This window comes from Paenibacillus sp. NPDC057934 (assembly GCF_042887565.1).
Taxonomy (GTDB): Bacteria; Bacillota; Bacilli; order Paenibacillales; family Paenibacillaceae; genus Paenibacillus_AQ.
Window position 1 is genome coordinate 114,502 of record NZ_JBHVPB010000006.1, and the last position, 57,671, is coordinate 172,172.

Sequence of the window (57,671 nt, forward strand, 5' to 3'; positions counted from 1 at the left end):
TAAGAATGCCTAAGACGGGTTGCGACACAGTAGTTCACCTTCTTGTAGTGAGATGGTAGTACTTCTCGTGTGTTCTGGCGAACGCAGCTCAAGCGTAGGGTTGCCGGTTGGCCCGGTGGTGAGAGCCACTGCTGCTAATCCGGCACGAAAGCACATCTTCAGGCTGGCGGTATTGTCACTGGCGACACTGCATTCCAGTCTGCCAAGGCGTTGCAGCTGTTCCGTCAGAAGCGAAGAGCCAGTATGCTTTCCCCGGTAGAGTGGATGGACAGCGACAAGGCATGCTTCCTTGCCGAAGCCAGACACGAAGCTCAGGCCTGCTAGCTGGCGGCCATATTGGCCGCGCACAGTAGCGATCAGCAGCGAGATGCCGGGAAGGGCAAGCTGTTCGGGTGTCAATGCGGCCAGCGCTCGATAACCTTGCAGTGTGATCCTCCGATCACCATGCTGCCGGATAAAATGCAGCAGGCCGTCGAGCCGAGCGTTCCACCCTGCAGGGGTCGTGTCGTAGATGGAAGAAATTTGCATGTCATTGTCACTTCCTTCAGGCAAGTTTATTCGGGGAGCTGAGCTAAATGCTGGCTGTACTGGAATATTCGTTCCAGGGATAGCTTGCGAATCGCGGGTTCATCGAATTTCATCGGTCGTGAATTGGCCTCGAAGAACCAGAGGCATCCGCTACGGTCGACGCCGAAATCCATGGACATTTCCCCGAGTTTATATTCCGAGGCTCGCTCAATCTGGCGGGCTATTAACAGGGCTGTCGTCGGCACGCTCTTGAGAATGGCCGCAGCCCGTTCGGTACTGAAGGTTCCCTCCAGCATGCTGGAGGGTTCCTCGATGGTGCCGCCGCGCGGAACGTGGGTAGTGATGCTGCGGGCACCAGCCAGCCGGGCGCCGATACCTGTTACGCCCCAGTTGCCCCGGCTGTTCTTTTGCAGCAGCACCCGCAGATCGAAGGGACGCCCGCGGTGAGTGGCCAGATCAATGGCCTGCTGAACGATATAGCGCGACGTTCCCTTCTCCTTGCTGATACGACCCCAAAGGCGTTCCATGGAAGCAGTTTTGTAGGTAACATTTTTTTTGCCAGTCTGAATTTGCAGCCGGTAGGGCAGTGTCGTATCTTCAAGATATTTCAGTCGCATGATGCCTTTACCAGCCTTGCCGCTCTCGGGCTTCAGGTATAGACTGTCGTGATTCTTCAGCATGGCAGTCAAGGTGTTAGAGGTGCGGAGTTGGCGGGTCTTGGGCACATGCTTGGAGGTGAAGCGGGAACTATGCAGCCATTCGAACAGATTCCATTTGTTGAAAAAATACGGATTGTACAAATGGATGTCGGGATGCTCCAGACACTGGGCAATTTTGCGGGCCACTGGCCTCAGCTCTTCCTTCTCTCTGTTCGCCACCCGATTATAGATGACCTGTGGCAGTGGTACAGGGACACTGTACCACTGCTTGCCGCTAGGTGAAGGAATATAGCCGTTGATGAACCGTTCCTCCAACTTGAGATCACGGACCGTAACAACGTAGACGAGGTAGCCCAGTTCTTTGCCGGTACGGATAATATCACGGAAATTACTGCGGTTGCCGCAGAATTTCAGTCGCTTGTCACTGGTGGTCAGGATGGCGATAACGGGCTTGCTCTCATCGGGAATGCGTGTGTTCAAGGCTCATCCCTCCTGCGGAATTTGCTGAGATACAGGCAATGCTCCAAAATATGCTCGATGGAAGCTCTGCCCTCAGCGCGCAGGGAAGGGTGGCGGAAGATGGAGCGTCCGGGCTTGGCATTCGCCTCGAACATCCAGATTTCTTCATCCTGGTCGATTCCGAGATCGAAGCCGATCTCGCCGAGCAGATGCCGATGCTGGATTTCCAACGACTCTGCCAGCCTGATGGCAGTACTTTTGGCACGCTGAAGCACCTCATCAGCCTTGCTTCCGAATACACGGCCAAGCGCCTGCTGTGGCGTGAGCAGTGCACCACCATTCTTAAGGTGGGTAGTGACGCTGCCGCGTCCAGCCTTCTTGGCACCGATACCGACGACAACCCACTGGTTATTGCCGTTCTTGTGCATATGAAAACGGAAGTCGATAGGGCAACCGTCAATTTCAATAAGCCGGATACCCTGCTGCACGACATAGTTCTGAAGCTGTTGGCCGTGGCGGCCCCGCAGCATACGCATCAGGCTCTCGAAGCTTGAAAAGCGCAGCAACACGTTCTTGCCGTTCCTGCGGTAACGGGCAAAGTAGCCCTTTTTCGGTAAATAAGTAAGCCGGTAGATGCCATGGCCCAGGCTGCCCGCTGACGGTTTGTAATAGACGAAATGATGACGGTCCAGCATATCGCGCATTTTCTCTGCGCTGGGATTGGTATGGGTCTCCGGCACGTAGCGGTTTGCCGCAGAATCGTTCTCCAGCAGCTTATAAATATCGGATTTATTGAAGAAGCTCCAGTTGAAGTAAGGGATCTTCTTACGTATGAACCGTTCGCGCAGTTGGTTGATGTAGGGTGAGGTTTCTGCCCTTCTGCTAGGAAGGCGGTTATAGACGACATCAGGCAGGGGCACCATTTTGCGCTCGAATTTGCCGCTTGAGGTCAGGAAATAACCGTAAACCTGTTCCTGTTGCCAATTGATATCACGTGGGGTAAAGGCAAAAATATAGCATTTATTACTTCCTTCACGCAACAGTTGCTTGATGAATCCAGTGCGGGAACCGAAGGGCTGGGAAGAGGAAGTTGGTCCGTCGGATAATACTCCGACCAGTGGTCCGAGTTGCACCTCATCATTCTGCAAATTACGCAGATAAATACCGCCTGTCTTCGGAACCTTGATGGCGCTCTTCACGCCAGAAGCGAGGAACATATGCTTGCCGGCTCGCTTGATGGGTTTGATGATCGCCGGAATCGTATCCTTGCCCAGTCGCAGGCGGATGTTCTTTTTGCCGGATAGCTTCAGGCTTTTCATCAGCGAGCCCGATACATATACGACCCTTTGGGGCTGTTTGGTGAAATGGACGTTGCAAAAAGTGAGACCCATTTATGAATCCTCCTTAGGAATCATTGATTTATTCCCGTGTGCACGAAGCCGCAGTGGTGCCCATGTCGGCTGCCCTCGCTTTGCAAGCAGCAGATGGCGGGCATACCGCAGCGGATTTTCGGTAGACAGCTTGATGGCTCGGCGGTCGCCTGTCAGGCGGAACACGGACCGTCCGGGCTTGGAATTGGCTTCGAGCAGCCAGATCCGACCGTCTTCGTCAATTCCGAAGTCGAGGCCGAGCTCGCCGAGCCTGCCGCAGGCATTTTCCAGCACAGGCGGCAGGAAGGTAGCATAACCGGTCAACTCTTCTACAATATCTTTGCCTGCTGAACCGTATTCTGTGGTCAGGAAGGGCAAGGGAGCAACGGCAGTTCCGCCGCCGTGCAGGTTCGAGGTGAGTGTCCCTTTGCTGCCGAGGCGGACGGCCATGCCAGTGAGTCCCCATACGCCGCTACCGTCTTTTTGCATAAGAACACGAACGTCGAACGGCTGACCTGTGCTGCCAGTGAGATGCAGGTAAGGCTGTATAATATAGCGGCGAGAATTGATGAAGTCGTGTATCCAGTCGAGACCTTCCTGCTCGCTGGCGAAAACAAGGTGAATTGGTGTATTCGCACTGTCCCGGCCACTCACGCGAAGCCCCCCTGCGCCTCCGCGAATCAACCTGGCATGTAATGTGCGCTTGCCATGCGAACCAGCCCTGGGCTTCAGGAATACGCCGTATTCTCTCTCTGCGAGCATGTTGCCGAGTCTGTCACGGCCATTATAGAGCCGGGTCTCTGGCAGCAGCAGGGCTACGCTGCGGATAGACTTCAGAATCTTGTATACGCTCCATTTGTCAGGCAGTCCCCGGGACCAGGGCAATGAGCGGGGAAGGGCGGCCAGCGCTGCCGAAGCTTCCTGCCGTTCCTCCCGGCTGCTGTAAAAGCAGCGATTATAGACGATATCTGGCGGTGCGGTCGTAACGCTCTGCCAGCTGCCGTTTTGCCAGGCATACCCGGTGACACTTGATCCGTCTGCTGCTACTCCTTCAGGCTGGAAGACGAGGACATCCAGATTGAACAATGGGGCGGCCTGGCACAACTGACTACAAAAGGCGGGCTCTGCGATGGGAGGGCTGCCGCTATGGCGGCCTGTCATGATGCCAAGAAACCCTAGTGCCGATGTCTCCATGAGGTCCTCCTTATAAACCGGCCAGGTAACGGCAGTACAGAACCATTTGCTTGACGGACGGTCTTATTTTTTGATCGTTAAGCGGTGTGTTATCGTTCTTGGATGGCTTGGAGTTCACTTCGAGCAGCCAGATCCGGCCGGATTGGTCAAGAGCCAGGTCGATTCCAAGTTCACCGAAGTGGGCCGGGATGTAGCTCTCTATCCCACGGGCTATGGCAAGGGCGGCTCGGGGGAGTCCGAGCTGCACGCTATCCTTCACACCGGAAGGAAGGCTGCTTTTGTTCACCGCTTCCCGGACGGTGCTGAGGGTACCGCCCCGCGCCAGATTCGACACGAAGTGATTGTTGCCAGCCGTACGGGCGACGATGGAAGTAACCCCCCATTTGCCAGTGCCATTCTTCTGCACCAGTGCCCGGAAATCGACGGGCCTGCGACCTAGTTCCAGCAAGGGCAGACCTTGTTGGATCTGGTAGCGGGTGCTTTTCATTTTGGGAGAAATGGCCTGAAAGAGCTTCGCGAGTGTGGGATATGACTGTCTACGGGAACCCATGGGTGTGGTAGACTGCAGCAGGTACCCGCCCCCGTCCTCTCTGGAAATGCGGAGGATACCCTTGCCTAAACTCCCGCGTACAGGCTTCAGGAAGACGCTCTGGTAATGGCTGCACATCCGCTTCAGAACGGCAGAGCCGCTCAACATATGGGATTCAGGCAAGTACCGCTGCAAGGAGGTATCCTGTTTCAACGCTTCGAATACCTCTGTTTTGTCAAGGAATTTTTCGTTGAAGAAATGCGTGCCGTAGCGTGATTTTACATCGGCCAGGAAATGCTGTACGCTAGGTTTGTTCTCTACTTTGCGTGTGGTGAGTCGGTTGTTGATGACATCGGCAATGGGCAGACTTCGCTTGCGCCAGCCCTCTTCGTATACCCAGCCCTGAATGGAAGAACTGGTGGTCTCCAGCGCTTCAGGGGTAATGAAATATACATAGGCTCCCTGTGCATGGCAGGCATTGGTCAATTCCCGGCAGAACATCGTGATGGCTCCGAACAGCCGCTCGGGCTGATCGGGATAGTGGCGGCTGACAAGAACGCCGATCAATGGTCCAAGCCGGAGGGTGCGGCTGCCCATACTGTAGGAGACGTTAAGGGTATGCCGGAATTTAAATCCGGCCCGCCGCGCCAGCCCCTCACTTATGCGCAAACTGTCGGACTTGGGGACCGGAATGACGGTTACGTCTTGCCGGAATGAGCCGAAGGCGAGCTGAAGCGTACCGTGTGCCGGAATTTTCAGTCTTTTCATGGATCGGTCTCCAAGCATGACGGCATTTTCCTGCAGGATGCTCGATTGGACCGTTTGGACAGGGATCTTGAGCTTAGACATCTTGGATCTCCTTCCGGTAGCATGATGCCGGCGAATTGATAGCTAAGGGTTGCATATCATTCATCATATGGAGACATCTGACCCTTGGTGATTGACCTATTTTTTAAATAACAATCTGGGAGGAATGAAGTAATGAACGTTTATGACAAAGCACATGAATTGGCACGAGCCATCAAAGATAGCAGCGAGGTGACAGATATTTCTGCAGCGATGAAGCTGGTTGATGCCGACCCTGAAGGTAAAGCAATGCTGGAGAGCTTCCGCCAGAACCAGGCAGAAATGCAGCAGCGTATGATGAGCGGGGAGATGCCGGCACAAGAAGAAATGGAGAAGATGGAGAAGTTGTTTGAGGTGTTGAACCTGAACCTTGGCATCCGTCGCCTGTTTGATGCAGAGCGTCGCCTGAGCGTAGTAATCGAGGACGTGAACAAGATTATTACCGAGAGCTTGCAGGAGCTTTACGGAGAACTGGGTTAACATTTAGGCATCCAACGTGCCATATGTAAAAAAGGGTATCCCTTGGCGAAAGCCAAGGGATACCCTTTTTTAGTGAGCACATAGATAACATGACAATAAGCAGCAAGGAAAGTTGCGAGTTTATTCCTGCTTGTTCTCAATGGCACAGAGTAGAATGCCCGCAGCTATGCCGAGCCTTCGGTCGATCATGGTTTTTCTATCTTCCGCGAAATCTGCAGTCACTTTGGACACGAACGGATTTAAGTTCCGGCGGAACACTGGGATGGATATCCCGTCTATCACGACATTGTAATTTTGGGGAATGATAGGAAAGATTCGAGACAGCAGCGCCATAGCGAAGCTTTCTTCCCTGATTTTTCCGATCTCTAAGTCATGGCTGTCCAGGAGTGTCCATTCGTCCTTTACAATCGATTTGAATCCATTGCGCCGTAATGAACCGAGATGTTCCCCGGTTTCCGTGTCATACACATCATAGGTGGCCCCAAAGTCGATGATGCTGCGGGCTTTGATTCGCAGAAGTTCTTTGTACATACTTTCATCCGTATAGATGGAGATGTCTTCCTTCAGTTTGAACGCTTTAAGATGGGAGTACAGGACCAGCTCTCCGGCACTGTCATAGATATGGAGTTTGGCCCCCAGGACGGAAAATACTTTTTTGCGAATAACGTACTCGGTATGGGTAAACGCTCTGTTCATGGCAATCCACGCCTCTCTAATTGGATGAAGTGCTGCTGTCTATCGTTATGTACTTATAGAGCTACACCTGCTTTTGTTACAGATTATACCAGTCCTGAAAGTCAAAGATAAGTTTTTTGTAGACTTGTCTCATATTTCCGGCTCCGTGTTCATAGAGTAGAGATATAGATTTCACACGGCCACTGTGAATAAACTTTTGAACAAGGAGTTGTCTTTCATGAAAAAGAGAAATAAGTTCAAGCACAGTCTTTACCTGATCCTGGCGCTTGCTATGCTGCTGTATGCTATTCCGAAGCTGTCGCTGGCGGGTGGGCCAAGCTGGGTGTTCGGATTTGGGGTTGTTTGGTCGGTCTTTGCTTTTCTGGTCATTGCTGCCCATCTGCACTTTATTATTGGGGTGGATGAGGAGAAGCAGAAGCGGCTGGAGGCTGTGCGCAAGGAGAAGATTGCAGCCTGGGGCCGGTGGTATGAGGAGAAGAGAGTCGTGCAAAAATGATAGATTGCCGCAGGACAACCCCCTGAATTCACCATAATGGTGAGCGCAGGGGGTTCTTGAGGTTACATAGAGTATCCCGGATTTCTCTCTGACTGAGCCCTGAAACCCTGTTGAACTGGGGCTTTCTCCCCGTGTATAATAGAACAGTATAGTACAGATCGGGTGATGGGGGTGTAACAGTTGGAAGGTCAAGGCGATGCAATTACCAAACATGAACAGCTGCTGCAGCACATTGAAAGTCTAAAGGTCGGCACCAAAATATCGGTCCGCAAATTGGCGAGAGAATTGGCTGTTAGCGAGGGGACGGCATACCGGGCAGTCAAGGAAGCCGAGAACCTCGGCATTGTAATTACCAAGGAGCGGATCGGCACCGTTCGGGTAGAGAAGAAGCCGCGTAATATTTCCGAACAGCTGACCTTCGGGGATGTAGTGGATATTGTCGAGGGCCATGTGCTTGGCGGCGCGGGCGGCTTGAACAAGCATTTGCACAAGTATGTAATCGGGGCGATGAAGGTTGACGCGATGATTCGTTATATTGATGCTGACAGTTTGTTGATTGTCGGGAACCGTGATGACGTCCACTCCATGGCGCTGGAACAGGGTGCCGGGGTGCTGGTCACAGGGGGCTTTGGAACAAGCCGGGAGGTTAAAGCGCTGGCTGACCAGTTGGATCTACCGGTGATTTCGTCCAGACATGATACCTTTACTGTTGCTTCGATGATTAACCGGGCAATCTTCGACAGGCTGATTAAGAAGAAAATTATGCTTGTGGAGGATATTCTGGATAGCAGGCCCAGGCTGCATACGCTGAAAATATCCAGTACAGCCGGTGAATTGCTTCAGCTGTCCCAGGACAGCGGGGAGCAGCGGTTCCCGGTAACTGATGAATGGAACCGCGTTATTGGTATCATCGGCCGCCGCGATGTGGAGACTCTGACAGCAGGGCAAAATATTGAGAAGGCGATGATTCGCAACCCCGTCACTGCTGGGCTGCAGACCTCCCTGGCCTCGGCGGCACAGATCATGATGTGGGAAGGGATCGACTTCCTGCCGATTGTGGATCGTAACCGCAAGCTAGTCGGCTCACTGACCCGCAGGGAAGTATTGCAGAGCCTACGGGATGTTCGTAACCAGCCCCAGCTTGGCGAGACCTTTGACCATCTCATCTGGAACGGCTTTGCGGAAGAGCGGGACGAGGAAGGGCATTTGTTCTTTCACGGCTTTATCACCCCGCAGATGGCGACGGATCTTGGGACCATATCGGAGGGGGTATTGTCTACGCTGATGACCCTCTCGGCGTTCAAAGCGGCCAAGGACATTACCGGCAATGACTATGTGCTGGACAATATGTCCACCTACTTCATCCGGCCCGTACAAATTGAGCATTCTGTAATTGTTATGCCGAAGCTGCTGGAGAGCAGCCGCCGGACCTGCAAGATCGAGATTGAGATTAGCCACCAGGACACGCTGGTAGCCAAGGCTGTGCTGATGCTGCAATCCATCGACCACGGATAAGGCGACTGGCTCATACATCCCGTATGCCAAGGGGAGCTTTATCCTATTTATTCAAAAAGTGGATGCGGTAGAGCAGGCTCCAGCTCAAACGCATGCCTGAAACTCAGGAATTGTAAATAAAGCTCTGTTATTATAAATAAAAGAGGACCTTGCACCGCCGTGCGCATGTCGCGCGGCATGGTAGACGAGTCAGAGCCCGGTACACGTCCTCACGCTTACCCTATAAAGCTCGGCTCTGATTTAGCAGGAAAATATACCGTTAATTCTCCTCTTTCAAGGGTTTTGTCTGAATTAACGGGAAATTCTCCAGTTATTTTGCCACTTTGATAAGAGAATCGAGGGTTATCGTAGAGAATAGCGGTAGTTTTTCCCGTTATTTTTGCAATCACTTCATTTTCGAAAAATTTAACGGGAGTATTTCCAGTTGTTTAAGCGCTGCTTATCATGCATTTTTACTTTACCAGATCTGCACGCCTAAAGACTGGAGTGGTTTTTGTTTTGGCTCTTGCATTGATTTTCTCTTGGTTTGCGCTTGGGCTTTCACCCGCTTACCCTAAGCTTAAGAAGGAGAACGTCGATCAAAAAAATAGAACATGGAGGGTTCAGGAACTTCCTGAGCACCGCCATGTTCTATTTTTTGCATCATTTTTTAAGCTGATGGGCTTCTCATTTAAGGTATATACCTGGTTTTGAAACAGCCTCATTCGACATATGCATTTGGCTCTGTAATCAGCGCTTGGAGCCAGCAGAGGTGACGCTGGTCTCGTCTTCAGCAGCCATCTTCAGACGGCTGAAATGCCCGAAGCTGCGTAGCCCCGAGAACAGATTGAAGATGCCGATTAGCAGGAAGGCAGCCTCTACAATGATGCCAACGGTGGAGCCGCGATAGAGGAACATGGACATCATGGCCAGGGTTAAGAGCATCGCACCTAGCAGCATATTCATGAAGGATTTTTTGAGTCCGCGATCCACGGGGTCCGCGCTGCGGCGGGAAGCGAAGCTGTAGTAGGCCGCGCCGATGACGAAGGCGACCAGCAGAATGAATAGCGTGTACTTGACGAACATAATCATGGTCAGGCAGCTCCTTTTCAGGTCTACGAGAGTCGGTTTGCAGGGTTCAAGGACGAACGCCTGCCGCTGCCTCTTATTGTATCATGATTGTCCTTAGGTGCGCTTGTAAGGATTGATTTCCACCCAAATTTGCAGCACGCCTTCCATGACGAGCATGGTGCGGATACGCACGGCATATTCCTTTTCCCGCACAATGTAGAGCTTGCCGTCCAGCAGAAGGCGGGCCAGCTTGCCGTCAGTATCAATATCGAACATACTACGGCCGCGCATCGGTGCGAGATCCTTGCTCATTTTGCTAATAATCTCCTTCACGGTGGCCGGGTCCATTACAGGTTGGCCTTCTTTGATCTTGCCTTCCTCAGCGCGCAGCTTGATCTCTCGGATGACCGTAGAGCTGTTGTTGTATTTCTTAAGAGTCTGAATATCTTTACGGTATTGATCAATCTGGAGTAGCAGATCCTGATTCTGCAGCCACAACACATTATAGGTCATATGAAAAATCGCGTTGTACACAACACTCCCTACGACCATCCCAACCACAAATACGGCGGTAATTTGGGAGAAGCGGCGGTAGCGGTGAAAGGGCGGAATCCTCACCTCACTGCCCCCTGCCGCAGACCCATTTGACTAGCTCACTTCCCATATGAGCGCCGAGGAAAGCGAATCCCAGATACAGGACCTGCTTGATGGCGGGGGATAGATTACCGCCCAGCATGTTGCTCTCGATGACCCGCATGGGATCGATCGTTCCGCCCACTGCGGCGGCAAGCGCCCAGATTTTGATCCGGTCAGCAACCTCCAGCATCGTCTGTGTTGGCGGCTGGAGGGAGACGACGGCACCGATGCCGCCGAGCATCGCCCCGCCCAGGACAATGCCGCAGGCAATAAAGAAATCAAGGACGGCCTTGCTCAAAAAAATGCTCATATTAGCCCCTTTCTGGAACGCAGCCATCCTCTGCCTCGGCCTGTCCCTGTGCTCTCTCTCCATTCTATGGGCGTGTCCCCCTCTAATATGATAAAATAGTTTCATAATATGTTTGATTTTTGGAGTGGAAGGAAGTGGGATCATGAGCTCTTTCGTGCATTTGCATGTGCACAGCGAATACAGTTTACTGGACGGAGCGGCGCGGATCACTGATCTTGTGCGCCGGGCCAGCGAATACGGCATGACATCGCTGGCGCTTACGGATCATGGAGTGATGTACGGGGCCATTCCCTTTTATAAAGCTTGCCTAGCGAAAGGCATCAAACCAATCATCGGCTGTGAGGCCTATTTGACGGCTGGTTCACGCCGGGAACGAGGTAGCCGCAAGGACCAACCCATTTATCATTTGATCCTGCTCGTCAAGAACGAGATCGGGTACCGAAACCTGATGAAGCTGGTCTCTATCGGTCATCTGGAGGGCCATCATTATAAACCGCGGATTGATATGGATGCCCTTGCCGCACATGCGGAGGGCATTATTTGTCTCAGCGCTTGTCTGGGCGGTGAAGTACCGCAGCATCTGCTGCATGGCAGGGATGAGGAAGCGCGCCGGGCTGCGCTGCGATATAAGGAGATTTTTGGTGAAGACTTCTATCTGGAGCTGCAGGATCATGGCATTTCGGAGCAGAAGCGTGTGAATCCGAAGCTGATTGCGCTTGCTGCAGAATGCGAGATTCCCCTTGTTGTGACCAATGATGCTCATTATCTGACCAAAGAGGATGCCGAGGTACAGGATGTACTGATCTGCATCGGTACGGGCAAGACTGTGGATGACGAGGAGCGATTGAAGATCGGCTCCAACCAGTTGTATCTGAAGAGCGGAGAAGAGATGGCAACGTTGTTCCCGCATGTGCCGCAGGCTATTGCCAACACGGCGGTGATTGCAGAGAAGTGCAATCTGGAACTCGTATTTGGAAATCACATTTTGCCGGCGTACTCGCCGCTGCCAGAAGGGAAGGATGCTGCCGCCTATTTGCAGCAGCTCTGCCGGAAGGGACTTGAGGAACGGTACGGAGATACGCCGCTATGGGAATCGCCGGAACAAAGGAAGCAGGCCGAGGAGAGACTGGCCTATGAGCTGGGTGTTATCGGGAATATGGGCTTTAGCGATTATTTTCTAATTGTGTGGGATTTTATCGCTTATTGTCATCAAAAGGGCATTGCTACCGGACCGGGCCGGGGTTCCTCCGCAGGCAGTCTGACGGCCTATGTGCTGCGAATCACCGATGTGGACCCGCTTAAATATAATTTGCTCTTTGAGCGTTTTCTGAATCCTGAACGAATCACCATGCCGGATATTGATATTGACTTTAGCGACGAACGGCGTGACGAGGTTATCAGCTATGTCGTGGATAAATACGGCAGTGAGCATGTGGCGCAGATCATTACATTCGGTACGATGGCCGCACGGGCGGCGGTGCGCGACGTAGGCCGGGTGCTCAACCTGCCTTACGGCGAGGTGGACAAGGCCGCGAAGCTTATTCCGGGTCAACTCGGCATCAGCATTGCCCGGGCGCTGGAGACATCCCCTGATCTGAAGGCGATGTATGAGACGAATTCGAGAACACGGGAGCTGTTAGATATGGCGATGAAGGTGGAAGGCATGCCTCGTCACGCTTCCACCCATGCCGCGGGGGTTGTCATCTCCAAAGGGCCACTGACGGATGCAGTACCGCTGCAAGAGGGCAATGAGAGTACGGCCTTGACGCAGTATTCTATGGAGCATCTGGAGAGCGTTGGTTTGTTAAAAATGGACTTTCTGGGCTTGCGAACTTTGTCGATTATTGAGCGGACGATGAACTGGATCAGGGAAATGACCGGCAGTCCCCCGGATTTTCGCTTGATTCCGGATAATGATCCCGGGACCTATGAAATGTTGGGGGCTGGTGAGACCACAGGGGTCTTCCAACTGGAGTCGGCTGGTGTCAGACGGGTATTGAAGGACCTGAGACCAAGCGGTTTCGAGGATGTGATTTCGGTTCTTGCGCTTTACCGTCCGGGTCCAATGGAGTTTATTCCGAAGTTCATCGCCGGTAAGCATGGCCATATAGAGGTGGAATTCCCGCATCCAGATTTGGCGCCGATTTTGTCGGATACGTATGGCATCATTGTCTATCAGGAACAGATTATGCAGATTGCTTCGCTGATGGCAGGTTTCTCGCTGGGAGAGGCCGATCTGCTGCGCCGTGCGGTTTCGAAGAAGAAGAGGGAGACGCTGGACAAGGAACGCAGTCACTTTGTACAGGGTAGCCTGAAGCAGGGTTACACCGAAGAGGATGCCAACGCCGTATATGACATGATTGTACGTTTTGCCGATTACGGCTTCCCGCGTGCTCATGCCGCCGCCTATGGTGTACTGGCCTTCCAGACCGCTTATCTTAAGCACCATTATCCGGTGCAGTTCATGGCATCCATGCTGACTGCAGTGATGGGAACCCATCGCAAGGTGGCGGAATACGTGCTGGAATGCCGCAGAATGGGCATTGGTGTTACGCCGCCGGATGTCAATGAGAGCGGCGTGTTGTTCACTCCGGTGCCTGGCGAGGACGCCGGACATATCCGCTTCGGTCTTGCCGCTGTGAAGAATGTCGGCACGCTGGCCGTAGAGAATATTATGGAGACCCGCAAGGAGCGTCCATTCGACAGTTTACTCGATTTTTGTCGACGCGTGGACCTGCGGGTCTGCAACAAACGGGTGGTGGAATCGCTGGTGCAAGCCGGTGCTTTCGACCGTCTTCCTGGGCATCGGGCTCAGCTTCTGGCCATGCTGGATGAGACTGTTGATGCGGCAGTGAAATGGCGCAAAGAGCGGGACGAACTTCAGATCCAGCTGTTCGATGATCTGGTCGAGACCCCCAATTGGGAAATCCGCTACCCCGATATCCCTCGGTTCACAGTAGGGCAGCAACTGGAGCTGGAGCGTGAGCTGCTGGGCTTGTACCTGTCCGGCCACCCGCTGGACGACAGTGCAGGCTTGCTGGAAGAGCAGGGCATTCAGCGGCTCATGGACCTGAGTGAAGCTCCGGACGAGAGCCAGACGGTCACGGCCGGAATGGTCGTGTCTGTCAAGGAGATTACGACGAAGGCTGGCAAGGCAATGGCCTTTATCGAGTGGGAGGATCAGATCGAGCGCTGCGAGGTCGTACTGTTCCCCGAGGTGTGGAAGCGAAGCCGCAGCCTCATCGACAAAGGTGCGCTCCTTGCCTTGCGGGCCAAGGTGCAGCAAGAAGACGAAGGCTTCAAGCTGCTCGCCGAGGAGGTCGCGCCGCTCTCGGGTGATGCGCTGCGAGGTCTACTGCAGCGCCGAAATGCCGCCGCGGCCCGCCCGCAGAGCGGGGGCCGCTCCGCATCTGCGGGGCGGACGGCGGGCTCCGCGCCGTCCCGCGGCCCTGCGGCCGCAAGTGCCGTCGGCGCCGCCGGCGGACCGGCCGGGGCACCTCCAGCCCCGGCGCAGGCCCTTGCACCTGCGCCACAAGGGCCTGTGGCCTCCGGACAGAACCGTCCGCCGGCCACAGAGAACGGTCAGCGCGTGTTCATCAAGATCACGCCGCATACCGAAGAAGCAGGCTTGTTGCCGCGCCTGAACGGGCTGCTTCAGGCCCATCCGGGGCCTGTCGCGACCGTGCTGTTCTATGAGCGCTCACAGAAACTGCTCGCGCTCAGCGACAGCTACCGGATCGATCCCTCTCCGGCGCTGCTCACAGCCATTGAAAGCATGCTGGGTGCAGGTACAGTGAGAATAAAATAAGAACATTTCACTCCTTTTTCGCATACATTTAGGAAACCACATGGCATATCCTGTGCGGAAAGGGGAACATCATCATGTCATATCAGGAGCTTGCAATAGATTTGCTGGAGAGTCGGGGCGTATCCTTGTCGTCCATCGCGAAAATTGTATATATTTTGCAATCCGTATATTATCCCGCCTTAACGGAGGAGGAGTGCCTTTCAAGTGTAAGGGCAGTCCTTGGCAAGCGGGAGGTGCAGTACACGCTGATGACTGGAATTGCACTGGATGAGCTGGCGGAGCAGAAGCTGCTGCCGCAGCCGCTGCAAGCTGTGCTGGAAGCCGATGAGTCGCTGTACGGGGTGGACGAGACGCTAGCGCTTGGCATTACCAGCGTGTACGGAATGATCGGTCTCACCGGATTCGGGTACCTGGATAAAATAAAGCTTGGCATTATTGGTGGGCTAAACGATGATAAAGACAGGATCCATGTGTTCCTGGATGACCTAGTATCGGGCATTGCCGCGGCGGCCTCCGCGCGGATTGCGCACCGTCACGAAGGGGCAAAAGTCTATCCTGGCCCTACTGGCAGCAACCCATAAACTACGGATGATTCAGAGCTTCCTGGCCTGCCCTAGTCCTCCATTCTTGGCGCTTGTCCTGTTGCGGGGAAAAAGAGAACTGTGTTATCATGATTCCATTATACGGGATACGGGTGAGAATTAAGATTGGGGAGGCCTTGCAGGGCATGTGGACGGTAATCTATATCGCGCCAACCGCCAGAGTGGCGGATATGATTGAAAGCAAGCTTACGGAAGAAGGATTTCTGGTAAAATGCCGTCCGATTAATATGTCCAAGCAGCAGTTTGAGATTCTGGTGCCTTCAGGAGAACTTGAAGAAGTGCAAGAAGTCCTTAATCTGATTTTGCATCCCTGAATGATTATTTATAAAGCAGATATGACAGCGACAAGCTGCATAACTCAAATAAACGGCTGAAGAGGTGCGACCCTTGTTCAAAGATTTATTTCAGAAAAAACGGAAGTACGCGACGATTCCTTCAGAACGTCTGGAGCGAACCGGCGGCCCGGTGGAAGGCGAACGCCCTAAACGGGAGATTCCTGAAGGACTGATGAGCAAGTGCAGCAAGTGCGGCACGATCCAGTACAGCAAGGAGCTGGAGAAGAACCTCAAGGTCTGCCCGTCCTGCGGGTACCATATGCGACTGAACGCCTCTGAGCGTGTAGCAATTACACTTGACCCGGAAGGGTTTATTGAGTTTGATAGCGAGATGACATCTGTTGACCCGCTGGAGTTTCCAGGTTACGCTACCAAACTGGAGCAACAACAGCTGAAGACAGGCCAACCCGATGCCGTTATTACAGGCCAGGGATCGATTGAAGGTCAACCAGTCATTGTAGCGGTGATGAATTTCGAGTTCTTTACCGGGAGTATGGGTTCGGTTGTCGGAGAGAAAATTACCCGCGCCATTGAAGAGGCAACGGAGAGAAGACTACCGCTCTTGATCTTCTCAACCTCCGGCGGTGCGCGGATGCAGGAGAGTATTCTCAGCCTGATGCAGATGGCGAAGACCAGCGCTGCATTAGCTCGCTTTAGCGAAGTCGGAGGGCTGTACATTTCCATTATCACAGACCCGACAACCGGCGGCGTATCCGCAAGTTTTGCCAGCCTTGGCGATATTATTATAGCAGAGCCGGGAGCAGTCTTCGGCTTTGCCGGACGGATTGTGATTGAGCAGACGATTCGCCAGAAGCTGCCGGATGATTTCCAGACAGCTGAGTTTAACCTGCAGCACGGCCAGCTGGATCTGGTGGTACACCGCAAGGAAATGCGTGCCACACTCTCCAAGCTGCTGGATCTGCATAATGTGAAAGGGGGAGTTTAGGTGGCAGGAGAGTTGCCTTTTGAATTGCCCCTGGTTGAAATGCGTAAGAAAATCGCTGAATTGAAGCAATTTGGTGAAGAGAAGGGCATCGATTTCAGCGATGAGGTTGCCCGTTTGGAAGATCGTTACCGGGTGCTGGAGAACGAGGTGTATTCCAATATTTCTCCATCCCAAAAAATGCACCTGGCCCGGCATCAAGGCCGGCCGACTTCGCTGGATCTGATTAATCTGATCTTTAGCGACTTCATTGAGCTGCACGGCGACCGGATGTACGGAGATGACCTTGCAGTTGTCGGCGGATTGGCCAAGCTGAATGGCGTGCCGGTAACTGTTATCGGCCAACAGCGCGGTAAAGATACCAAGGACAACATCCAGCGCTTCTTCGGGAGTGCGCATCCGGAGGGCTTCCGCAAAGCACTGCGGCTGATGCAGCAGGCGAACAAGTTCAAGCGTCCGATCATTACCTTCGTAGATACCAAGGGAGCCTATCCCGGCAATACAGCCGAGGAGAGAGGCCAATCCGAGGCGATTGCCCGCAATCTTCTGGAGATGTCTCAATTTGGTGTACCAGTGATCTGTGTAGTCATTGGCGAAGGCGGGAGCGGCGGGGCTTTAGCTTTGGCGGTCGGCAACCGGGTACTGATGCTGGAGCATGCCATCTATTCAGCGATCTCGCCGAATGGTGCGGCATCCATCCTGTGGAAAGATGCCTCCAAGGCAGATGTGGCGGCTGAAGCGATGAAGATTACCGCGGATGATTTGCTCGCCATGGAAGTTATCGAAGAGATCGTACCGGAGCCGAAGGGCGGCGCACATCGTGATTACGAGGCGACTGCAGTAGCGATCAAGGATGCGCTGTGGCGTCATTTGCAGGAGCTGTCGGATATGGATTGCGGCGAACTGAAAGAGGATCGTTATCTCAAGTTCCGCAAAATCGGAGAGTTTTCCGAGGGCCAGCAGGAGCAATTAGTACTGGAAGAAGAAGTGCTTAGCAAGGAGTAATACCTTGCTTTTTATTTGCACTTTCTGACATATTATACTTTTGGGACGCCACAGTGCTGGAAGTTTCCATTAACCATTTTATACCATAGAAATAATCCTGGTGTGATGCCGGGATTATTTTTATTTTGAAGGCATTTTCTGAAAATTCGACGTAAAATTACAGCAAAAAGACGCTGGAACATTGATTTTGTGTCTGAGTTGCAGTAATATTCATAAGGGCGAAGTAAAAGGTACATGTGATAAAGTTCCTATTCAAACCACAAGCCTTATAGTAGATTCTGTAGTTGGAAAAAGTGAGACAGAGAGAACGAAAAAACGGAGGATAACCTAATGCGGAAAAGTAAAATTGTATGTACGATCGGTCCTGCTAGTGAATCGTTGGAGAATATCAAAAAATTGATTTTGGCTGGTATGAATGTAGCCCGTCTGAACTTCTCCCACGGCGATTTCGAAGAGCACGGAAACCGGATTAAAACCATCCGTCAGGCATCTGCGGAACTGAACAAGACGGTTGCAATCCTGCTCGATACCAAAGGACCGGAGATTCGCACAGGCAAGCTGGAAGTAGAACCTATTGAACTGGTACAAGACGAGTATCTGACACTGACTACGGAAGAAATCTTGGGTAACCAAAGCCGTATCTCTATCACATACAGCGAACTTCCTAACGATGTTCAAGTGGGTTCCACAATTCTGATCGACGACGGCCTGATCGGCTTGACTGTTGTCGACATTCAAGGCACAGAAATCAAGACCCGTATTGTCAACGGCGGAACGATTAAGAGCAAGAAAGGTGTTAACGTGCCTGGAGTTGCTATCTCGTTGCCTGGTATTACGGAAAAAGACACCAACGATATCATTTTTGGGATCGAGCAGGACATTGATTTTATCGCCGCTTCCTTCGTTCGCAAAGCTAGCGACGTTCTGGAAATCCGCGAGTTGCTTGAGAAGCACAATGCTTCCCACATCCAAATCATTTCCAAAATCGAAAACCAACAAGGTGTTGACAACCTTGATGAAATTTTGGCAGCTTCTGACGGCCTGATGGTTGCCCGTGGTGACCTTGGTGTGGAAATCCCTGCTGAAGATGTGCCATTGGCTCAAAAGCTGATGATCAAAAAGTGCAACGTGGCTGGCAAACCAGTTATCACAGCTACACAAATGCTGGATTCCATGCAACGTAACCCGCGTCCTACCCGCGCTGAAGCGAGTGACGTAGCAAACGCAATCTTCGACGGAACCGATGCAATCATGCTTTCCGGCGAAACTGCTGCAGGGAAATATCCAGTTGAATCTGTACTGACTATGTCCCGTATTGCTGAGAAAGCGGAATCCGCGCTGGATTACCGTGAAATCTTCAATAAACAGCAATTTGCACAAGAAACAACTGTAACTGAAGCGATCAGCCAATCCGTTGCGATCTCCGCACTGGACCTGAATGCTAAGGCAATCATTTCTTCCACGGTAACTGGTCATACTGCACGTGTAGTTTCCAAATACCGTCCAAAAGCACCTATCATTGCTGTGACAACACAAGAGAGAACTATGCGTCAATTGTCTCTGGTATGGGGCGTAACACCGGTTTACGGACAAGTAGCAACCTCTACGGACGAGCTGCTTGAAACAGCACTTAAAGGTGGTAAAGATTCCGGTCTGGTACAAGGCGGCGACCTCGTCGTAATTACTGCTGGTATTCCACTGGGCCGTTCCGGTTCCACAAACCTGGTTAAAGTGAGCCAAATTCCTAACTAATAAGGCTGTGTGGGGCTTGCCCCTACCGCAGGTTGATCCATGTCAAAAAGCAATGGTGCATGCACCATTGCTTTTTTTAAATATAAGAATTTATATGCTTTACGCTATAAATCATCCTTATATTTCTCGCTGAAACGGATACCGTCGCTTAGAGGACGGCAAAGCCGTTTCTACTTGTCAGAAGTATAACCCCATATGCATGGGGTTATTTTCACGTCCGGATTCCTGTGATTTGTGTTATCCTAGTGGGGCCGATGTCTAGGAATGCAGCGAGATCGATCGGGGCTGCCCTTACAGGCAGACGGACTTTTGTGTCGGTAGACTACTCTTCTAACGGTAAATGCATCGCCGCAGGGGCTAGGACAAGAAGGTAAAGCAACCGTGATCTTATTCTGGACCATAATTCCTCCCTGGGCTGGTGTGAGCTTCGCTTGTTTACCGTTGATCCGGCACCGATTGAAGGGAACTCGGCTTACACGGGCGAGCGCTGCAATTCGTCCGCCAACCTGTGGGGCTTCCAAAATCCATTCGGCGGAGCTCTGCGGTCCGGTGTAGCACTGGTGAGTCCGGAAGGTCCATTTCCGGGTCAAATTACGGAGTGTGATGCACCATTTGGTACGGCTTATTTTGACGATGCTGGCCTGCATAGCATCACCGGGTGATACTGGTAGCGGAATAATAGTCTCAAATGCCGGTAGAATTTCCCACCAGGCATAATAATGCGCTTTGCCATTCTCGAAAGTATGACCTGTCCCGGTCTGAATCAGGTTGCTGTTCCCGAAGCCGTCAATGCCAATCCAGGCAGACGAATAGGCTGAACGGGCGGAGGGCTTAACGAAGGGAACATGCCATTCGCCGGAAATTCGGTGATAGGCTCCTCTTTTACCGCTGAGTGCATACCCGCTCCAGTTACTGGAGGACCAACCGAATCCCTTGTTGCGGGCCTGTGATGTATTGTTGTTATCCTTAATACAGGGCTGATGGCGCTTGACAGAAATGCTGTGATTCATAGATTCACCACCTTCATTGGTCCTGTTGTATCTAATGCACCAAAGAAATACGAGGCATGGGTGTTCCGCTAAAAATAGGATGGAGAGGACTTTTGGCATACATGGAAAAACTTCTGAAGCTGCGCAGCTTTTATCTCTTTCTGGGGCTGGCTGGCGGCTCATTCGGATCGTATCTCACGCTACTGCTCGTCCATAACGGGCTTGACAGCAGTCAGATCGGCATGCTGATGGCCATTGGCACCTTGATCGCCATTGTGATACAGCCGATGTGGGGCATTATATCCGACCGGTATAACCAGACGCGGCTTGTGCTTATCCTAAGTGTAGCTGTACCGGCGGTGTTAGCAGTCTTTTACCAATCCGAATACTTCTTCGTACTGCTCCTGGTATATACGATTGCTACGATATTCTCCTCCACACAGGCCCCTATCGCCGATTCTTACGCCATTGCGGCAGCGAACAGGGTAGGGTCAAGCTATGGCAGCATTCGTCTCATGCTGAGCATAGGAGCGGCTGTAGGCGGGTATTTGGGTGGCAGGTACATCACTGCGTTCTCCGTGTCGACGATCTGGCTGCCGTTTATGCTGTTCAATCTCGTTGCGGTCCTGATTGCCCTGACCTTGCCAAAGCAAGCCGAGGAGAATCACATGATGAGTCAATCCTTCTCCCAAGGAGTGCGCAAACTGCTCGGAAACCGGGTGTTTCTAGCCTTCCTTGGCGGCAGCTTTCTCGTCAATCAGACGATGGCTGCGTTCGGAACCTATTTCGTGCTTGCTTTCAAAACAGTCGGCGGCTCCACCAGCTCTGCCGGTATTGCCTTGTTTATTGCCTCGGTCACTAATGTGCCATCCATGCTGTACGCCTCCAAGGTGATCCGCAGGTTGGGCCGGGAACGCACACTGCTGATCGGGGCGCTAATATATGTGCTGCGCTGGGGCATTCAGGTGGCATTTCCATATCCATCGGTCATGATCGGGGTACAGGTGCTGCATGGGTTGTCGTTTGGACTGTTCTATATTTCAGCGGTGGAATATGTATCACAGATTACTTCAGCAGACATGCAGGCTACAGGGCAAAGTGTGTTCAGCATGGTTTTCTCCGGATTTGCTGGGATCGTCGGCAACCTGTTGAACGGATTCCTGTTAAATCAGGGCGGGGTCATGGCAATGAATGTGGCTTGCATGGTAAGCTCGGCCGCAGGCGCAGTTCTGCTTATTTATGTATCGAAAAGTGCGCGGCGGAACAACGATATACCCGCAAAGGGGCTCGGCGCCTGAAAGTAGTATTTTTATTAAATAGAGAGAGGAGCATTTCCTTATGGCTTCACGTGATCTGGGGACATCCAGCCCTTGGTACGGGACGGTTTTCCGTGTCCGTTATCAGGAAACTGATCAAATGCGCGTGGTCTATCATGCCAATTACTTGAATTGGTTCGAGACCGGCCGTACGGAGATGTTTCGCCAGCTTGGCTTTACGTATCGGGATCTTGAAGATAGAGGGGTGCTATTACCCGTCACCTCTGCAGATTTGCAATTTAAAAGTCCGGCGCGCTATGATGATCTTATTCTCGTGTACGCGCGCTTGACGACCTTTTCACAGCTGAGAGTCGTCTATGAATATGAAATTCGGCGGCTGCCTGGGGAAGGGCGTAATTCTGCCGGTGATCCTGACGTTTATGTAGGGATGAAGGCGCCGCTTTATGCGGGTGATCCGCCCGGAGAACTGCTAGTTACAGGCTCTACAAGCCATGTCTGGCTGAACCGGGATTGGAAGCCTACAAGGCTGGACAGAGCCCTTCCGGAGCTGTTTCATGCGATTACAGGGACGCTGCGGGAAAAGGGGGGATCATTATGATGAGGAACAAATGGCTATGGGCTGCATTATTTATTATCCCGGCCGTGGAATTATTCGGGTTCATTTATGTTGCAGATTTTCTCGGCGCACCCAAAACATTGCTGCTGATGCTGACAACCTCAGTGATCGGTCTTGTGATGATGCGATTTGAAGGAAAGAAAGTGCTGCAGGACAGCAAACGGCATGTGGAGGAGGGGCGTGTCCCCGGCCGCACGATGCTGGACGGCTTATGTATTTTTTTCGGCGGGCTGATGCTGATTCTGCCGGGCTTCATCACCGATGTGATTGGATTTACGCTGGTGTTTCCGTTGACCCGGCCGTTATATCGGACCTTTCTCCTACGATGGATTGAGAAAAAAATGAAGAACGGCACCTTCACGTATTTCCGCCGATAATCGGTTTGGCCGACGGGCTGTGCGGAGAAGAACGCATAGTCCGTAAGTCTGATTATTCGTTGTGAATGAAGCAGGAGAAGAAAAGATAAAAGTAATAGGCGTTAGTTGTAATCACGTAACACTCATAAAATGAATTTTGCGCGTGCAAAAGGCCCCCATCCTCCAGAATTGTGGAAGAACGGGGGCCTTTTGTTCAGAATCCGTGAGTTTCTTTTTTATAAGAGCAGATTTCGAATTTCGCATCCCCTGCACCTCTATATTTAACGGCGAAAATAGTCTATAATCCCAAAAAAAGGGAACTGTTGTATCTTATTTTCGGAAAATCATGCTGAAAGGGGCTATTGTGGAAGAATTAAGGTACAATATTGCCTTTAATCTCCACCTAACCGATAGTAGCAAAATATTTAAGGTACAAAAATGCCGTTAATTATGTTTCGGAAACTCTTATTATAGATTCATCGTCTAGCCTAAGAATCGATGCCGCTCCGGTGAGGATAGCACTTTTGGTTGCTTTTGCCTCCAGATTTCTTATATTTTACCGCTTGTAGTGGTTTAAATTTAGAGACAAACTATGCTCCCACCTTCATTCTCGCCTTCCTTGGCCGGCCCGTGACTATGGTTCGCATGTGCTGGGCATTAGCCTGCAACAACTTGCTTTCACCGGAGCCGGCCGCTGACAATATAGTTATGCAATACTTGAAAAACGCCGGCCCGATTGAAGGCATTCAACGTCACTAGGAGGACTGGGCCGAGTATCAGTCCCAGCATGCCAAACAGTTGAAGACCGGCGAACATACCGATCAGCATGGCGAGCGGATCAAGCCCGACACTGCTGGCGAGGACCTTCGGCTCCAGTACCTGGCGAGTAATTAGAATGATCCCGTAGAGAACCGACAGACCGATACCGAGTGCCAGATTGCCGGTCATGTAGGAATAGACCAACCAAGGGATCATGACGATGCCCACCCCGAGATAGGGAAGCAGATCGACAATACCGATCATGAGCCCGATAGCAAACGCGGACTTCACACCCAGCACCACTAAACCGGCAATGACAATAACTGCGGTGATAGAGATCAGGATAAACTGGGCCCGGATGTAGCCGAACAGTGCCTTGCGCAGATCCAGCCAAATGTCCGAGACGGGCTTGAGCAGCGGTGCAGGTAACCATTTGGTTATTCGTCCGTTATGTCGCTCCCAACTGGTACTGAGGAAGAACGCAGCCAGGACCACTACAACGGTAATGGTGCCAACGCTGGGTAGGGCGGAAATCAATTTCAGAATGACGTTGAAGAACCCTGTAACGAGTTGGGTCACAGCATAACCAACCGTTTCGGTGGTACGGCTGATATTGCTGTCGATGGTGGCGTGATAGCCGGGATTGTCCTGATAGAACTGGTTAATTTGGTTGATAATATTCTGAATACTGGCGTTGCGGCTCCAGGATAGTAATAGTTCGCGCCACTGGTCAGTATGTAAATTGAAGGTCTGTAGCAGCACGATCAGCTCCTTGACGAGCCGGGTAATCAGCGCGGTCAGTACTAGAGCGGTGCCTCCAATATAGAAGAGCAGGGACAGTGAAACGGCGAGCCAGCCGGGAAGCTTTAAATCCTTAAGCAGAAGTACCAGTGGGTGCATGATATAGGCGAGCAGCCAAGCCAGCAGCAGAGGATAGAGGAGGGGGAGCAGGACATAGGTGGCGACCACCAAAATGATGGCAGCTAGAACTACCCACAGGCCGCGCAGGACTCTTTTTAGCACCAGACGGTCCATATGTTATTACCTCCTTTCCTCTGGCGCAAGGGGAACCTTGCAGGATGGGAATGCTCGTACTATGTATATTCATAGAGCAAGGATAAAGACTAAAAACAGCTGATGAAAAGGATGCAAAAATCGCCTCTATACACTGAAAGCGTAATCATGAAACAGCGTTTCATATTTATTTTTCTATCTCTCCGATAAAATCATTTGATGCGCGGGTAAGCTTCCACGTTGTTCACATAACCGTCAAAATCCGTTATGATGATTATATGATGTACTTCGAGGCATTCCTTTCTCCGCATACGACCGTTTTAAATGTCTTTATTACCTAATGTTTTAATCCTTCAAATTGTAAATGTTTTCATGAACCCCCAATGGCATTTATACCCTTGTTGGCAAAGGAGAGATGTACTATGACAGCTATCAAAGGCCTGGAAGGCATCGTCGCAACCACTTCTTCCATCAGCTCAATTGTGGATGGTGTACTCACGTACCGCGGGTACGATATTGACGATCTTGCGGAACATGCTACTTTTGAAGAAACCGCTTTTTTGCTATGGTTTGGCAAGCTACCAACAGCCGCTGAGCTGCAGGTGTTGCAGCGTGATCTTAGTGCATTCGCACCGGTTCCGGAGCAGGTTATTGCCCAGATGAAGCTGTATCCCAAAGATACTAACACAATGGCTGCACTGCGCTCAGCAGTCTCAAGCCTCGCTCTGTATGATGAATCGGCAGACGATATGAGTCGTGAAGCCAATCGAATCAAAGCGGTGAAGCTGCAGGCACAGATTCCGACTCTCGTTGCTGCGCTGTCACGTATTCGCAAAGGGCTGGAACCTGTAGCGCCGAAGGAAGGCGTTTCGATAGCCGAGAACTTCCTGTATATGCTCCGTGGTCAGGACCCGGATGAAATTTCTGTCAAAGCGCTGGACACTGCGCTGGTGCTGCATGCCGATCATGAGCTCAATGCGTCCACCTTTGCCAGCCGTGTGACTGTAGCAACGCTTTCCGACATTTATTCTGGCGTTACCTCCGCGATCGGTGCCTTGAAAGGCCCGCTGCACGGTGGTGCAAACGAAGCCGTAATGAAGATGCTGGAGGAGATCGGCAGTATAGAATCCGTAGAGCCTTATGTACGCGGCAAGCTGGAGCGTCGGGAGAAGATTATGGGCTTCGGGCACCGTGTCTACAAGAACGGAGATCCTCGCGCCAAGCACCTGATGAAGATGTCGCGGGAGCTTGGATCAATGAAAGGTAATACTGAACTGTACGAAATGTCAGTCAAGATCGAAGAATTGATTACCGGCGAGAAGGGCCTGAAGCCTAACGTTGATTTCTATTCCGCTTCCGTCTACACTCAGCTGGGCATTGAGCGTGAACTGTTCACGCCGATCTTTGCCATCAGCCGGACATCGGGATGGACAGCGCATATTCTGGAGCAATACGAGGATAATCGCCTGATTCGTCCGCGCGCAGAGTACACGGGTCTGTTAGAGCAGACATACGTTCCGGTCGACGAAAGATAGAGCGGCCTTGCAGGCCGCTCCTCTCTTTTAGTAGAATTAGAGCCAAGCGTACGCGCCGAATTTTTTAAGTATATGATTCATATCACAAAATATTGGAGGAATACAAACAAATGTTGAAACTGGAAAAATACGAACTGCCGACAGAGGGCGAACAAATTACGATAGAGGACGGCAAGCTGGTTGTTCCGAATACGCCGATCATTCCATTCATTGAAGGCGACGGCACGGGCCGTGACATTTGGAAAGCCTCCAAACGAGTACTCGATGCTGCAGTAGCTAAGGCTTACGGCGGTTTGAAGCAGATTGCTTGGTACGAAGTTTTTGCCGGCGAGAAAGCCTTCAATACATATGGTGAATGGCTGCCGAACGATACACTCGAAGCAATCCGCGAATATATTGTAGCGATTAAGGGTCCACTTACAACGCCAATCGGCGGTGGTATCCGTTCCCTGAACGTTGCTCTGCGCCAAGAACTGGATTTGTATGTGTGTCTGCGTCCGGTGCGTTATTTTGAAGGCGTTCCTTCCCCAGTAAAACGTCCTGAACTGGTAGACATGGTTATCTTCCGTGAGAATACAGAAGATATCTATGCTGGAATCGAGTATCAGGAAGGTTCTGAAGCGGTTAAGAAAGTGATTGAGTTCTTGCAGAAAGAAATGGGCGCGAACAAAATCCGTTTCCCAGAAACTTCTGGTATCGGCATCAAGCCAGTATCCTCCGAAGGCTCCAAGCGTCTGGTGCGCGCAGCTGTAGAGTATGCGATCAAGCACGGACGCAAGAGCGTTACGCTGGTGCATAAAGGCAACATCATGAAGTTCACCGAAGGTGCCTTCAAGAACTGGGGTTACGAAGTGGCTGAGCAGGAGTTCGGCGATAAAGTATTTACCTGGAACCAATACGATGTAATCAAGGATCGCGACGGCGAAGCTGCAGCGAATGCTGCACAGAAGGAAGCCGAAGAAGCTGGCAAAATCATCATCAAGGATGCCATTGCGGACATCGCGCTGCAACAAGTGTTGACTCGTCCTACGGACTTCGACGTCATTGCAACGCTGAACCTGAATGGTGACTATCTGTCCGACGCACTGGCTGCGCAAATCGGCGGTATCGGTATCGCTCCAGGAGCGAACATCAACTACGTGACAGGACATGCTATTTTCGAAGCGACACATGGTACAGCTCCTAAATATGCAGATAAAGACGTTGTAAACCCAGGTTCGGTTATCCTCTCCGGCGTTATGTTGCTTGAGCACCTGGGCTGGCAGGAAGCTGCTGATCTGATCTACAAAGGCATGGAGACTGCGATCAACAACAAGACAGTTACCTATGACTTTGCCCGCTTGATGGAAGGCGCTACTGAGCTGAAATGCTCCGCATTCGCTGACGAAGTTATCAACCACATGTAAGAGTGCTGCCGGTGACAGTCTTGGATGAATCAGTCCGGCTGTCCCGTCAAAACCGATCTAGGAGGATAAATGGTGACTATCAAACGGTATAAAATTACAATCGTGGGTGCCGGGTTCACCGGTGCTACCACAGCACTTATGCTGGCTCAGAAGGAGCTTGGTAATGTGGTGCTGCTTGATATTCCCCAGCTTGAGAATCCGACTAAAGGCAAAGCACTTGATATGATGGAAGCCAGTCCTGTGCAAAGGTTCGATAGTCAGATTACCGGTACGTCGAACTATGAAGATGCCGCGGATTCTGACATTGTAATCATAACCGCGGGGATTGCCCGTAAGCCGGGAATGAGCCGTGATGATCTGGTCAATACCAACGCCGGGATTGTGAAATCGGTATGTGAAAATGTGAAGCGGGTAGCCCCGGAATCCATCGTAATTATTCTGAGCAATCCTGTGGATGCCATGACTTATGTGGCTTATAAGACCCTGGGATTCCCGAAAAATCGCGTCATCGGACAATCCGGTGTGCTGGATACCGCACGCTATTGTACTTTTATTGCCGAGGAGCTTGACGTCTCTGTTGAGGATGTACGTGGCTTTGTACTTGGCGGCCATGGCGATGATATGGTGCCACTGGTGCGTTATTCTAGCGTCGGAGGCATCCCCATTGACACGCTTATTCCTGCGGAGCGTATCGAAGCGATCGTTCACCGCACCCGTGTGGGCGGTGGTGAGATCGTCAATCTGCTAGGTAACGGCAGCGCCTACTACGCGCCAGCGGCTTCGCTGGTGCAGATGACAGAAGCGATCCTCAAGGACAAGAAGCGGATCATTCCGGTCATTGCCCTGCTGGAAGGTGAATACGGCTATGACAACCTGTTCATGGGCGTTCCTACACGGCTTGGAGCTGGCGGGATTGAGAAGATTTTTGAACTGGAGCTGACTTCTGAAGAGAAGGCCGCATTGGATAAATCGGCAGAATCCGTACGTGACGTAACGAACATCATTACAGTCTAAGTTGCGGTAAATGTTGAAGTGAAGAGCACTCGGAAGTCATTGATGGCTTTCGGGTGCTTTTTTGTACGCAGAAAAACAAGGATTTTGAGAAAGGATGGAGAATCTTGTAAAGAGTAACTCTAGTGCTGCGGGCGACTTTGTCATTCAATTTGAATATGAAAATATGGGTTTTGTTGCGTTGTAAGTGGCGGTGCGAATATATAGCTCACATGAAAACCCCGGGTCCTCCGCACCAGAAATATTACATTAAATGGATATTTTGATTAGCGTAAAGAGTTTTTTAACCTTTTGAGTAGGGTTAGAGAGTGAGTTTTCGACCATTAGAAGGGAATTTACCTTTTTATGGGCGAAAATCGCTGTCGCTCCCCATGCGGGAGCGTGGATTGAAATCGCTCGTTAGATACAAAAAGTGATTTGTACTAAGGTCGCTCCCCATGCGGGAGCGTGGATTGAAATTCCACTTTGGCCGTGTCGGCAATCCAGCGCAGCCAGCGTCGCTCCCCATGCGGGAGCGTGGATTGAAATACAGTCTCCACAAAACGGATTTGAACAAAAAATAGTCGCTCCCCATGCGGGAGCGTGGATTGAAATAGAGTTGGTGGTGCTATGGATGGAGTATCAGACAGCGTCGCTCCCCATGCGGGAGCGTGGATTGAAATTGGTAGATACCTTTTTTAGTAGCTACCATTATTATGTCGCTCCCCATGCGGGAGCGTGGATTGAAATAACAATTTTAAAGGTAGCATCGAAAGGAAAGAAGACGTCGCTCCCCATGCGGGAGCGTGGATTGAAATAAAAACTCAGGAGTTATGATGACTTCACGGCCTAGTCGCTCCCCATGCGGGAGCGTGGATTGAAATGATGATTATTAACGATGCGCCAACGTTGCTTGGCCGTCGCTCCCCATGCGGGAGCGTGGATTGAAATCTACGTCCGCAACACGGCGCTAACAGTCGGCCACACCGTCGCTCCCCATGCGGGAGCGTGGATTGAAATCGTTTTCCCGCTGTCCTCCATACGCCGCTCTTCCTGGTCGCTCCCCATGCGGGAGCGTGGATTGAAATTTTGATTGCGTCAAAGAACGTGTTGACTTTTTTGTCGCTCCCCATGCGGGAGCGTGGATTGAAATTCGTTATGGGATGGAAATGATTTCATTGGTTGATACAGTCGCTCCCCATGCGGGAGCGTGGATTGAAATAAAAACTCACTTTTGAGTTTGAATTAAAAGAGAACCACGTCGCTCCCCATGCGGGAGCGTGGATTGAAATAGGTGTAAGCACTTCTACAGCGACTGTAGTTGCGTCGCTCCCCATGCGGGAGCGTGGATTGAAATTTGGATATGTGTGGTAATCATATTTTTTTTCACAGTCGCTCCCCATGCGGGAGCGTGGATTGAAATTGCTTAGTAATTCCCTAATTTGATCATCATTAAGGTCGCTCCCCATGCGGGAGCGTGGATTGAAATTTTTCTTGCCCTTGGTACTCCGCCGCTTCTTCTTGTCGCTCCCCATGCGGGAGCGTGGATTGAAATATTGTAACAGCGGAAGGTGTACCAATGATTGTAGTCGCTCCCCATGCGGGAGCGTGGATTGAAATAATCAAAACGTGAAGCAGGGCAGCGAAGGTGGTCGTCGCTCCCCATGCGGGAGCGTGGATTGAAATGAACTGGGAGGATGTAGAACCGACAACAACCGGATCACGTCGCTCCCCATGCGGGAGCGTGGATTGAAATTTGAATTGTTATGTATTTAATCTCAATATTATCGTGTCGCTCCCCATGCGGGAGCGTGGATTGAAATGAGAGAAGTGGAATCCAGACGAGCAATTACTCAGTCGCTCCCCATGCGGGAGCGTGGATTGAAATACGGTGAAGAGATTGCCGAGGATTGCCCAACCTGCAGTCGCTCCCCATGCGGGAGCGTGGATTGAAATTCGTACAAAAAGTTTCTGCTTCGCTGTCAGCACCAGTCGCTCCCCATGCGGGAGCGTGGATTGAAATTAGAGCAGCCAGCAACTCCAAAACATGCGATGACGTCGCTCCCCATGCGGGAGCGTGGATTGAAATTCCAAATACAGCCGAAGGAACTTCAACGATATGTCGTCGCTCCCCATGCGGGAGCGTGGATTGAAATTTTGCTCTAACCTGTCCAGGAAGTTTAGAGCTGCGTCGCTCCCCATGCGGGAGCGTGGATTGAAATATACTAAAGCAGTTGGAAGTTAAACACCATCCCCGTCGCTCCCCATGCGGGAGCGTGGATTGAAATCATCCTCGAAAGTTGCTGTCGACACATATTCCCAGTCGCTCCCCATGCGGGAGCGTGGATTGAAATCAAAACCTCGATTCAAGCTGCAGGCATGGAGAATGCGTCGCTCCCCGTGCGGGAGCGTGGATTGAAATAGTATGCCGTCAAAGATTTCCGCAAAAATCGGCCGTCGCTCCCCGTGCGGGAGCGTGGATTGAAATGTGCTGGTGGAGTTTAGGAAGCATCGTAAGACATAGTCGCTCCCCATGCGGGAGCGTGGATTGAAATTCGTAACCGCAAGACCTGTTACTTCCGCTGGAGGCGTCGCTCCCCATGTGGGAGTGTGGATTGAAATCCTGTGATCAGTGAGAATGTGTTCAAGAAAGAGTCGTCGCTCCCCATGCGGGAGCGTGGATTGAAATCAGCCAGAGATACAGGAGACCACAGTCGCACTGTTGTCGCTCCCCATACGTAAGCCCAAATTTTAAATCACCCCACCGCCAAAGGACCAACAGTCGGGCAAAAACTCGTACCTCTTAGCAAAGCACTAACCCAACCAGCAACCCTCTGATAATCCATTTCCTTTTTCCCGAACAACCTTCTAATTTCGGCCCGATATCCTTTTCTTGCCTATTGATATTGGGTATAATTGATAGAGATATAACTTTTATCACAATGAATATAGGAGGAGGTACATTATGGACGGAAAGGTTTTGTTTTTCTTACATATGATCGGGACTCTGGCGTTGGGATTTTATCTGGTTCTGCCTTTTATTCTGGGCCGTGCGGAGAAGCTATCACCGGCTGCCAAAGAAGGTACGCTTAGCGCGATTGGTGGATTTAACCGTTTTGCCCAGTATGGGTTGGTTATTCAACTGCTGACTGGTGGTTACATGATGACCAAAGGCGAGTACTCTGTACCGTGGATGATTATCGTGGTTGTGCTGTTGCTGGCGATGTTTGCCCTGGGTGGCATTATGAGTAAGCCACTGCGTCTGGCCGCTGCAGGTATGCGTGAGAACCGTGATGTCTCGAGCGAGACTGGGAAAATCCGTACGATGAGTGCACTGTTAATGGTGGTTCTGCTATTGATGATGTTCTTCATGGTATACAACCAAATTATCTAGTTCTGCGCGGAACAGAATGAAAGCGTATAAAAGGACTGTTACTTGTGAGCATGGCTGACGAGTGGCGGTCTTTTTGGCGTGAGAAATTATACATACTGTGATCTTGTCTTGTTAAACCGCTAGGTTTGATTCACTCCGATGCGTGGTAAGTAACATAACGTAAAGGCAGGTCAACGCATAAACATGGACCCTTGAGCCATCCTAAGACGATCAGCTTACATCCAATTGCACTGCGAAAGGAGACAGGGAAGATGTCAGATAGCAATCAGAGCAAGAAGACTTTACCCCCACAGGAGCAACAAAGCCAGCCCGGTATCGAGAGTCAAATGAATCCACGTCCCCAGTATGAGCCGAAGGGTTATAAGGCGGCAGGCAAGCTGCTGGGCAAGGCAGCGTTAATTACCGGAGGAGACAGTGGAATCGGTCGGGCTGTGGCGGTTCTTTTTGCCAAAGAAGGGGCCGATGTGGTCATTTCCTATCTTAACGAACATTCGGATGCAGAGGAGACCAAACGTCAGGTGGAGCAGGAGGGGCGTAAATGCATCCTGATCTCCGGGGATATCGGCGTGGAGGCCTTTTGCCAGGATTTAATCAATAAATCTGTGGAGGGTCTCGGCAAACTGGATATCCTCATCAACAATGCCGCAGAGCAGCACCCGCAGGATAAAATCGAGGACATCACCTCTGAGCAACTGGAGCGGACGTTCCGTACGAATATTTTTTCCATGTTCTATTTGACCAAGGCAGCCATGCCGCATTTAAAAGAAGGCTCGACGATCATCAACACGACCTCCATTACGGCTTATCGCGGAAGCCCGCAGCTGCTGGACTATTCGTCCACCAAAGGGGCGATTCTCAGCTTTACCCGTTCGCTGTCTGCTAATCTGGCCGATAAGGGTATTCGGGTCAATGGGGTCGCGCCTGGGCCAATCTGGACTCCGCTGATCCCATCTACCTTTGATGCGCAGAAGGTTAGTGAATTCGGGGCCACTCAGCCGATGAAACGTCCGGGACAGCCAGAAGAGCTGGCACCGGCCTATGTTTATTTGGCCTCCGACGACTCGACGTATGTGACCGGACAGGTTATTCATGTCAATGGTGGCGAGGTTGTCAACGGCTAAGCATGCTTGGAGGATATAACAGGAGCGTCTACCCGATCCTTAAACAGGATTTGGAGAGGCGCTTTTTTTGGTGTGTAGCGGGAGGCATAAAGTGTAGATGGTCAACCTGTCAAATTTAAAGTAACCCCTTTCATACGAGGCTCAATATGATATTATATTAATTATAAATAGACCTGAGACAACCTTGGACTGAGAGGAGCCTGATGAAGCATGCAGCAATTTGAAGACAGCATTTATAACCTGATTGTAGAGACCTCCACGAATCTGCCGGGGGATGTCCGGCGGGCGGTTGCCAAGGGACGTGCACTTGAAGACCGGGCGACCCGGTCGGGGCTGGCACTCGCCACGATTGCGCAAAATATCGGGATGGCAGAGCAGCAGGCTTCGCCGATCTGTCAGGACACAGGCATGCCTACCTTTATCATCCACACACCAGTGGGTATCAACCAGATCGAGATGAAGAAGGATATCTTCAGTGCTGTGCAGAGAGCGACCAAGAATGGCAAGCTGCGCCCGAACTCTGTAGACTCGCTCACAGGGGAGAACAGCGGAGATAATCTTGGGGCCGGAACACCCGTGATTCATTTTGAACAATGGGAAGAAGAAGGCGTAGATGTCAAGCTCATTCTTAAAGGTGGCGGCTGCGAAAATAAAAATATTCAGTACAGTCTTCCTGCCGAACTAGAAGGACTGGGCAAAGCAGGACGTGATCTGGACGGCATCCGCAAATGTATCCTGCATGCAGTGTATCAGGCGCAGGGACAGGGATGCAGTGCCGGATTCATCGGTGTTGGCATTGGCGGTGACCGCACAACGGGCTATGAATTGGCTAAGAAACAGCTGTTCCGTAAGGTCGATGATGTCAATCCGTCGGAAGATTTGCAGAAGCTGGAAGACTATATCTTAGAGAATGCCAACAAGCTGGGCATTGGGACGATGGGTTTTGGTGGCGAAGTGACGCTGCTGGGCTGCAAGGTGGGTGTGATGAACCGTCTTCCGGCGAGCTTCTTTGTCTCCGTTGCCTATAACTGCTGGGCTTTCCGTCGCCAAGGGGTGCTGGTCGATCCGGCTACGGGCGAGATTACAGAATGGCTTTATGAGAGTGGAACTGGAATCTCTGTAGAAGATGGCACCGAGGCTGAGGTTCCTGTAGCGGTTCTATCGGAGTCTTCCGAGGCAGGCGGCTCACGTGAAGTGCGCCTTACGACGCCAATCAGCGAAGAGGACGTTCGCAGCCTGCGGGTCGGTGATGTAGTCATTTTGTCCGGCGAGATGCACACTGGACGTGATGCATTGCATAAATACCTGATGGATCACGAGGCGCCGGTAGATCTCGATGGCGCAGTGATTTATCACTGTGGTCCGGTTATGCTGAGGGATGAGGAAGGCTGGCATGTGAAAGCCGCGGGGCCGACCACCAGTATCCGCGAGGAGCCATATCAAGGTGATATTCTGAAGAAATTTGGTATCCGCGCCGTTATCGGCAAGGGGGGCATGGGATCTAAAACGTTGAAGGCACTGCAGGAGCACGGAGGCGTATACCTCAATGCTATTGGCGGAGCTGCGCAGTATTATGCGGAATGCATCAAGAAAGTCAACGCTGTGGATTTCATGGAGTTCGGCATTCCGGAAGCCATGTGGCATCTGCAGGTGGATGGCTTCGCAGCTATCGTGACGATGGACGCTCACGGGAACAGTCTGCATGCTGATGTAGAGAAGGATTCGGCAGCTAAGCTGGCGCAATTCAAGGAACCAGTATTCCAGTAAGTTTCTATATAGCCCGTTTGATAGCCTTGTTATATGTGGAAACCCCACGCATAACGACGGACTCAGCGGGCTTTCTTATTCAATTGCGGGGGAGGAAGAAACAGATGTCGCCACACTATGTAAGGAACGGGCTTCAGACAGTTACTCCTTATTTTATTGTATCTAATGCTGACAGCTTGGTGGATTTTGTAGTGCATTGTTTTGAGGCCCGGATCATTGATATGCTGCGCAGCGACGACGGGCGGATCAAGCATGCCGAACTTCGAATCGGGGACTCGATGATCGAGTTGTCCGAAGCCAATAAGAAATATCTGCCGGTGCAGCAAACCATTCATTTATATGTTAGTGACGTGGACAAAACCTATCTAAAATGCCTGGAGTCAGGTGGGATCATTATCGACGAACCGGTGGATAAGCCATATGGTGAACGGGGTGCCGGCATTAGAGACCCCCATGGGAACCAGTGGTTTATTGCGACTCGTACGCAAGATTGAGTGCCTCTTAATAGGATGTAAATAAAGAAGGGCATCGCTGCAGATTTTCTGCGGCGGAGGCCCTTCTTTATTTTGGCATTTTACATTGCGTTAAAACTTGGCCTGTATAATGAACAGAATCGAACTGGCATTTTAACAAAAATGCGGTTAGGATTATTTTTAGAGGACATATGTAAAGAAAGAGGAAACTTATTCATGAAACCATTTCGTATTCGGCTTACAATCATACTGATGACACTTATCGGGATTTCGATGATCGGTGCCGGATTTACGATGGCGCATCTCTTCAAGGAATCACATATTTCAGCGCTCGAAGAGAACATGTCCCGGGAAATAAAATTACTGTCGGGTACGTTCCAGTTCAGGGAAATGAACAGCCCGGATGCTATGACTTACTACACGGAGCAAGCCAGACATATCGCAGGATTGACGAAGTCCAGAATCACCTTCATTACCAAGGAAGGCAAGGTGATCGGAGATTCGGAGAAAGATCCGCTGCAGATGGACAACCACTCCAACCGAGAGGAAGAGTTACTTGCTGCCAAGGAAGGCATAGGCCGTGCCATTCGCTATAGTGATACTTTGAACAAAACAATGATGTATGTCGCCGGAGCTGTTGATTCCGACCAAGGTTTTCACGGTTATATTCGTTTGTCTATGTCCCTGGATGCTGTAACCGAAGGGCTGAACCGTGCCTGGATGATTATGGCGGGAGGTCTGGTTCTCCTGTTTATGGCGGCTACCTTTGTCAGTTACAGGGTGGCGTCTGGCATGACCTCGCCGATTGAGCAGATTACGAGGGTGGCAAGGCGCATCACGGATCAGGACTATGACGCCCGAGTGCCCATGAAGCGCAAGGATGAGATTGGGCAGTTGGCCAAAGCGATTAATGCCATGGCGGACAGTCTGCAGAACCAACTCAAGACGATCCGCGACAACGAGGATCTGCTGCAAAGTGTGCTCGACAATATGACCGGGGGCATCCTGATGATTAATGAGGAGGGCGAGATTGCGCTTTTGAATCGGGCTGCCGAGCGTATGCTCGATGTCAGCAACAATGAGATGGCCGGGCAGTCGTATCAGGAGCTGAAGCGTCATTACGAGTTGACCAGGCTAGTGGATGAGGGCGTCTCTCGCAGGGAACCAATCCATGAGGAACGCAGTATTTATAATCCGACAGAGCGCATTGTGCGGCTGGACGGTGTACCCATGATGCAGGACGGTTCGTATAGGGGCATGTTGTTCCTGTTGCAAGAGGTTACGGATATCCGGCGTTTAGAAAAAATGCGCAGCGAGTTCGTGGCGAACGTCTCTCATGAGCTGAAGACACCGGTAGCCGCAGTTAAGGGCTTTGCGGAGACCTTGCTGGGCGGGGGTGTTTCAGACGAGAAGACTGCACGTTCATTCCTCCAAATCATCTATGATGAGAATGAACGGCTGAATCGCCTGATCGGTGACATTTTGGAATTATCCAAAATCGAGTCCAAGCGCGTACAACTGGAGTGCTCACCAGTTCATGTCATTGATTTCTTCGATTCCGTACTGGAGACGATGAGTAAGGTGGCAGAGAAGAAAAATATCAGCCTCAGCGCCACAGTGCCGCCGGAGCTGTTCATGGAGGGCGATGAAGATAAGCTTCGTCAGATCTTCATGAACCTGTTGTCCAATTCCATCAACTACACCCAGGACGGGGGCAATGTGAAGGTAACCGTGGTTAACCGGATGGAGGGCGACGGTACCGAGAAAGTCATCTTCGCGGTTAGTGATACCGGGATGGGCATTCCACGGAAGGATCTGCCGCGTATCTTCGAACGCTTCTACCGGGTGGATAAAGCCAGATCCAGAAGTTCCGGCGGTACGGGTCTTGGATTGTCCATTGTGAAACACCTTGTGGATTTGCACCGCGGCAATATTAGTGTGGAGAGTGATCTTGGCATTGGGAGCACATTTACTGTTGAACTTCCGCTGCTTCAGGAAAATGAAGAGTAGCATTGGTATAATTAATCACTGAGCGTTTCTATCTTTTTTACACCAAGTTAACATTTCGGTGATATGATGGCATTGTTGCTGTTTTGTAAAATTTAAAACATATGAATACGGGGGAACTTATGGCACAACGATTGCTTGTCATTGAAGACGAACCGACGCTGGCGCGCCTGTTGTCCTACAACCTGACACAGGAAGGCTATGAGGTCACGGTAGAGGATCATGGAACCGCAGGATATGATCGTGCGACCCGGGAGCCCTTTGACCTCATCGTACTGGATTTAATGCTGCCTGGAATGAACGGTATTGACATTCTTGATAAATTGCGTGGTCAAGGTATCCGTACACCGGTTATTGTGCTGACCGCCAAAAATGCAGAAGAAGATGTTGTCCGTGGACTGAAATCCGGAGCTGATGACTATATAACAAAACCTTTTGGCGTCTCAGAGCTGCTGGCCCGGGTCAGCGCAGTGCTGCGCCGGATTTCTGGTCTGGCAGAAGAGGCACCGGCGGAAACGACGGCGTCTGCATCTACCATTATTTTGGGACAACTTGAGATTTATCCCGAGCGATACGAGGTTTCGCTTGGCGGACACAGCATTAACCTGCGTCCGAAGGAATTTGAAGTGCTGCTGTACTTGGCCCGCAAGCCGGGGGTTGTGCTTACACGTGACGATCTGATGAATGCAGTGTGGGGCTTCGATTACATTGGTGGACAGCGGACGGTTGACGTGCATGTCAGCTCCTTGCGTAAAAAGCTGGAGCTTGATCCCGAGTCGGTTCATATTGATTCAATTCGCGGAGTTGGCTACAAACTCGTTGTGAATAAGAAGAGGGCTCCTGTCATATAATTGACGGGGGTTCTTTTTTGCGTCTTATTTTACAATGCGTTAACAATTCTCCACAACTCTATTTACACTGCCCGGGTATCATGAGGTACGAAGATGATGAGAAGGAGACGCAAAACTAATGAAATCCATCATTGACATAGAGAAATTAGATCTCTATTATGAGTCTTTTCATGCGCTAAAGAATGTGGAGCTGCAAATTCCGGAGAAACAGGTTACGGCTTTTATCGGGCCTTCCGGCTGTGGTAAGTCTACGCTTTTGCGCACCCTAAACCGAATGAATGATATGATTCCCGGAACACGTATTGAAGGTAAAGTTAAGATCAGCGGCAAAGATATTTACAGTGACGATGTTGAAGTGGAAAGCTTGCGCAAGCAGGTCGGCATGGTATTCCAACAGCCCAATCCTTTTCCAAAGTCCATTTATGACAATGTAGCCTACGGTCCTCGTCTGCACGGAATCCGCTCCAAGAGCGAACTGGATGGCATCGTAGAACAAAGTCTGCGTCAATCCGCTCTTTGGGAGGAAGTTAAAGACTTCCTGAAGAAATCCGCGCTCAGTCTGTCCGGGGGACAACAGCAACGGCTCTGTATCGCTAGAGCACTCGCTGTGCAGCCTGACATCCTGCTCATGGATGAAGCTACCTCAGCACTTGATCCTGTATCCACGCTTAAGATTGAAGAGTTGGTGCAGGAGCTGCGGGACAAGTATACGATTGTTATGGTTACACATAACATGCATCAGGCGGCACGCGTCTCAGGACGAACAGTATTCTTCCTGAACGGTGTGATTGTAGAGGCGGCAGATACAGAGCTGCTGTTCTCGAACCCCAAGGACTCACGCACGGAAGACTATATTTCGGGACGCTTCGGTTAAGCTTTTTAATAAAGCGGGATCGAAGTGACAACTGACATACCACCTGAGGAGGATCGCTCTGGATATGATTCAAAGAAAAGAGTTTGACAAGGACTTGGAAGAGCTGCGTAGTCTGCTACAGCAGATGAGTGAGCATGTAACGAATGCGCTCGAAGGTGCGGTTTCCGCGCTGCAACACCTCGATACTACGCGCGCTCAAGAAATCGTGAAGGCCGATTTGCGCCTTAATGCCATGGAAGACCGGATCATGGAGATCGGATCGAAACTGATCATTACTCAGCAGCCAGTTGCCAAGGACCTGCGTCGTATTATCGTTGCTTTCAAAATATCGAGCGATCTGGAGCGGATGGGTGATCTGGCGATTGATGTCGCTAAGGTTACAATGCGCATTCAGGGACAGCAATTAATCAAGCCGCTAGTGGACATCCCACGTATGGCTGAGATTGTCAACGTAATGATCAAGGAATCGATCGTTGCTTATCTGGATGAGAACACGGATCTGGCCTACAAAATGGCCCAAGATGACGATCAAGTGGACCATCTCTATAGTGCGATGATCACTGAGCTGTACACGTTCTTGACAGAAAAGCCGGATGCACTGAATCAGGTTATGCTACTAACGCTGGTGGGTCGTTATATCGAACGGATTGCCGATCATGCCACCAACATTGGTGAAAGTGTAGTATATCTGGTTACAGGCAAGCGCCCTGATCTGAATCAATAATCGTTAATTCGGGAATACAGAATAGATGCACCTTTATGAACGCCGGCCCCCGCCGGCGTTTATTCTATTTACAGGAGTTCTTTCAGGGGATAGGCGAAATCGTTTCGTCTTCGTACGGCCATATGTTAAAATGGTGAAAGTATGCAACATAAAAGGGTGGGTGCAACAATGGATAAATTGATTCTTATAGATGGCAACAACGTTATTTATCGAGCTTTTTTTGCGATGCCTCCTCTAACGAATACGGCTGGACAGCAGACGAACGCTGTATATGGGTTCACAACGATGCTGCTGCGTCTCATAGAGGAACATAAGCCGACACATATGATCGTGGCTTTCGATGCCGGCAAGATAACTTTCCGTCATGAGGGATATCAAGAATACAAGGGCGGGCGGCAAAAAACACCGCCGGAATTGTCCGAGCAGTTCCCGCTGCTCAAAGACCTGTTACGCAATCTCGGCGTGCCTCAGTTCGAGATTGAGAGCTATGAAGCCGATGATATTATCGGCAGTATCTCCCGCCAGGCGGACGAAGACGGTCGTGAGGTCATGATCGTCTCTGGAGATAAGGATATGCTGCAGTTGGCTTCGGAGCATACAACCGTTGCCTTGATACGCAAAGGCGTTACCGAAATTGAACTGTACGGGCCGGAACAGATTCGTGAGAAATATGATCTGACCCCGGAACAGATTATAGATCTTAAAGGGCTGATGGGCGATGCCAGTGACAACATTCCCGGCGTACCAGGCGTTGGGGAGAAGACTGCACTGAAGCTGTTGCATCAGTTCGGCTCTGTGGAAGGTGTTATCGCAGGCACTGGGGAGCTTAAAGGCAAGATGAAGGAGAAGCTGGAAGCTCATGCGGATGACGCTATTATGAGTAAGAAACTGGCGACGATTTACCGCGAAGTTCCGCTGGAACATGGCTGGGAGGATATGGCCTTCACAGGGCTGAACCGCGAGACTGCAGGCCCGGCGCTGGCGAAGCTTGAATTCAAGTCACTGCTGGAACGCTTGTCCCTGAGTGGTAGCGTCCCTGCTTCTGAGGGAGAGGATGCTGTGGAGGCTCAGGAGGCTGAGCTTGAGATTACCATCGTAGGCGAGGATGAACTGGGCGACCTGATTACGGCACTGCCGGGTATCTCCGCATTGCATGTGGAGTCGAACGGGGACAATCCGCACCGTGCTGAAGTGATCGGCATCGGACTGTCGTCGCTGGATCGGCATTATTATGTGCCGTTTTCCCTGCTGCAAAGTCCAAATGCAGCGAAGCTAAGGGATTGGCTGGGGGACGAGCATACCCCGAAGAGCGGCTACGACTTGCACCGCGCCGATCTGGCCCTGCACTGGCAAGGGATTCCTTTTGCCGGGGCGGCGAAGGATGTGCAGCTGGCAGCTTATCTGCTGGATCCGACAGAAGCCAACCAGGATCTGAGCGACCTTGCGGCTAAATACGGCCTGCCACGCCTGGCTACGGACGAAAGTGTATTCGGTAAAGGTGCCAAATACAAGGTGCCAGAGCTTGACGTTCTGGGCCACCATGTGGCGAGGAAGAGTGCGGCAGTGCTGGGCATTGTCCAGAAGCAGGAGAAGGAACTGGACGAGACAGCTATGAACGGCTTATTCGACGATTTAGAGATGCCGCTTTCGCGGATACTGGCCGACATGGAGAAGCAAGGGATTGCCGTGAACAAGGAGGATCTGAAGGAGCTCGGCAAGGAATTCGAAGCTCAGATCGCCAAGCTTGTCGCAGAGATCTATGAGATTTGTGGCACGGAATTCAATCTGAATTCACCGAAGCAGCTTGGTGAGATTCTGTTCGTGAAGCTGGGGCTTCCTGTCGTCAAGAAGACGAAGACCGGATACTCTACGGATGCCGAGGTGCTGGAGAAGCTGGCCCCTTATCATGATGTTGTGCGGTTGATCCTGCAATACCGGACGATCGCCAAGCTTCAATCCACTTATGTGGAAGGGCTGCTCAAGGAAATCTCACCAGATACGGGCAAAGTCCATACATTTTACCGTCAGACCATTGCGGCAACCGGACGCCTCAGTAGCCAATTCCCGAACTTGCAAAATATCCCGATTCGCTTGGAGGAGGGGCGTAAGCTCCGCAAAGTGTTTGTACCTTCAGAGCCGGGCTGGTCCATTCTGGCCGCGGACTATTCTCAGATCGAGCTGCGGGTTCTGGCGCATATCTCTGACGATGAGCGGCTGAAGGACGCTTTTCTGCATGATATGGATATTCATACAAAAACCGCGATGGATGTCTTTGGCGTGACCGCCGAGCAAGTGGACAGCAACATGCGCCGCTCTGCCAAGGCAGTAAACTTCGGTATCGTGTATGGTATCAGCGACTATGGCCTTTCGCAGAACCTCAATATTCCGCGGAAGGAAGCTGCCCGGTTCATCGAGCAATATTTTGAAGTATTCCAGGGCGTTCGCCGTTATATGGATGAGATTGTGGTGGAGGCGAAGAAGAACGGATATGTCACCACACTGCTGGAACGCCGTCGCTACCTGCCGGAGATTAATGCCAGCAATTTCAATCTGCGTTCCTTTGCAGAGCGTACAGCGATGAATACACCGATTCAGGGTACAGCCGCAGATATTATCAAACTGGCGATGGTCCACATGGACAAAGCGCTATTCGAACGCGGATTGAAGAGCCGCATGTTGCTTCAGGTACACGATGAGCTTGTGTTCGAGGTGCCAGCGGAGGAACTGGAGCTCATGAAGGTGCTACTCCCCGAGGTCATGGAAGGTGCACTGAAACTTTCGGTTCCGCTCAAGGCAGAGGTAAGTTATGGAAGCAACTGGTATGAGGCGAAATAGAACCCCCGTGTGCCTCCGAAATCCGGTATAATGGAGTAGAGGTGAGAACTATGCCGGAATTACCGGAAGTCGAAACAGTGAAGAGAACACTTAACGAATTAGTCAAAGGAAAGCAGATAGAGAACGTCACCGTCCGCTTGGCGCGGATTATTCAGCGCCCGGATGATACCATGGCCTTTGCCCACATGCTGGCGGGTCATACTATTGAAAGAGTAGAGCGTAGAGGCAAATTTTTGCGGATCTTGCTGGACGGTCTTGTCCTGGTCTCCCATCTGCGGATGGAAGGCCGTTACGGACTGCATGGCAGTGATGAGCCGCTGGACAAGCATACCCATGTAATTTTTCATTTTACAGATGGTACCGAGCTGCGCTATACGGATGTGCGCCAATTCGGTACGATGCACCTGTTCCAACCGGGGGAGGACCTCAGTCTGCCGCCGCTGAACAAACTGGGCGATGAGCCGCTAGAGCCTTCTTTTACCCCGGAACGGTTCAGGGAGATTGTGTCTGGCAAAAGCACCAAAATCAAATCCCTGCTGCTGAATCAGGAATATGTGGTCGGCATTGGGAATATCTATGTAGATGAATCGCTGCATCGTGCGGGTATTCACCCGGAGGACAGCCCTAAAGCGCTGAGCCGGGAACAGCTCGACAAGCTGCATCATGCGATTGTATCCACGCTTACGGAAGCCGTTAATGCTGGTGGCTCCTCCGTCAAATCATATGTGAACGGCCAAGGGGAGAGTGGTACCTATCAGCAGCAATTGCTGATCTATGGCCGCAAGGACCAGCCGTGTGCTGTTTGTGGAACAATGATTGAGAAGAGTGTGGTCGGCGGCCGTGGGACGCATTATTGTCCAAGCTGTCAGCGTGTCAGTACAGTGCTGGTTCGGTAATCAATTCTATACACCGGCTTGCCGGATCTTACCTGAGTTCCTCTAGGTACTTTGAACTTCATCCCAAGCTGCAGATGGTTGACACCCTCAATGTGTCCCGCCCATATACTGTGTGAAGAAGGCTCTAATCAAGCGAACGTCTTGCTTATTAAGTTAGGCAGGACGGTTCTTCACGGGAGGGATGGCGGGTGCTCAGCCCATTTTTATCATTGCTGTTATTGGCGTTGGCCCTGAGTCTGGATGGATTTGGTGTAGGCATTACATATGGTTTGCGAAAAATGAAAATACCGCTGCTCTCGATCCTAATTATCTCGTTATGCTCTGGCATCGTCATCTATGTCTCCATGCAGGTTGGCGTCTTGCTGGCGAAGGTGGTATCACCCAGTATCGCTGCGAGCGTAGGCGCAGTCATCCTTATCCTGATGGGCTGTTGGTCACTGATTCAATCGCGGATTCAGAAGGAGAAAGAGGCTCTTAGTGCCGAGCAGCAACAGGAAACTGCACAGATTTCCACAGTCAGTATCTCTGACCTCTCGTCCGAAGAGAAATATGGGGAAGTAGCTGTTGACTCGGAAGATTATGATGATGAGCCCGCTCAGCCAGTGAAACCGGCTGTATACTCACTGGAACTGCGGCGGCTCGGCATCGTCGTACAGATCCTGCGCACGCCTTCCTCTGCGGATATGGATGCTTCGGGAAGCATTTCACCGCTGGAGGCCATGATACTCGGAATTGCTTTGTCACTGGATGCATTCGGTGCAGGACTGGGTGCCGCACTGCTTGGGTTCAACCCGGGCTGGACTGCGGTCACGATTGCGTTGTTTAGCGGAAGCTTTCTAATTATGGGGATGAAGACAGGATTCAAGTTCGCCGGCAGCTCCTGGATGAAGCATGCCGCTGTCCTGCCTGCTTTAATGTTGATTGTTATGGGAATAATGAAGCTGTTATGAGGTGAGTACATGATCATGGGCTTAACCGGAGGCATTGCATCCGGAAAAAGCACAGTGTCAGCACTGTTCGTGAACAAGGGAGCCAAACTGGTGGATGCCGATGCCATCGCCAGGGAAGTGATGCTACCCGGACACCCGGTGCTGGCTGCTGTCGTTGAACATTTCGGAGAGGATATTCTGTACCCGGATGGAACGCTCGACAGGGCGAAGCTTGGGAACATTGTCTTTCATGAGCCGGAGGCTCGCCAGAAGCTGAATGGTCTGACCCACCCGGCGATTCGCCAGGAGATCAAGGACCGGATGTACCGTATGGAGCAGGAAGCGCCGGAGACGCTGATTGTGGTAGATATTCCGCTGCTGTTTGAGTCAGGGCTGGAGGGTCTTTTTCAGGACATTATTGTAGTATATGTTCCCCGTGAGATTCAATTGACCCGGCTAATGGAACGGAACAATCTGACCCAAGAGCAGGCAGAGAGCCGTCTGCAATCGCAGATGGATCTTCAGGAGAAGACAGGCAGAGCAAGCTACGTCATTGACAACAGCAGGGATCTTGAGCATACTGAGGCCCAGGTTCTTGCTTTGTGGGACAGGCTGGGGTTGTCATGAGCTGGCTGCGCAAAAAAAGAGTCCTGCTTCTCCTGTTCATCGGCTTTACAGGTATTCTGTTCCTTGGTACGAACTGGATGTCGTGGTTTTATCCGATTCATTATAAAGAAGAGATCCGTAAGCACAGCACGACCTATGAGATTGATCCATTCCTTGTGGCGGCGATTATCCGGGTGGAGACAAACTTCAAGACTGGAAAAGAGTCGAAAAAAGGGGCGATTGGTCTCATGCAGCTGATGCCGGATACGGCCAAATGGGCCATGGAAAAGGCCAAGCTTCCTGATGTCTCGCTGGAGCGGCTAAAACATGAGCCATCTGTGAACATTGAGCTGGGGGCCTGGTATCTGTCCTCGCTCTCTCGTCAGTTTGACGGTAATCGTACGGCAGTTATTGCTGCTTATAATGCTGGTCCGGGCAATGTCCAGAACTGGCTGAAGCAGGGAACCTGGGACGGTACGGAGGATAATGTGAAGGATATCCCGTTCGGGGAGACACGTCATTATGTCCAGCGGGTGATTTACTACTATAATCAGTACACGGATATCTACAAGGGATTTTAGCTGTGTATATGAAAAGAAGTATTAAACAGCCCGTGAGCCGTTTAATACTTCTTTAGTCAAGCTATAGGCAGATTAGTGAACTTGACCTGCCAGTTGTTGTTCAGCCAGAGTTACAAGACGTTTAGTGATGTAACCACCGATCGAACCGTTTTCGTAAGAAGTTTTATTGCCATTGTATCCGTCTGCAGAAAGCGTGATACCCAATTCTTGAGCAACTTCGTATTTCAATTGTTCCAAAGCTGCGCGGGAATTAGGAACTACCAGGTTGTTGGAGTTGTTGTTTTGGCCCATTGCTGTTCACCTCCTATCGGTTGGTAACTGTATTATGTGCCGGACTTGGCAGATTCATTACAACAAACAAACGGTGATTTATGGAAAAAAGAGATTGTGTTCGATCGCAGTCAGGTGCGTACTGAAATCGGGACGCACACCATTTTGCAAAAGGAAGTGATTAAGCTTATGAAATGCCCTTACTGCGATCATACAAATACCAAGGTGCTTGATTCACGTCCGGCCAACGAGAATAAGTCCATCCGCCGTAGGCGAGAGTGTGAGCGCTGTAGCAAGCGTTTTACAACGTTCGAGATGATCGAAGAGACTCCGCTTATCGTAATTAAGAAGGATGGCAGCCGCGAGGAATTCAGCCGTGATAAAATCCTCCGTGGATTGATCCGTGCCTGTGAGAAGCGTCCTGTGCCTGTAGAGCGCCTGGAGGTCATCGTGTCGGAGGTTGAGAAGGCTTTGCGTGGTATCGCCCTAGCGGAGATCGAGAGCCGTCAAATCGGCGAGCTAGTAATGGAACAACTCTATCCGGTGGATGAAGTAGCTTACGTCCGCTTCGCCTCGGTGTACCGTCAGTTCAAGGATATCAACATGTTTATGAAGGAACTGAAGGGCCTGCTGTCTAAGACAACGGGTGAGTTGGAGAGTCTGTAGGAGCGACTGAGGCGTTAGAATAACTGGAAAAATAGTCCGCCATATTAACTTGTGGCGGGCTATTTGGCTTTTCACCAGTGAAAATAAATTCAATTATTGGGCAGCACATTTTATTCCTGAGACATCGGAGTATGGTAAATGTGGAGACTAATTCGGGTCATCTCGCTGGTGGATATTGCGAAGTCGGACCCAATCCATTTGGAGATAGCATTATATAGCGCACCGGCTTTAAAGTATATTCCGTACTTATTTTCGTCTGTTGTGTCATGCGCGTTAGACAGCATCATTTCGTTCAAACAATCTAAAATCACATAATCAAACTTGGCGCTTTGGAGGGCTCTGTAGATATCGCGCTGTTGAAAAATAACTTCAAAAAGCACGCTAATAAACTTCTCAGGTTCTTTGGCTTTACCTGTTAATTCATTGGTGTAAGGCAAGAGCTTCTGATTAATCTCGAATATAAGCGAATCGACCAAATCCACCAGGATTTCCTGCTTAGAGGAATAGTTGTTGTAATAGGCTGTTCGGGAGACCCCGGCACGTTTCACAATATCAGTAATGCTGATTTTGCTAAAGGGCTGCTCCTGAATCAAGAAAACTAATGCTGTACAGATGGCTTCCCTGGTCAAACGGTTGGTTTCTTTATTGGAATGATGTTTAGAGGTGTTAGGACTGTATAATTCATGATTTGCGATGACAATTCCCCTCCATTTGTACGTTCTGGCCTTCGATTTATTGTTTTTCATGGCTCTTTTCAATATGCTAAAACCATAAGGCATTACAAATGTAATGTCAAAGTTGTAGTTAGTTGAGACGAACAAAAGAAATTAACAAGGGGCACTTCCCCAACTAACGGCATTTTTGCACCTTATTTTTCTATAAAATATGTAAATTGGGGATATAGCGGCATTTTTGTATCTTAATTTTCGAGAAAACACGCTAGAGAGGTATTTCTGGAAGATTTAAGGTACAATATTGCACTTAATTTCCACTAACCCCTAGCTGCAGAGGATTTAAGGTACGAAAATGCCGTTAATTACACTTCTATGCGTTCTATATAGTTAAAATGGGAGGACACCATGTTAAAGAACTTATACAGACGATTGTCAGCTATACTGCTGTTGATCCTGGCATTTTGTGCTACCGTATTCATCGGCCAAGAAACAGTAATCTCGGTAGCGACGATAATCATTTTACTGATTAAATTAGGCATCTCATATTTACTTCTAAAGAAGCGTGAGAAGCTGCAAGTGGTGTTGATCAGCGCCATCGTAACAGAGGGGTTATTTTTGCTGACCAATGGGTTTTGGCTCCTGGCGATATCTATCCTGCTGCTGATCGTGGCGGGTGTATGGAGAGGACTTTTTGGACAATCGGTAAGAAGAAAAGTCACTGCATTTATGATGGTTCGAAAAGTATTATTCAGCGTTGCTGCTCTTATCGTTAGTGCGCTGTGGGCTCTGGGCATCTATGCGAAGCCGATTACTAAACCTGTGTCATTACCAGCGGATGTCACGGCCACCATTGATGAACATAGATTGGATTCGGCAGCTGTGATGCTACAGGATATTGAAGTGATGAATTCCTTTGGAAGCCGTACAACGGGCTCTGAAGGTCACAATAAGTTTATTGCATGGCTGGAGCAGCAAGTAACAGAAATGGGGCTGACCGTATACCGTGATCAATATACTTTTGACCGATGGGAAGAAAAGAATAGCTCCTTGATTATTGATCAGCAGCCCATTCAAGTCTCATCAGCTTTTCCTTATTCCGGGGAAACGGGCGAACAGGGTGTAACTGGGGAACTGGTGTATACGAAGCGTGGTGATTATGAACAGGCCAGCGGAAAAATTGCTGTAGTGGAGATTGAAAATTTTAAAGATTTCCCGATTGGGATCGTCATGAACATGCGGGACTCATCGCCACAGCAGAACGGGATCGCTCCAAGCGAAGGTGATCTTGTGCTCACTACGGCCTTAAAAGGAGCCAAGTTGGAGCAAGCGAAGGAAATGGGTGTTAAAGCTGTTGTTTTAGTCTGGAAAGGGGTATCGGACGAAAAAGCTGAAAAGCAATATGTGCCTTTTACGGACGACTATGCTGGGATCCCTGCGGTTTGGGTCAATGAAACAGAGGGGCAAAAGGTGATTAAGGCTGCCCAGAAGCACAAAGAAGCCACAGTGATTTTAGAAGCAGACGAACAAAAAAACGCACCGACCGAATCCTTTTATGTAAAAATTGACGGGAAAAATAAAGATGAAGCGATCATCATCAATACCCATACGGATGGGATCAATGTTGTGGAGGAGAATGGCGCCGTAGGCATGCTGTCCATGATTCGTTACTTGCAGCAGGAGCAGCCGGAACGGACGATGATCTTTGCTTTTGTGACCGGACATTTCCGGTTGCCGGAGTTCAAAGGGACTTCTCAGGCGACGTCTACCTGGATGGAGGGGCACCGTGAGCTATGGGATGGCGGGAATGGCCATATGAAAGCTGTAGCCGGAATTACGGTCGAGCATCTAGGCAGCATGGAATGGAAGGACGACGACACGGGGCATTATGGCCCAACGGGACGTATAAGTACAGAATATACCTATGCGGGCAATGAGATGATGGCGGCGATCTGGCAGAAAGCCGTTGAGCAGAGGGACGATGCACGTACTGTAATTTTACGCGGACATAACAAGTTTGAGTTCGGGGAGAGCCAGCCTCTTTTTGAGGCGGGTATCCCAGTGCTTGGGTTCATTCCTATGCCGGATTACCTGCTGACAGATAGTGAGAACAGAGAGATAGACAAATTTGATGCGAAGCTCATGCATTCACAAATTGTATCGCTGCTGAAAGCGGTCAAGCTGGTGGATGGGACGGAGACGGATAAGCTTGGGGTGTCAGATGGGTATTCATTTTTCTATGGTCGTACGAAATGACTGTGGAGAATCGATTGAGGCAGGCAGGGATCGTGGTTGCCTTCAGCGAGTGAACCTGCTGCTAAATACGCCAATTGTGTCTTGGTTAATGGGCTTTTGTTTGTATCTGGTAAAGGACCTTCAAGCAAAGTTAAAGGAAAGTTAGGTCAGGAGTACACGACAGAACAAGGATATAGGTATGCACGCGAGACGGGACTGGAGATTTTAGCGGTCGTCAAAGATTGTATCGGTTCGCTCGATAAGGTTAAACGGGTGGTGAAAATCTAAGGCTTTGTCAACGCAACGGGTGAATTTGAAGAACATCATAAGGTGTTGAATGGATGTTCAGATCTTTTTCTTGAAGTATTCGATGAGAAGGGGGCCCATGCCCGATACGTTTTTGGTGCAGTTTCTCTTAGAGATAATTTACCGATCATCATTGACTCTATTTTCGAAGTGGAAAGCTAACTATCTCCGTTTTGGAGAAAGCGTTCGGTGGTTAATCAAAAAGCTTGCGCAAATTATAATATAATGAAGTAAAGGCTTTAAGCGGACACTGCTTTGGTGGGGCCATAGCTCAGCTAGTAGAGCGCATCGCTGGCAGCGATGCGGTCAGGGGTGATCTACTAGGCTTCATACGAAAAAACGTCATCACATATCGTGATGGCGTTCTTGTTTGTATGGATTGCCCAAAGGGCGAACCCTGGGTTCGGTTCGCGCAGACGAAGTGGCTGAATAGACTTCCTTGAATTTGCTTGGCGAAAGAGCACTGCGTCTGAATCTACCGCTAAAAATCCTCGTAGAATCGGTTTCGTCAATTATTCAATCAAAATTAGGACATCCCATGTGGGAGACAAATTCCACTAGACTACTCTAATTATTAGATTAAACGACCAAACAAGTGTCGCTTTTTTTAGTGGGCTCTTGCTTATATTTGAATTAGTTCAATAAGGATCTAGTCTTGCAAATATGAATAACTGAAGATACTTATACTTAAATAGTCCTAGAGGTTTCTTGTGCAAAATTAGAGGGAATTCCCAGTAATATGTCGAATGTGGAATTAATGCAAATCCTCAATTACGTCAGACTGGTTAAATTATCATACTTCGTTGATTGAGCATAAAGTACTATCCAGATGTATTTAACTAAGGAGTGATGCGTGTGAGCGAATCGGAAAACACCTCAAGTCTTAAGCAAGATTATGAGTTAGCGCATAGTGATATTATGAAAGCGAAAGAAATTGAGAAATATCATGAGTTATTCCGCCTTTTTATGACACGCGATAAGGAGAAAATCACATTATGCTTGGCAGCCGTACGAACATTGGCTAGAGAAACAGAAGGAATATTCTCGAGGGAAGAGATGGATCACGTTTTAAGTTACTTGAATGTAGAAACTAGGACTTATGTTATAAAGACAATTGTAAAATATGGATGGATTGTTAGCAACGGAATAAGATATCAGTTTCCAGAAAGAATGCGTTACATGATGATGTTTTTGTTTAATGTATTTGTTGGTGAAATGAATTCTTTTAGGCAGGAAATCGCTCTTTCACTGGCGGTTAGCGAATTAGATGAAATAGTAGGTGTTGATGAGGAAACTTCAGCGCAGAGCTTACAGATGGCATTCGGCACATTAAGAAGAATTAAAGTTGAATTTCAAAGTTGCGTAGAACAAAAATCGCCAGTAGAAGCGAGAAATCTACTAGTAAAAGGAAAGGATTTTCATGAAACAATAGAAAAGATAGAAGATAAATTAAACAAGATCAATCGAAATTCCTATCACTATACGCAAACTACAGAGGTAAGAAGAATGTTAGCTGAAATTATGCGGTTAAGTCAGGAGTTACATGAATTTGTCCAACAAGATATACAGGCCAACGCTCGTTCTTTTGGCCAATACTTGACTCCTGAACAGGTAGAAGAGTTTTTGCATTTGGCGTCTGTAGAACGTTTAGCAGGCCTGGTTCAAAGGAATTTCTCCTCACCTCGTAAACCCTATTTTTTAAGCGGCGAAGAATTATGCAGAAGAGGTTTTGATTATTTGGAGAATAAACCAGAAATACAGGATTTTACTTCAGCGCCACCTATAACAGAAATTATTGAAAGACACTTTGATGAAATAAATTCAAATGGTGCGAGTGATATGTTCTACAAAGAAATCATGAATAAATTGAGCCAACGCTCCCCTGTTCCATTACAGGAAATGGTTATTCAAAATAACTTTGGGGAGACTGTATTTCGCACAGGGTTATTAACTACATTGAGGAATGAATTGGAGGATGGGGATGAAAGAACTTTTGAGATTAATTTGAAAGACAACATTCTTGAATTGAGTGAGGGCTTTTTGAAAAATATTACTGAAGGAGATATTGAACTTATTGATAAAAGTAAGGAACCAAAGAAGTAAAAGTAAAAAAGGAGCAGGCTACCATGAGTATTATTGATATAGAAGAAGAGGCAAAAACTATTTGTACACGTTTATACTATGGTTGGGTAGAAAAAGAAGAAATCTTAAGTTTAGCAAAGGATGCATTATTGTATCGAACTGTTCAAGACAGACTCGACTGGATAGGGCTTGAACTTATAGATCGGCCAGAATGCCCTTGGTATGTTGTCAGAGTTAAACGAGAAAATGATAGTTTTACACAATTCAGAAAAAGAAACCAGTCTTTGAAAGGTGGGCATTTGGCTTTAATACTTATTCTATATGCTAAATTATTGCTCCCAAAGAGAGTTGGGCAAGTGAATATCAATCAAATACTCAGCATATCGTTTGAAGAAATTTATGAAAAGTATGGCCATAAGTTTGCACGATCCCCTAAAATTCCGACTTCCAAAAAAAGAATGGAAAGCTTTTTAGGAGTATTAATAACACAAGGTTTTATAATCAAGAAACGCGCTGAAAGTATTTACTTAGCCGGACCGTCAATGTATATGATGCATGAGGATTTACTGACTGACCTGGCTCAATCTAGTTTAGAAACACTATTTGGATTTGGAGATTACAAGGAAAGCCTGTAGAGTGAAACTTTAAAAGGTCAAGGAGGAGTGGCTTTGATTAGGATCAAAGAGTTTAACACGGCGTATTGGGGACGTATTGGGACAGTTGCTACACCTTACCAGTTCAATGAAAAAGTTAACGCATTTGTTGGTGCTTCAGGAAGTGGAAAAACGACGTTGATGGATGCTCTTAGAATTGCATTGGGGGATGCCAAATTTGAATATAATCGTGCTATGGATCATTACATAAATAAGGTTTCCAATTGGTCAGTCGTTCAGGTAGCATTTTGGAATCGTGAAAATGAGGGCCAGCCATTTTTAACGTTAGGTTTTAAAGAAGCAGAAATTACTGTTTGTGTAAGACTTGATCGTTCTTCTGGAGACTGCAAACGAGAATATTATATGTTCGACGGTTCTTTTCGGGATATAGTTAATCTCGGCCAAAACCCTAAAGCATATCAATTAAACCGAGTGAAATATGGAGAATATTTGCAAAAACTAGAAGTGGCGGGATTGACTTTTGCTTTTAGAAAATTGATGTTGATGAAACCTGAAGATGTTCAAAATGTAGTAGGTTTGGACGCAAATAGATTATTCCAACTCATTTTTGATATTAAAGGCCAAAAAGCTGTACAAAATGAGCATGACCTCGCTTCTGAAAAGTTAAAAGAAGTAAAAAATCTAGAACTTCAAAGCTCTGAGGACTTGGCTTCTGCAAAAAAAACTCTAGCTGAATATGAAAACAAAAAAATTGAATTTGAAGCAAACGAAAATCGTAAAGTATGCCAGCAAAAGCTGAATGGATTATTTTTAAAAAAGAAATATTGGGACAATAAAAATGAGTTAAAGCGACAACAAAAAATGGTTTTAGAAGAAGAGAGTAAGCAAAGGCAAATAGAAACCACGAAAAGTGAAATAATTGATGGGATTGCATTGCTTGAAAAAGCACTAGAAACCGAAGAACTCAAAGAAGAGGAAATGAGAAATCAGATCCAGGCTATTTTTGAGGAAGTGAAAGAAAGACAAACTCAATATGCAAAGCAAGAAGCGGAGTATAATAGTCTAAATAATACTATTAAACAAGTAGAAATCATCCCATATGAGGGTATGGATTCTTTAAAGAGTAGGCTTGAAACTACTGTAATTGACTTACAAGGAGTTAATTTTGAATATAAAACGATTGAGAATACAAGAAAGATAACGGTTGATAAGCTTGATTCTCTTAAACAAGGATACAACCCGTTGCCTGAATGGGTTGGACGATTCAAAAGTGTATTGGACAATGAGAAAATACCCTATTTAATGCTAGCAGAAAATATATCTATAAAACCTAAATATGAACAATGGATTACTGCTATTGAGTCTTACTTAGGGAGAGAACGATATAGAATTGTGACATTACCCGATTATCACCTTTTAGCTAAGAAACTTCAGGAGAGTCAGGAATATGGAGCTAGGGTCTCCCAAACGCGAACGAGTAGACATCCTATTAATTCAAAAAAGCTAGATGGGAAATTTATATCTTTAAGAAATGCACTTGATATAACTAATGAAGATCAAATAGGCGGATATCTAGAGTATCTAAATAATATTTACCTAGTTGAGAGCGTTGAAGAAGGACATCAACTTTCACTAAATGGCTTTAAAAGCTTGACTCAAAAGGGTTTGCTTCAAGATCAAGAAGGTGGACTTTTTCTTAGAGTAAGAGAGCTAGTCTGTGGTAGCGCTGCAAGAGAGAAGTATAGGTTACAACTTGAAAAAGAATTGGATGTTCTGACAGAGAAGTTTGAATTATTAAAAAATGAAAAAAATACCCTAGAATTATTTATTGAGGACCTATCAGTACGTATAGACAATCAGGAAAAACTATTGCATTTAGCCCAATTATATATTGAAAAAGAGCAACAGGAAAAAGAACTTTCTCTGTTTAAACGTAATTTGGATGCCGCCAACAAAAAGTACGAAGACTACAATGCTAACCGGAATATACAGATTGAACTTATTAAAACTTTAGAGAAGCAGCAGGTTCAGAAAGAAGCTGAGATAGTAGCTATTCAGAAAGAAATTGATGAAGTAGGACGTACGATAAATGGTTATCGGGGAAGTATTGGCAACTGTAAAATTGATTTAAAGAAGTCTATCCTTGAATTGGAAGAAATGGGCTATGATGAACATTCGATATCATTCATTGAGGTAGAGATATTAAGTGAAAATATTTTTGTGCGCGAAGATGGAAGTGAATGGAATGTGGAAATCCTAGAGAAAGCACTGAGAAATATTAGTGAACAAATAGAATCATACGAAAGAGATTCTAATATAGATGCAGGTATTATAGCAATGGTCGAACCGCAAAAAAGGAGAGTTGATGTTTTAACAACAACTTATGAACTAGCTAAAGGTGATCGGGAGCAATGGGAAAACCGATTAGTATTAGCAGAGCTGGCATTAAAGAACCATGTTCATGAAACAATGACCCAATATATTGAGGAATTCAAATCTATGGCAGAGCTACTAGGTGCTAGAGCCGAAGGAAAGTTTCAACAAGAGGGTCCTAGCTATTTAAGTTGGAAAATTCAAATTAAGATTGGATTTGATGGGAAAGAGTTAGTAAATTATGATGATCCAGAGTTTTCTTCGGGTCAGCGTGCTGCAATAAGTATTATGCTACTACTCGCAGCGGTAAGTAATCAGAAGGAAGGAACTAAAAACAGTCTTATGTTCCTTGATGAACCTACTGCACGTGTCGACGATGCACGGGCAAATGAAATAGGCACTATTTTGCAAAAATCAAATGTACAATATTTCATTACACATCAGATTTCCGAAAGTTTAAAGTCAATTGATTGGATCGATCATGCATTTATTACGTCAAAACTTCGAAATGGACAAAAATTTGCGGACAGTCCTATTTTTGAATCAAGAAGGAAGTAGCAAAGGAGGACTAAAAGGTGTTTCCGAATACCGTTTTTGAAATAGATGAAAATCACTTAGGGATTAAAGTAGAAAAAACGTATAAGGATTATCTTTTTCCTGTTGAGATGTTAATGACTGGTCGTGTATTTAGCGGGATAGAATCTTCTTTTAATAAGCCGCACGGGAAAAGACATGTCATGGAAGCCATAGTGAAATTTCTTATAAAAGGCCCTAAGCAGTACAAATCTTTTGTTAATAATATGTTAAAAAAAAACAATTGGCCTGATTTGAATGATAGTCTAGAAATTCTTTTGATAGATGGTATAGTACAAGTAGTTTTTAAGAACCAAAAACCTCAAAAAGGAAGCTATTGGATACCCTCAGTTGTTCAACTTGACCCTAGAGCATCGGTATTTTTTTCTCAAAGAGAGTCGGATCATAATTTAGAAGCTTTCAAATTAAAAGAAATGGCGATACAGTTGTTAGCGCATACTTCGGAGTCGGCAAGAGTAGACATTTTGCGTTTTATTAATGAAGGGGTAATTATTAAGTCAGACATGCAAGTAGCGGATATTACTTCATTAGAAAAATTTAAATCAATCATTCTCGCAATTTCATACTATTGTAGTCTAAAAGAGCAGGGGAGAGCGCTTCCCTTGCGTCACGTTTCAAATCAAATCTGGGGAGAGCCTAAGATATTGTCTAAATACAGAAATGAAATAGCCCTTTCGGCTGGTATAACGCTAGAAGAGCTAGATTCAGTTCTTCTCCCAGACATTAATAATAGTTTGCATGCTCCTTTAATAGCAATATCGCCAGCAGAGGAATTGCAACAACAGTTCTTTAAATTATCTTCCTTTCTAAAACTAGAAAATTCACAAGAATCCATACCAATTATTTTGAAAAATATTGATTGTTGTCTGCAACTTATTGCAGAATACTTTGAAGGTCTGTCTAATAAAAACGATGTGGTGTTGTCGAAGATTTTATTTAAATATACTTTATTAAAAAAGGAGATTTTAGACGGGAATTTTGTAAAAGCCAATACACATATACATAGCGATTTGAATCGGATGGTTAGCGTCATAAAGAGCCAATTAATAAAAATAGAAAGTATAAGACGAAAATTTGAGCTAATTGTTTTGGAGGAAATAGGAAGTGGTTCTTTCGCTAGAGTTTATAAAGTGTTTGACCCTGAATCCTACAAAATTGTTGCTTGCAAAGTGCTTTTTCCTAGGAGTTATTTCAAACAAGTTTATGGTAGTGATGGAGATGAATATATACTCCGTTTTAAAAGAGAGATTAGATTGTTAACAAACGAGTTACAACATGTAAATATTATTAATGTTGAAAAAATTCAACATGATAGTGCGCCTTTTTGGTTCACTATGCCATTAGCCGACTGTTCATTAGAAAAATGGATTCGGGAAAATCGTTATGCTACAGAAGAAGTGCGCTTGAGTATATTTAATCAAATACTTACAGGTATTAAATATCTACATGAAGAAAATAAATATCATCGAGATTTAGCACCAAATAATATCTTATTATTTAAAATAGAAGATGAATTAAAAGTGAAAATTGCGGATTTCGGATTGGCAAAGGACCGTAATTCAAATTCTTTCTTTACAGGGGTGTCAAAAAGTGGATACGGCCAAGAGGATTTTACCGATCCGGAACAATTAAATAGTTTATCTAAGTCATCTCACTTATCTGATATTTATTCACTTGGAGCGCTGCTTTATTATTTGCTAAGCGGTAAGCTGCCTAAAAAAAGATTTTATGTTTCAGTTGCGTGTCAAAATATTGTTTTAAAAGCTATGGAAAAAAGAGTAAAGCGTTACCAAACGGTGTATGAGCTTGAAAATGATTTGAACTTATTTTTCAACAAATGAGTGATTGGAAAAATAGATGTTTTAAATGGAAGTACGTATTAAATGTATACTAGTGTTCAATGTTTATAGGTAGTTAGATACCCAGTGTTGGGAGAGCACATCATCGACAGCGATAAAGAATGGACGTGAGCCGTTATCTAAGTTGTCTCATTAATTGTTCTTCAAAATAAAAGTTTAATTTAGTTTATGGGTGTGTAAATGACTATTCTTGGCAGAGTGCATCGCTGGCAGCGATGAGGTCAGGGGTTCGATCTACTAGGCTCCACCAAGATATGTTTATTCTTTCTAGAAACCTCAAGGGCAGACCGCACGGACGTAACGTCAGCAGAGGAGCACGGCATTTATATTAACTATTGAGTTTAGCTGTTATGCCACTTGCTTCTATGGCAATATAAACGAAAGGTACATAGATTCAGGTGATATTGCTAGCGCTCCGTATAGAAGTCAGTTTTTTATCGTTTAAGGAGTTTTATTTTTACCAAGTTGCGCTGGAGTACGGTACCGCCTTCTTGCGGCTTGAATGGCGCTTTCGTTACTCCAAAGACATTCGTTACAAAAGTTTTGGCTGCTGATTGGATAATTCGAACTTCATATTTGAATGCAACCTTAGAAACATCCGCAAACAAGAAAGCGGACTTGTTCGGGTGGACACTTACAGTACATTTAGTTGAGTTACACGGACTTACTTTCAAAGATACTGGAGAACCATTTGACCAATCAAATACTTGTACCGTGATTCTCCGGGAACGGTTACCAAGATTCACACAGTCTACAAGAGCGTATTTGGTAATCGGATTCTTTCTAAG

General features: G+C 48.6%; 49 protein-coding genes and 1 CRISPR repeat array (1 of these 50 running past the window's edge). Of the genes, 35 read left to right on the forward strand and 14 right to left on the reverse strand.

The annotated features are described in order from the left end of the window. The 6 genes in view from ACFVRY_RS15375 to ACFVRY_RS15400 are tightly spaced (at most 26 nt apart) and all read right to left on the reverse strand, a layout consistent with a single transcriptional unit that may run on beyond the window. Positions 1-28, reverse strand: the start of a protein-coding gene (locus ACFVRY_RS15375) for a YheC/YheD family endospore coat-associated protein (protein WP_387501090.1). It extends 1,103 nt beyond the left edge of the window; only the first 28 of its 1,131 coding nucleotides appear in the window; it begins with the start codon at positions 26-28; its stop codon lies beyond the left edge, outside the window. After that, positions 10-528, reverse strand: coding sequence for a GNAT family N-acetyltransferase (locus ACFVRY_RS15380; protein WP_387501091.1), 519 nt, complete (start codon positions 526-528; stop codon positions 10-12). The genes ACFVRY_RS15375 and ACFVRY_RS15380 overlap by 19 nt, the downstream gene beginning before the upstream one ends. 26 nt (positions 529-554) lie before the next feature. Further along, entirely contained in the window at positions 555-1,667 is a 1,113-nt protein-coding gene (locus ACFVRY_RS15385) for a YheC/YheD family endospore coat-associated protein (RefSeq protein ID WP_387501092.1), read from the reverse strand. Then, entirely contained in the window at positions 1,664-3,037 is a 1,374-nt protein-coding gene (locus ACFVRY_RS15390; RefSeq protein WP_387501093.1) for a YheC/YheD family endospore coat-associated protein, read from the reverse strand. The genes ACFVRY_RS15385 and ACFVRY_RS15390 overlap by 4 nt, the downstream gene beginning before the upstream one ends. Further along, the gene (locus tag ACFVRY_RS15395) at positions 3,038-4,210 is read right to left on the reverse strand and encodes a YheC/YheD family endospore coat-associated protein (protein WP_387501095.1); all 1,173 of its coding nucleotides are present in this window, start codon (positions 4,208-4,210) and stop codon (positions 3,038-3,040) included. A 10-nt stretch (positions 4,211-4,220) separates the two neighbouring features. After that, positions 4,221-5,588: a YheC/YheD family endospore coat-associated protein gene (locus ACFVRY_RS15400; RefSeq protein ID WP_387501096.1), complete on the reverse strand. Its 1,368-nt coding sequence runs from the start codon at positions 5,586-5,588 to the stop codon at positions 4,221-4,223. A gap of 132 nt (positions 5,589-5,720) precedes the next feature. On the opposite strand from ACFVRY_RS15400, the gene ACFVRY_RS15405 reads away from it, so the two are divergent. Next, positions 5,721-6,065, forward strand: a complete 345-nt coding sequence (locus tag ACFVRY_RS15405; RefSeq protein WP_387501097.1) for a YlbF/YmcA family competence regulator — start codon at positions 5,721-5,723, stop codon at positions 6,063-6,065. Between the two features lie 120 nt (positions 6,066-6,185). On the opposite strand, the gene ACFVRY_RS15410 is transcribed toward ACFVRY_RS15405, so the two are convergent. Next, positions 6,186-6,761, reverse strand: coding sequence for an LURP-one-related family protein (locus ACFVRY_RS15410; protein ID WP_387501098.1), 576 nt, complete (start codon positions 6,759-6,761; stop codon positions 6,186-6,188). Positions 6,762-6,978: 217 nt separating this feature from the next. Here ACFVRY_RS15410 and ACFVRY_RS15415 point away from each other — a divergent pair, with 217 nt between their 5' ends. Both ACFVRY_RS15415 and ACFVRY_RS15420 read left to right on the forward strand, forming a co-directional pair. Continuing rightward, positions 6,979-7,257 (forward strand): hypothetical protein, encoded by a 279-nt coding sequence (locus tag ACFVRY_RS15415; protein ID WP_387501099.1) that lies wholly within the window; start codon positions 6,979-6,981, stop codon positions 7,255-7,257. Between the two features lie 180 nt (positions 7,258-7,437). Beyond that, the gene (locus tag ACFVRY_RS15420) at positions 7,438-8,772 is read left to right on the forward strand and encodes a DRTGG domain-containing protein (protein WP_387501100.1); all 1,335 of its coding nucleotides are present in this window, start codon (positions 7,438-7,440) and stop codon (positions 8,770-8,772) included. A gap of 729 nt (positions 8,773-9,501) precedes the next feature. On the opposite strand, the gene ACFVRY_RS15425 is transcribed toward ACFVRY_RS15420, so the two are convergent. The 3 genes from ACFVRY_RS15425 to ACFVRY_RS15435 all read right to left on the reverse strand — a co-directional run bounded on the left by ACFVRY_RS15425 (position 9,502) and on the right by ACFVRY_RS15435 (position 10,768). Further along, entirely contained in the window at positions 9,502-9,843 is a 342-nt protein-coding gene (locus ACFVRY_RS15425; protein ID WP_387501101.1) for a YtpI family protein, read from the reverse strand. Between the two features lie 93 nt (positions 9,844-9,936). Continuing rightward, entirely contained in the window at positions 9,937-10,440 is a 504-nt protein-coding gene (locus ACFVRY_RS15430; RefSeq protein ID WP_387501103.1) for a sporulation membrane protein YtrI, read from the reverse strand. A gap of 1 nt (position 10,441) precedes the next feature. Further along, positions 10,442-10,768 (reverse strand): YtrH family sporulation protein, encoded by a 327-nt coding sequence (locus ACFVRY_RS15435; RefSeq protein ID WP_387501104.1) that lies wholly within the window; start codon positions 10,766-10,768, stop codon positions 10,442-10,444. A 142-nt stretch (positions 10,769-10,910) separates the two neighbouring features. Here ACFVRY_RS15435 and ACFVRY_RS15440 point away from each other — a divergent pair, with 142 nt between their 5' ends. From ACFVRY_RS15440 to pyk, 6 genes are all read left to right on the forward strand, one after another. Next, positions 10,911-14,576, forward strand: a complete 3,666-nt coding sequence (locus tag ACFVRY_RS15440) for a DNA polymerase III subunit alpha (RefSeq protein ID WP_387501105.1) — start codon at positions 10,911-10,913, stop codon at positions 14,574-14,576. 74 nt (positions 14,577-14,650) lie between these two features. Next, positions 14,651-15,157, forward strand: coding sequence for a phosphatidylglycerophosphatase A family protein (locus tag ACFVRY_RS15445; RefSeq protein ID WP_387501106.1), 507 nt, complete (start codon positions 14,651-14,653; stop codon positions 15,155-15,157). 146 nt (positions 15,158-15,303) lie between these two features. Continuing rightward, positions 15,304-15,492 carry a glutamate decarboxylase gene (locus ACFVRY_RS15450; RefSeq protein WP_066374408.1) on the forward strand — a complete coding sequence of 63 codons (189 nt, stop codon included), beginning with the start codon at positions 15,304-15,306 and terminating at the stop codon, positions 15,490-15,492. 73 nt (positions 15,493-15,565) lie between these two features. After that, positions 15,566-16,459, forward strand: a complete 894-nt coding sequence (gene accD / locus ACFVRY_RS15455) for an acetyl-CoA carboxylase, carboxyltransferase subunit beta (protein WP_387501107.1) — start codon at positions 15,566-15,568, stop codon at positions 16,457-16,459. Then, on the forward strand, positions 16,460-17,461 hold the full coding sequence (locus tag ACFVRY_RS15460; protein ID WP_387501108.1) for an acetyl-CoA carboxylase carboxyltransferase subunit alpha: 1,002 nt from the start codon (positions 16,460-16,462) through the stop codon (positions 17,459-17,461). 330 nt (positions 17,462-17,791) lie between these two features. Continuing rightward, positions 17,792-19,213: a pyruvate kinase gene (gene pyk, locus ACFVRY_RS15465; RefSeq protein ID WP_066374195.1), complete on the forward strand. Its 1,422-nt coding sequence runs from the start codon at positions 17,792-17,794 to the stop codon at positions 19,211-19,213. Positions 19,214-19,455: 242 nt separating this feature from the next. Here the strand turns inward: pyk and ACFVRY_RS15470 are convergent, their stop codons facing one another. Further along, positions 19,456-20,223, reverse strand: a complete 768-nt coding sequence (locus tag ACFVRY_RS15470; RefSeq protein WP_387501109.1) for a G1 family glutamic endopeptidase — start codon at positions 20,221-20,223, stop codon at positions 19,456-19,458. 101 nt (positions 20,224-20,324) lie between these two features. On the opposite strand from ACFVRY_RS15470, the gene ACFVRY_RS15475 reads away from it, so the two are divergent. Genes ACFVRY_RS15475 through ACFVRY_RS15485 form a run of 3 tightly spaced genes read left to right on the forward strand, consistent with a single transcriptional unit; the run spans position 20,325 to position 22,472 of the window. After that, positions 20,325-21,500: an MFS transporter gene (locus tag ACFVRY_RS15475; protein ID WP_387501110.1), complete on the forward strand. Its 1,176-nt coding sequence runs from the start codon at positions 20,325-20,327 to the stop codon at positions 21,498-21,500. A gap of 40 nt (positions 21,501-21,540) precedes the next feature. After that, a complete protein-coding gene (locus ACFVRY_RS15480; protein WP_387501111.1) occupies positions 21,541-22,077 on the forward strand; it encodes an acyl-CoA thioesterase in 537 nt (178 codons plus the stop codon). Then, positions 22,074-22,472 (forward strand): FxsA family protein, encoded by a 399-nt coding sequence (locus tag ACFVRY_RS15485; RefSeq protein WP_387501112.1) that lies wholly within the window; start codon positions 22,074-22,076, stop codon positions 22,470-22,472. The genes ACFVRY_RS15480 and ACFVRY_RS15485 overlap by 4 nt, the downstream gene beginning before the upstream one ends. A 657-nt stretch (positions 22,473-23,129) precedes the next feature. Here the strand turns inward: ACFVRY_RS15485 and ytvI are convergent. Further along, positions 23,130-24,245 (reverse strand): sporulation integral membrane protein YtvI, encoded by a 1,116-nt coding sequence (gene ytvI, locus ACFVRY_RS15490; protein WP_387501113.1) that lies wholly within the window; start codon positions 24,243-24,245, stop codon positions 23,130-23,132. Between the two features lie 401 nt (positions 24,246-24,646). On the opposite strand from ytvI, the gene citZ reads away from it, so the two are divergent. From citZ to ACFVRY_RS15570, 16 genes are all read left to right on the forward strand, one after another. Then, entirely contained in the window at positions 24,647-25,759 is a 1,113-nt protein-coding gene (citZ, locus tag ACFVRY_RS15495) for a citrate synthase (RefSeq protein WP_387501114.1), read from the forward strand. Positions 25,760-25,869: 110 nt separating this feature from the next. After that, positions 25,870-27,165: an NADP-dependent isocitrate dehydrogenase gene (gene icd, locus ACFVRY_RS15500; RefSeq protein ID WP_387501115.1), complete on the forward strand. Its 1,296-nt coding sequence runs from the start codon at positions 25,870-25,872 to the stop codon at positions 27,163-27,165. Positions 27,166-27,237: 72 nt separating this feature from the next. Next, positions 27,238-28,179 carry a malate dehydrogenase gene (gene mdh / locus ACFVRY_RS15505; protein WP_387501396.1) on the forward strand — a complete coding sequence of 314 codons (942 nt, stop codon included), beginning with the start codon at positions 27,238-27,240 and terminating at the stop codon, positions 28,177-28,179. 358 nt (positions 28,180-28,537) lie between these two features. Next, positions 28,538-30,844: a CRISPR direct-repeat array (repeat unit 32 nt; unit sequence GTCGCTCCCCATGCGGGAGCGTGGATTGAAAT). 276 nt (positions 30,845-31,120) lie between these two features. Continuing rightward, on the forward strand, positions 31,121-31,549 hold the full coding sequence (locus ACFVRY_RS15510) for a hypothetical protein (protein ID WP_387501116.1): 429 nt from the start codon (positions 31,121-31,123) through the stop codon (positions 31,547-31,549). Positions 31,550-31,800: 251 nt separating this feature from the next. Next, positions 31,801-32,670, forward strand: a complete 870-nt coding sequence (locus ACFVRY_RS15515; protein ID WP_387501117.1) for an SDR family oxidoreductase — start codon at positions 31,801-31,803, stop codon at positions 32,668-32,670. A gap of 210 nt (positions 32,671-32,880) precedes the next feature. Then, the gene (locus ACFVRY_RS15520; RefSeq protein WP_387501118.1) at positions 32,881-34,437 is read left to right on the forward strand and encodes a fumarate hydratase; all 1,557 of its coding nucleotides are present in this window, start codon (positions 32,881-32,883) and stop codon (positions 34,435-34,437) included. A 104-nt stretch (positions 34,438-34,541) separates the two neighbouring features. Continuing rightward, positions 34,542-34,931 carry a VOC family protein gene (locus ACFVRY_RS15525; RefSeq protein ID WP_387501119.1) on the forward strand — a complete coding sequence of 130 codons (390 nt, stop codon included), beginning with the start codon at positions 34,542-34,544 and terminating at the stop codon, positions 34,929-34,931. Positions 34,932-35,126: 195 nt separating this feature from the next. Then, entirely contained in the window at positions 35,127-36,920 is a 1,794-nt protein-coding gene (gene pnpS, locus ACFVRY_RS15530) for a two-component system histidine kinase PnpS (RefSeq protein WP_387501120.1), read from the forward strand. Between the two features lie 119 nt (positions 36,921-37,039). Next, positions 37,040-37,768 carry a response regulator transcription factor gene (locus tag ACFVRY_RS15535; RefSeq protein WP_066374221.1) on the forward strand — a complete coding sequence of 243 codons (729 nt, stop codon included), beginning with the start codon at positions 37,040-37,042 and terminating at the stop codon, positions 37,766-37,768. A gap of 118 nt (positions 37,769-37,886) precedes the next feature. Continuing rightward, a complete protein-coding gene (gene pstB, locus ACFVRY_RS15540; RefSeq protein WP_387501121.1) occupies positions 37,887-38,642 on the forward strand; it encodes a phosphate ABC transporter ATP-binding protein PstB in 756 nt (251 codons plus the stop codon). A 64-nt stretch (positions 38,643-38,706) separates the two neighbouring features. Then, complete coding sequence (phoU, locus tag ACFVRY_RS15545) at positions 38,707-39,366, forward strand: phosphate signaling complex protein PhoU (RefSeq protein ID WP_387501122.1); 660 nt, start codon at positions 38,707-38,709, stop codon at positions 39,364-39,366. 168 nt (positions 39,367-39,534) lie between these two features. Next, a complete protein-coding gene (gene polA / locus ACFVRY_RS15550) occupies positions 39,535-42,201 on the forward strand; it encodes a DNA polymerase I (RefSeq protein ID WP_387501123.1) in 2,667 nt (888 codons plus the stop codon). A 50-nt stretch (positions 42,202-42,251) separates the two neighbouring features. Beyond that, the gene (mutM, locus tag ACFVRY_RS15555; protein WP_387501124.1) at positions 42,252-43,097 is read left to right on the forward strand and encodes a DNA-formamidopyrimidine glycosylase; all 846 of its coding nucleotides are present in this window, start codon (positions 42,252-42,254) and stop codon (positions 43,095-43,097) included. A gap of 188 nt (positions 43,098-43,285) precedes the next feature. Continuing rightward, positions 43,286-44,047, forward strand: a complete 762-nt coding sequence (locus ACFVRY_RS15560; protein WP_387501125.1) for a manganese efflux pump — start codon at positions 43,286-43,288, stop codon at positions 44,045-44,047. Positions 44,048-44,056: 9 nt separating this feature from the next. Next, complete coding sequence (coaE, locus tag ACFVRY_RS15565) at positions 44,057-44,653, forward strand: dephospho-CoA kinase (RefSeq protein WP_387501126.1); 597 nt, start codon at positions 44,057-44,059, stop codon at positions 44,651-44,653. Further along, positions 44,650-45,213 carry a lytic transglycosylase domain-containing protein gene (locus tag ACFVRY_RS15570; protein ID WP_387501397.1) on the forward strand — a complete coding sequence of 188 codons (564 nt, stop codon included), beginning with the start codon at positions 44,650-44,652 and terminating at the stop codon, positions 45,211-45,213. Before coaE ends, ACFVRY_RS15570 begins: the two co-directional genes overlap by 4 nt. 72 nt (positions 45,214-45,285) lie before the next feature. Here the strand turns inward: ACFVRY_RS15570 and ACFVRY_RS15575 are convergent, their stop codons facing one another. Further along, positions 45,286-45,504, reverse strand: coding sequence for an alpha/beta-type small acid-soluble spore protein (locus tag ACFVRY_RS15575; protein ID WP_066374239.1), 219 nt, complete (start codon positions 45,502-45,504; stop codon positions 45,286-45,288). Positions 45,505-45,672: 168 nt separating this feature from the next. On the opposite strand from ACFVRY_RS15575, the gene nrdR reads away from it, so the two are divergent. Beyond that, on the forward strand, positions 45,673-46,149 hold the full coding sequence (nrdR, locus tag ACFVRY_RS15580; RefSeq protein WP_387501398.1) for a transcriptional regulator NrdR: 477 nt from the start codon (positions 45,673-45,675) through the stop codon (positions 46,147-46,149). A 110-nt stretch (positions 46,150-46,259) separates the two neighbouring features. Here the strand turns inward: nrdR and ACFVRY_RS15585 are convergent, their stop codons facing one another. Next, positions 46,260-46,895 carry a TetR/AcrR family transcriptional regulator gene (locus tag ACFVRY_RS15585; RefSeq protein ID WP_387501127.1) on the reverse strand — a complete coding sequence of 212 codons (636 nt, stop codon included), beginning with the start codon at positions 46,893-46,895 and terminating at the stop codon, positions 46,260-46,262. Positions 46,896-47,228: 333 nt separating this feature from the next. Here ACFVRY_RS15585 and ACFVRY_RS15590 point away from each other — a divergent pair, with 333 nt between their 5' ends. From ACFVRY_RS15590 to ACFVRY_RS15615, 6 genes are all read left to right on the forward strand, one after another. Next, on the forward strand, positions 47,229-49,076 hold the full coding sequence (locus ACFVRY_RS15590) for a hypothetical protein (protein ID WP_387501128.1): 1,848 nt from the start codon (positions 47,229-47,231) through the stop codon (positions 49,074-49,076). Positions 49,077-49,112: 36 nt separating this feature from the next. Then, on the forward strand, positions 49,113-49,343 hold the full coding sequence (locus ACFVRY_RS15595; RefSeq protein WP_387501129.1) for a RidA family protein: 231 nt from the start codon (positions 49,113-49,115) through the stop codon (positions 49,341-49,343). 873 nt (positions 49,344-50,216) lie between these two features. Then, a complete protein-coding gene (locus tag ACFVRY_RS15600; protein WP_387501130.1) occupies positions 50,217-51,464 on the forward strand; it encodes a hypothetical protein in 1,248 nt (415 codons plus the stop codon). Positions 51,465-51,487: 23 nt separating this feature from the next. After that, entirely contained in the window at positions 51,488-52,078 is a 591-nt protein-coding gene (locus ACFVRY_RS15605) for a hypothetical protein (protein ID WP_387501131.1), read from the forward strand. A gap of 33 nt (positions 52,079-52,111) precedes the next feature. Beyond that, positions 52,112-54,988, forward strand: coding sequence for an ATP-binding protein (locus ACFVRY_RS15610; RefSeq protein ID WP_387501133.1), 2,877 nt, complete (start codon positions 52,112-52,114; stop codon positions 54,986-54,988). A gap of 17 nt (positions 54,989-55,005) precedes the next feature. Beyond that, positions 55,006-56,865, forward strand: a complete 1,860-nt coding sequence (locus ACFVRY_RS15615) for a serine/threonine protein kinase (RefSeq protein ID WP_387501134.1) — start codon at positions 55,006-55,008, stop codon at positions 56,863-56,865. The last annotated feature ends 806 nt before the right edge of the window (positions 56,866-57,671 follow it).

What these genes read in the sequence shown, in the direction of transcription:
- ACFVRY_RS15380 (WP_387501091.1), bottom strand. Translation starts at nt 528, where the DNA reads ATGCAAATTTCTTCCATCTACGACACGACCCCTGCAGGGTGGAACGCT.
- ACFVRY_RS15390 (WP_387501093.1), bottom strand. Translation starts at nt 3,037, where the DNA reads ATGGGTCTCACTTTTTGCAACGTCCATTTCACCAAACAGCCCCAAAGG.
- ACFVRY_RS15395 (WP_387501095.1), bottom strand. Translation starts at nt 4,210, where the DNA reads ATGGAGACATCGGCACTAGGGTTTCTTGGCATCATGACAGGCCGCCAT.
- ACFVRY_RS15400 (WP_387501096.1), bottom strand. Translation starts at nt 5,588, where the DNA reads ATGTCTAAGCTCAAGATCCCTGTCCAAACGGTCCAATCGAGCATCCTG.
- ACFVRY_RS15405 (WP_387501097.1), top strand. Translation starts at nt 5,721, where the DNA reads ATGAACGTTTATGACAAAGCACATGAATTGGCACGAGCCATCAAAGAT.
- ACFVRY_RS15410 (WP_387501098.1), bottom strand. Translation starts at nt 6,761, where the DNA reads ATGAACAGAGCGTTTACCCATACCGAGTACGTTATTCGCAAAAAAGTA.
- ACFVRY_RS15415 (WP_387501099.1), top strand. Translation starts at nt 6,979, where the DNA reads ATGAAAAAGAGAAATAAGTTCAAGCACAGTCTTTACCTGATCCTGGCG.
- ACFVRY_RS15425 (WP_387501101.1), bottom strand. Translation starts at nt 9,843, where the DNA reads ATGATTATGTTCGTCAAGTACACGCTATTCATTCTGCTGGTCGCCTTC.
- ACFVRY_RS15435 (WP_387501104.1), bottom strand. Translation starts at nt 10,768, where the DNA reads ATGAGCATTTTTTTGAGCAAGGCCGTCCTTGATTTCTTTATTGCCTGC.
- ACFVRY_RS15440 (WP_387501105.1), top strand. Translation starts at nt 10,911, where the DNA reads ATGAGCTCTTTCGTGCATTTGCATGTGCACAGCGAATACAGTTTACTG.
- ACFVRY_RS15445 (WP_387501106.1), top strand. Translation starts at nt 14,651, where the DNA reads ATGTCATATCAGGAGCTTGCAATAGATTTGCTGGAGAGTCGGGGCGTA.
- ACFVRY_RS15450 (WP_066374408.1), top strand. Translation starts at nt 15,304, where the DNA reads ATGTGGACGGTAATCTATATCGCGCCAACCGCCAGAGTGGCGGATATG.
- pyk (WP_066374195.1), top strand. Translation starts at nt 17,792, where the DNA reads ATGCGGAAAAGTAAAATTGTATGTACGATCGGTCCTGCTAGTGAATCG.
- ACFVRY_RS15470 (WP_387501109.1), bottom strand. Translation starts at nt 20,223, where the DNA reads ATGAATCACAGCATTTCTGTCAAGCGCCATCAGCCCTGTATTAAGGAT.
- ACFVRY_RS15475 (WP_387501110.1), top strand. Translation starts at nt 20,325, where the DNA reads ATGGAAAAACTTCTGAAGCTGCGCAGCTTTTATCTCTTTCTGGGGCTG.
- ACFVRY_RS15480 (WP_387501111.1), top strand. Translation starts at nt 21,541, where the DNA reads ATGGCTTCACGTGATCTGGGGACATCCAGCCCTTGGTACGGGACGGTT.
- ACFVRY_RS15485 (WP_387501112.1), top strand. Translation starts at nt 22,074, where the DNA reads ATGATGAGGAACAAATGGCTATGGGCTGCATTATTTATTATCCCGGCC.
- ytvI (WP_387501113.1), bottom strand. Translation starts at nt 24,245, where the DNA reads ATGGACCGTCTGGTGCTAAAAAGAGTCCTGCGCGGCCTGTGGGTAGTT.
- citZ (WP_387501114.1), top strand. Translation starts at nt 24,647, where the DNA reads ATGACAGCTATCAAAGGCCTGGAAGGCATCGTCGCAACCACTTCTTCC.
- icd (WP_387501115.1), top strand. Translation starts at nt 25,870, where the DNA reads ATGTTGAAACTGGAAAAATACGAACTGCCGACAGAGGGCGAACAAATT.
- ACFVRY_RS15510 (WP_387501116.1), top strand. Translation starts at nt 31,121, where the DNA reads ATGGACGGAAAGGTTTTGTTTTTCTTACATATGATCGGGACTCTGGCG.
- ACFVRY_RS15515 (WP_387501117.1), top strand. Translation starts at nt 31,801, where the DNA reads ATGTCAGATAGCAATCAGAGCAAGAAGACTTTACCCCCACAGGAGCAA.
- ACFVRY_RS15520 (WP_387501118.1), top strand. Translation starts at nt 32,881, where the DNA reads ATGCAGCAATTTGAAGACAGCATTTATAACCTGATTGTAGAGACCTCC.
- ACFVRY_RS15525 (WP_387501119.1), top strand. Translation starts at nt 34,542, where the DNA reads ATGTCGCCACACTATGTAAGGAACGGGCTTCAGACAGTTACTCCTTAT.
- pnpS (WP_387501120.1), top strand. Translation starts at nt 35,127, where the DNA reads ATGAAACCATTTCGTATTCGGCTTACAATCATACTGATGACACTTATC.
- ACFVRY_RS15535 (WP_066374221.1), top strand. Translation starts at nt 37,040, where the DNA reads ATGGCACAACGATTGCTTGTCATTGAAGACGAACCGACGCTGGCGCGC.
- pstB (WP_387501121.1), top strand. Translation starts at nt 37,887, where the DNA reads ATGAAATCCATCATTGACATAGAGAAATTAGATCTCTATTATGAGTCT.
- phoU (WP_387501122.1), top strand. Translation starts at nt 38,707, where the DNA reads ATGATTCAAAGAAAAGAGTTTGACAAGGACTTGGAAGAGCTGCGTAGT.
- polA (WP_387501123.1), top strand. Translation starts at nt 39,535, where the DNA reads ATGGATAAATTGATTCTTATAGATGGCAACAACGTTATTTATCGAGCT.
- mutM (WP_387501124.1), top strand. Translation starts at nt 42,252, where the DNA reads ATGCCGGAATTACCGGAAGTCGAAACAGTGAAGAGAACACTTAACGAA.
- coaE (WP_387501126.1), top strand. Translation starts at nt 44,057, where the DNA reads ATGATCATGGGCTTAACCGGAGGCATTGCATCCGGAAAAAGCACAGTG.
- ACFVRY_RS15570 (WP_387501397.1), top strand. Translation starts at nt 44,650, where the DNA reads ATGAGCTGGCTGCGCAAAAAAAGAGTCCTGCTTCTCCTGTTCATCGGC.
- ACFVRY_RS15575 (WP_066374239.1), bottom strand. Translation starts at nt 45,504, where the DNA reads ATGGGCCAAAACAACAACTCCAACAACCTGGTAGTTCCTAATTCCCGC.
- nrdR (WP_387501398.1), top strand. Translation starts at nt 45,673, where the DNA reads ATGAAATGCCCTTACTGCGATCATACAAATACCAAGGTGCTTGATTCA.
- ACFVRY_RS15585 (WP_387501127.1), bottom strand. Translation starts at nt 46,895, where the DNA reads ATGAAAAACAATAAATCGAAGGCCAGAACGTACAAATGGAGGGGAATT.
- ACFVRY_RS15590 (WP_387501128.1), top strand. Translation starts at nt 47,229, where the DNA reads ATGTTAAAGAACTTATACAGACGATTGTCAGCTATACTGCTGTTGATC.
- ACFVRY_RS15605 (WP_387501131.1), top strand. Translation starts at nt 51,488, where the DNA reads ATGAGTATTATTGATATAGAAGAAGAGGCAAAAACTATTTGTACACGT.